The organism is Candidatus Eremiobacteraceae bacterium (assembly GCA_035295225.1).
Taxonomy (GTDB): Bacteria; Vulcanimicrobiota; Vulcanimicrobiia; order Eremiobacterales; family Eremiobacteraceae; genus JABCYQ01.
Genome location: DATGJI010000005.1, coordinates 1 through 56,463, shown reverse-complemented (window position 1 = coordinate 56,463; position 56,463 = coordinate 1). Strand labels below are relative to the sequence as shown.

The following is a 56,463-nucleotide window of genomic DNA, read 5'->3' as shown; positions in this document are numbered from 1 at the left end:
TGCTCGTCAGCATGGGATGATCCGCCGCGGCGGCGAACCTGACGGCCTTAACGCGGCCCGCAAGTTCATCGCCCGCTTTCGTGCAGGCGCGTTCATGCGAGTCACATTCGAGCCATCTGGTTGACCACGCGCCTTTGATTCTTTGGTGAAGATGGACGCAGGCGAACGGCGGCGACTGAGCCGCATGCACCGCTACGAACGCGCCGCTTGGGAAAATGGGGCGACTTCCGTGTGCGGCGTCGATGAAGTCGGCCGCGGTCCTCTCGCGGGACCGGTGACGGCGTGCGCGGTGGTGATCGCACAGCCGTTGATCCTCGAACATCTCAACGATAGCAAAGTGGTCACGGCATTGCGCCGGGTCGAACTCGATGCAGACATCCGGCGTTTCGCCGTAGACGTCTCGCTTGGCTGGGCGGATCCGGAAGAGATCGACGCGCACAACATCTTGAACGCCACGCGCATCGCGATGGGGCGGGCGCTCGCGGGTCTGCGCGCCGCGCCGGCGCAGGTCTTTGTGGACGCGATTCACATACCGGCGTGCCAGGCGCCGCAGACGGCGATCATCGGAGGCGACGCCAAATCGGCAGCGATCGCCGCCGCAAGCATCGTCGCAAAAGTCGCGCGCGACCAATATATGGAAGAACTCGATGCGCTCTATCCGGGATACGGGTTTGCGCACAACCGAGGCTACGGCACCGAAGAGCACGTGGCCGCCTTGCACAAGCTCGGGCCTTGTCCGGCTCATCGTCGCTCGTTCGCGCCCGTCGTGCAGACGTGGCTCTTCGCCGAGTTGCTCGCATGAGACCGGCCACGCTCAAGCCGCCGGTCGGCACGGTCGGCGAAGCGCTGGCGGCTGAATATCTGACCGCTCGCGGCTATCATGTGCTCGAACGGAATTTCCGTTGCCGCGGCGGCGAGATCGATGTGATCGCGCTCGACGGCGGCACACTCGTGTTCGTGGAGGTCAAGTTGCGCCGCACCCTTTCGCGCGGATCGCCGCTCGAAGCCGTGACGGCGGTCAAACAGGCCCGAGTCCGCAAAGCGGCACAGCAGTACTTGAGTCTTTGCGGCCGCGTCTTCGCGCGCATCCGATTCGACGTCATCTGCATCATGAAAAGCGCCCGAACCACCGATATTACCCATATGAAAGCCGCCTTTTCGCAGTCTTAGGGTTCCCCTTTTCTCATGCAGATCGCCGCAGACAGCGTCCTCGCTAACCGCTACCGCATCGTCAATAAGATCGGCAGCGGCGGCATGGCTGAAGTCTACCGCGGCATGGACCATGTGCTCGAGCGCGACGTGGCGGTGAAGGTCCTCACCGAGCGCTCGGATGAGGTCTGCCGCAGATTCTTGCTTGAAGCGCAGAGCATGGCGCGGCTGAATCATCCGAACATCGTGGCCGTGTACGACGTCGGCGTCGACCGCGACATGTCGTACATCATCCTTGAATACGTGCGTGGCACGACGATGCGCGAAGCGGATCGCACGAAGATCTCCTTCGACGAAGCGATCAACATCACGATCCAACTGCTCGAAGCGCTGCAGTATGCGCACGGTCAAGGCATCATCCACCGCGACATCAAGCCGGGCAACATCATGCTGACCGGCGACGGTTCGCTCAAGGTCATGGACTTCGGTCTGGCCCGGCGCATGTCCGACGTGTCGAACTTGACGCAGAGCGGCGAGATCGTCGGCACGATCGCGTACCTGCCGCCGGAACGCTTCTTGGGCAAATCGGGGGATCGCACGAGCGATCTGTATTCCGTCGGCGTGCTGCTCTACGAATTGTTGTGCGGCAAACTCCCCTTCTCGCACGAATCGGACGACCTCGTCGCAGTCATGTTCTCCCACGTCAACGATCGGCCCAAGCCGCCGCGCCAGATCAATCCGCTCGTGCCGAGCGCGCTCGACCGCATCATCATGCGCTTACTCGATAAAGATCCCGCGCGGCGCTATCCCGATGCAGCTTCGTTGATCACCGATCTCAAGGCCGTGCAAGTCGCGCTCGCGTACCGCGCGACCAAAGCTCCGGAGCCGACGACCGCGGAGGCGGCGACGCCGGCTGAAGCGTTGGCGCAGACGCCGATCGCCATTCCCGAACCGACCGTGCCGGGCGCACCGTCGCCGCACGCGCAAGAGCCCGCGAAGAAAGATCACCCATCGGGTGGATATCTCAAGGGCGATCTCGTCACGAGCAAGACGTTCACCGCCGCGCTCGCTCGAGTGATGCAAGGCATGATTGCAGCGCGCCGTCAAGCGTGGGCCGAGGCGGCGGATCATTACGGTTCGGCGGTCGGCATGTTGACGCCGCTCAATCACCCGTCCGAGCTCGCACGCACGTACGCGCGACTCGGCCACCTCTATGTCGCAAAAGCCAAGGCGTCCGGAACCGCGTTGCCGAGCGATCTCGCAGCCGCGCGCGAGTACTTGAATAAGGCGTTGCCGGTGCTGCGCGAAAAGCGCATGTTCACCGATGTGAAGGAAGCCGAAGCGGCCCTCCGCTCGATATCGTGATCCAATGTAGGGCGGACGTTTATCGTCCGCCGGCGGACCGTAAAGGTCCGCCCTACATCGAATCGAGGACCGTCACCGAACGTTCGCGAACATCGTCCATCTACCATGATCCAATCCAAATCTCGTCTCCGCTATAAGATCTTCACGTCCTTTGCAATAGCGGTGCTGGCGCTTATCGCGCTCGTGCGTTTTGCGGCGATGGAGACGGTCACCGCGCCGGCGATTTTCGTCTACGCCATTCTCGTCGTGCTCGGAGCCGCGAGCTTCTGGCGCGGCATGATCTACCTGCGCGCCGTGCGCACGATGGCGGGCCCCTGATGAATCCGCAGCTATTCGATCCGATCGGCGTCACGATCGCCATTATCGTCGCGGCGGCGATCAGCGCGACGCTCTACTGGATGATGCATCCGCCGTCCAGCCGAACAGTGCGGATCGCAGAGCATGCCACGACTGCTGCGGCGCAGATCACCGGCAACATCCTCGTCGCGTTCTCGGCTGCGGTCAGCTCGGAAGTGCTCATGGCGCTTGCCGCGAAAATGGCGTATCGGACGCACGCGAAACTCGTTGCGATCTATGTGATCGAAGTTCCATTGACGCTGCCGGTCAGCGCCGAACTGCCGAAGGATGAACGCCGGGCGCTTGAAGTGCTCAACGCCGCCGCCGAGATCGGCCGCAAATCAGGCCTCGAAATTTCGACCCGTACCGTGCGCGACAGGCAGGCCGGACCTGCGATCATCAAGGCGGCCCGCGACGAAAATGCTCAGCTCATCGTCATGGGAACGTACCGCGAACATCGCTACGCCGGCGCCCCGCTCGCGCACCTCATCGAGTACGTCACGACGCACGCGCACGTGGACGTCTTGATCGGCGTCTCTGCCAACTCCGAAACCGGAAGCATGTTCGCGCTCGGCTCGCTGGATGCAGCGGCGTCGCGCGTCGGCAAGAAATGAAAATCGGCGCGCCTGCCGCCGGCTTCGCGCTCATCGCCGCTCTGCTCATCGTGTACGGCACGCGGACGCCGGCCGTCGCGTCACCCGCAGGCGATGCGGCGCTAGCGAAGTGGACCAAGGCGTGGTCACAAGTCCAGACCTACACGGTCACGATGACCGCGCGCGAAACACAAGGCAGCGACGTTCAGGATCGCGTGTACGATCTCTATTATGCAGCGCCGAACCACGTCCGCATGGACATCGTGGACGGAGCGGGGAAGGGGTCTCAAGCGCTGTGGACCGGCGGCGACACCGTCGACGGCCATCAAGGCGGATTCTTGCGTTTCATCCATTTGCATTTGAAATTGACGAATCCGATCGCGACGAGCATGCGCGGCGTCACCATCGCGCAAGCGACGTTTGGCGCGGTCCTCGATATGATCAAAGCGTTGAAGGCGTCGTCGCTTGATGCCGCGACCGTGGGCGACACGACGACGATCACGGCGACGGTAGCGGATCCTACCACGGACGGCGGCATCACCAAAGACGTCGTGTATCTCGCGAGCAACGGGCTGCCGACGGGGTACGATCAATACGAAGGCGACATCGACGTCAACCACATGGTCTACTCGGACCTAAAAGTGAACGTGCCGCTGCCCGACTCCACCTGGAACATCTGACTCGCGCTTTGAAGGCCTAGGCTTCTCCGGCGCTCTCGCGGTCGGCGATCTCCTCGGCCGCTTCATCGTATGCGGCTTTGAGCGCGCGCAACGCATCGTAGCACTTTGCTTCTTTCGCGTCGGGTGCGGTGTTTGCGCCCAGTTCCCCGTTATCGTATAAGCCGTACTTGGCTTCGAGCTGCGAGCAGTAGGCGTCGATGTCCGCCTTCGCCCCATCGACTTCGCGCATGAGCCGTTGCAGTTCCGACGTCGGCGCGTGCTCGAGCGCCGACAAACGATCGGCATCCTCGTGAGGCTCGAATTTCTTCCAGCGGGCGATGAGCGGGTCGAGCCGCTCCCAGATCTGGTCCGTCATGCTCCTTTACCTGGATGCGAAGTATCGCTTGCGCAGTTCATCGAGCAGTACGGCAATCAGTATCACCGCGCCGAGGACGACTTCCTGCGCATACGACTGGACGTTAAGCAGATTCATCAGATTGTTGAGGACGCCGATGAGCAGCGCACCGACAAAGGTCCCTACGATCGACCCGCGACCGCCCATGAGCGACGTGCCGCCCACCACGACTGCCGCGATCGATTGTAATTCGTAGCCGTCACCGGATTGCGGTATGCCGGTGCTCAAGCGGCCGGCCAGCAAGAGGCTTGCAAGACCTGCGAGCGCTCCCGAGATGATGTAGACGCTCAGTTTGACGCCGGCGACGTTGATGCCGGAAAGCCGCGCGGCTTCTTCGTTGCCGCCGATCGCATAGACGTAGCGACCGAATCGCGTGCGCGTGAGAACGAAGTGTCCGACGACGACGACCGCGAGCATCACGAGCACGGGCGCGGGAATGCCGGGAAGACCGATCAGGCGTCCGAGACCGGGAAAAAGCGTGCCGCCGCCGATCGCGTTGAACGCGGCATTGTCGATCTCGATCGGCCGGCCGCCGGAATATAGGAATGCTAAACCTCGCGCCATGAGCATCATCGCGAGCGTTGTGATGAATGGCGGCAGATTGAAACGCACGACGGGAAGACCGTTGATGGCGCCCGCCGCGCCGCCGGCACCCACGCCGACGCCGATCGCGATCAGCAGGCCGACGGCCTCGATCGGTTGACCCACCATCACGCCTGCCATGAGCACGCCGGTGAGCGCGATGAGCGAGCCGACCGAGAGATCGATGCCCGCGGTGATGATGACAAATGTTTGTCCGACCGCGAGCACCGCGTAGACCGCGATCTGTTTGAGCACGTTGCTGACGTTGAAGGGCCGCAGGAAGTCGCCGTGCGTCCACGCGTTGAGCGCGACGAGAAGCACGACGAGTCCCACGATAAATATGCCGACGCGCATCAGTGTCTGACGAGCGGCGGGCGCCAAGTTCATCTAGGCGGCCACCGCGCCGGTCGCATAGCGGATCACGAGCTCCTGCGTGGCTTCGGCGCGATCGAAGACCTTCACGATGCGGCCGCCTCGCATGACGCCGATGCGCGTGGACATGCCGAGCACTTCGGGAAGCTCCGACGACGCCATCACGATCGCGACGCCGCTTGCCGCAAGCCGCGTCATGAGCTCGTAGATCTCGGCTTTGGCGCCCACGTCGATGCCGCGCGTCGGCTCGTCGAAACAGATGACCTTTGCCGTGGCGAGCAGCCACTTCGCGAGCACGACCTTCTGCTGGTTGCCGCCCGAGAGGTTGCGCGCGAGCTGCTCGAGCGATGGCGTGCGGATGCGCAGTTCATCGCTGAGCTTTTTAACCGCCTCGGTCTCTTCGCGGCGATCCACCACCAAGAGGTGCACGAAGCGGGCGAGATGCGGCAAGGTGACGTTCTCGCGCACGCTCATCCCCAGAATGAGTCCCTGCGCCTTGCGGTCTTCGGTGACAAACGTCAAGCCGGCAGCGATCGCGTCGCTCGGATTGCGGATGTGCAGCGCGACGCCGTCGAGTTCGACGCTTCCGCCGGCGGGCACATCCGCGCCGCACACGGCGCGCAAGAGCGAAGTGCGGCCGGAACCGACGAGTCCGGCCAGACCGAATATCTCGCCCGGCCGCACCTCGAACGTCACGCCGAAATCGCGGCGCGGCACGCGCAGATCGCGCACGGCGAAACGCGGTTCGGCCTTCGTCGGGACCGGCAGGTCGGGAAAGTGCGCGGACAGCGGGCGGCCGACCATGAGGCGTATGACATCGTCCGCTTTGTATGACGACGCATCGCCCGTCTCCACGAGCTTGCCGTCGCGCAAGACCGTGATCCGGTCGGCAATCGTGAATATCTCCTCGATTCGATGCGAGATGTAGACGATACCGACGCCGTCGCGTTTGAGCGTCCGGATCACGGTGAAGAGCTTCTCCACTTCATCAGGCGTCAGAGCGGCGGACGGCTCGTCCATCACGATAAGGCGCGCGTTGACGGAGAGCGCTTTTGCTATCTCGGTCATCTGCTGCTGCGCGACCGCGAGCGTGCGGATCTCCGCGCGCAACGGCAAGTCGAGATCGAGCCGTTTCAAGACGGCTTTCACTTGATCGTCCAGAGCTCGCGCGTCGATGACGCCCGCGCGGCTCGGCTCGCGTCCGAGAAAGATGTTCGCCGCCACATCCAAGCCGGGAACGAGATTGAACTCTTGATAGATGATCGCGATGCCCAGTCGTTCGGCGTCGCGCGGCGTCCGTATGTTGACCGCTTCGCCGCGAATCGCTATCTCGCCGGAATCGGGCGGCGTCGCTCCTGCGAGTATCTTCATCAGCGTGGATTTGCCGGCGCCGTTCTCACCGACGAGCGCGTGGACTTCCCCGGCACGCACATCGAAGCTCACGCCGTCGAGCGCATGCACGCCGGGATACGTCTTCGAAATCCCGCGCATCGCGAGGTACGGCGCAGCCTCCACGATCGCTACTTGGACTTGCCGGTGTAGGCCCCCACAGGAACGGGGATGACTTTCTTCGGTGTCTTGCCGTCGAAGTAATCACGGATCGCATCGATCGTGAGCTTGCCGATGACGTCCGGGTGCTGCTGCGGATCGCCGACCATGTCGCCTGCTCTTATCGCCTTTTGGGCGATCGGGCTCGCATCGTAGCCGACGATCTTGATCTTGCCGACCTTGCCGGCCGCTTTCACCGCCGACAGTGCGCCGAGCGCGGAGTTATCGTTGATGCCGAACACGCCGTCGAGCGTTGGATACGTCTGCAGCAGATTGTCCATCACGGTCGCGGCGCGCGTCTGATCGCCGCCCGCGGATTGATCGGCGACGATTTTGATGTTCGGGTATTTCAGGCCGAGTTCGTCTCTGAATCCTTTAACGCGATCTTGCACGGACGTGACTTCCGGCTGATCGATGACGGCGACCGTTCCTTGACCGCCGAGCGCCTTGCCGAGAAGGTCGGCGGCGACTTTACCGCCCTCCACGTTGTCGGACGCGACGTGCGCGATGACGACGCCTTTGTCGGACGAATTCGCGATGTCGGCGGTGAAGACGGGAATGTTCGCCTGGTTGGCCTCGGCGATGCTCGAGCCAACGGCTTTCGAATCGGCCGGCGTCAGGACGATCGCGCTCACGCCCTTGCTGATGAAGTCCTCGACTTGCGCAGTCTGCTTGGCTTGGTCGCGGTTCGCGTCCACGAAGCTGATGGCGTAGCCGAGCTTGCTGGCTTCGGATTTCATCCCGATTTCCATATCTTCGTAGAACTGTGCTTGCAGATCTTGAATGGAAACGCCGATCGTCTTCTGAGGTGCGCTCGAGGCGTTGGAAGCGCCCTGACCGCTCCCGCTTTGTCCGCTATTTCCCCCGCTCGTGCAGCCGGCCGACGCCAGCGCGACGATAGCGAGCAATGATCCGAGCCGGCCGAACCAAGTCACTTTGTTCTCCTTTTACCTGAATGTGCGTACTGCCCATCGGAACGAAGTGCCGCCGCCCTATGCGCGGCGACCTGAATTGTGCTCCCTATCCACATTGCGATTCTCGCGGCATGTGGATATGTGTATAAGAACAGCTTCCTCGTTAACGTTGGTTAAAGCCGTACCGCGTGGTCGTCTAGACCGAGCGGAACGCCTTCAATGGCCGACCACTACGCCTTTTTGAGCGCTTCGGCCTTTCCCGTGCATCCCTTGACCGCGACGGCTGTGGCGGTATGAAATCCGAGTATGCTTGCCATCGGACATGCGGCCGCGCTGCGCGGCATCGATGCGATCATCGTTCGCGTGGAAGTCGTCGGCGTGCCCGTTGCCGAGCCCAGCATCCACATCGTCGGCCTTGCGGATCGATCGATTCAAGAATCAAAAGAGCGGGTGAACGCTGCGATCCGATCTTCGGGCTTTCTGTTTCCCACGTACAAAATCGTGGCCAATCTCGCGCCCGCCGATCTGCGCAAGGCCGGGGCGATGTTCGATCTCGCGCTTGCGCTGACGATTCTCGCAATGGATCAGCAGATCGATGCGCGCCGCCTTATCGACATCGTCTGCTTGGGCGAACTCGCGCTCGACGGTTCAGTGAAGTCCGTTCCCGGTGTGCTGCCGTCGGCGATCGGCGTCAAGCACGCAGGCTACCGGCGTCTCATGGTGCCGGCAGAAAATCTGACGGAGGCATCTCTCGTAGATGGTTTGATCCTGCATCCGGTGCGCACGCTGCAGCAGGCGGTTGACGTCGTGCTCGGCCGCGGCGGCCCAACGGTGAGTTCGGGCGGTACGCAATCGTTCGCGGCGGCGCTCGACGAAACGTTGCCCTACACCGAAGATTTCGAAGACGTGCGCGGGCAGGCGCGCGCAAAGCGCGCCATGGAGATCGCTGCCGCCGGCGGCCACAATCTCCTGATGGTGGGTGCACCGGGCAGCGGCAAGACGATGCTTGCGCGGCGCATGCCGTCCATTCTCCCATCGATGACGCGCGAAGAAGCGCTCGAAGTCACGAAGCTCTTCAGCGTGAGCGGATTGTTGCGGCACGCATCGCGGCTCGTCACAACGCGCCCGTTTCGTTCGCCGCACCACACGGTCTCCGCGAATGCGTTGATCGGCGGCGGCTCGGTGCCTCGCCCGGGGGAGGTCTCACTCGCGAACTGCGGCGTGTTATTCCTCGACGAACTTCCCGAGTTTCCGCGCGGCGTTTTGGAAGTGTTGCGTCAGCCGCTTGAAGACGGAACCGTCACGGTTTCGCGCACGGCCGGCACGGTCACGTACCCGGCCAAGTTCATGCTCGTCGCCAGTTTGAATCCGTGTCCGTGTGGTTACAACGGCGATCGGTTGCGCGGTTGCACGTGCTCCCCGCACGCCATCCGCAAATATCTCTCCAAAGTTTCCGGACCGCTTCTCGACCGCATCGATCTGCACGTCGATGTGCCGCGCTTGCCGTACGAAGACATGGCGAACCGCGCGCCGGCCGAGCGATCGGCAGTGGTACGAGCGAGAGTCGAAGCGGCGCGCGCCATTCAGCGGCTGAGATTGGGCGGGGAAGGCTGCAACGCCGCGATGCCGGTCAAGTCGCTGAAAGAAGCCTGTCAGCTCGACGATGCGGGCCGACAGCTCTTGGGCAGCGCAGTCGCCCGGCTGCATCTTTCCGCGCGGGCGCACGATCGGATTCTCCGCGTGTCGCGTACGATCGCGGATCTTGCCGCGAGCGAGCGCGTCCTCCCCGAGCATCTGGCCGAAGCGGTCGGTTACCGCTCGCTCGACCGTTCGCTCTGGGCCGCTTGATATGGGCGACCTTCACGGTCCGCCGGCGCGCCGTACGTTGGGCGGACCTTCACGGTCCGCCGCCCCGCCTGATGTAGGGCGGACCTTTACGGTCCGCCGGCACGCGATATGTAGGGCGGACCTTTACGGTCCGCCGGCGCCGTATGTAGGGCGGACCTTTACGGTCCGCCGGCACGCGATATGTAGGGCGGACCTTTACGGTCCGCCGGCGCGCCGTAAGGGCGCGCCCCACACAATGGCTAGTCCGCCGATAATCACGATACGCCGGGCGGGGGCGGGTGCGCCTTCCCGAATGCTTGGTAACCGCGCACGTCGGCGCGCAGCTGCTCGATACAGGCACCGAGATGTTCCGCGCGATACGCGCCCGACAACATGTTCACGTCGCCGATCTCATTGCTGATCAGAAACGTCGGGACCATCGTGCACGGCAACTCGCGAAACTCCGCTATCGTCGCGTGTATGCGAGCCACGACCGCCGGATCATCCATCGCCGCGCGAAGGCGCTCTGGGCTTAACCCGGCGGCGCCAGTCGCAACGTCTTCGGCGACGGGGCGTTGCTGGATCGGGCGCCCGTCGATCAGGGCTGCCTTCGCGAGCGCTCGTCTCACGGTGTCATCGGTGTGACCGAGCGATCGGGCGGCCTCGGCAGCAAGATTCGGCCACCATGTGCCTTCGGGGGATATGAGCCACGCCGCGTTGAGCTTGGTACCGCTCATCGATCCCGAACGCTCGTACCACCACCTCATCGCCTCTTGCGTGTATCCCGGCGGTTGTCCGCCCTTGATCGCCGCGATGCGCCACTCAAACGCGAGATCGTCGCCGAAACGCTTTCGAACTTCGTCGATCGCGGGCTCGGAATACGTGCACCACGACGACATCACGTCCATGTAATAGATCATTGTTACTGCAGCCATGCCGATTGCATTTGGCTACGACCCGCTTTCGACCTAGCGTCCGCCGATGGCAACAATTGGCAAGAAAAGGTTGGGCTAGCCATCGCGCCTGAATCTGGCGACTGTGGAACCGCTGAAGGCGCGCCAAGCTGCGGAGTGGCACAAGGCCCGCACGATCTTGCTCTGCGAGCCGCGCTTAGAGACCGCGCTAGGCCTCTTGGTTGCGAGCGCACAGAATTTCCCGCGGCCGTTCGGTCTCGAAGCTGCGCAAGCCGAGCATCGGCGTTTTCGTGCGGCATTGGAATCGCGCGGCGCAATGGTCATCGATCTCCGCGATGCCCTTACGACGGGCTGCCGAGAGCCCGGCACAATGCGAGAAATGCTGCAAAGCGCCGCGCTCAAGAACATCGAATTCGACTTCGATGACGGCCTCGACGAGTCGCAGCGCACGCGCATTCGGCACGACGCGGCGATCGCGCTCGAAGGCATGGCGCCCGAGCATCTCGCAGAGCTGCTGCTGCTGCGACCGACCGTGCGCGTCGCGCGCAATCCCGATGCGCTCGATGCGACGACGGCCTTCGTCGCACGTTACGACCTGCGCGCGGCGACCAACTCCTACTACCTGCGCGATCCGCTCATCACGAGCGGCGCGGGTTGCACGATCGGGCGCCTGCGTCTTGCGGTTCGTCAGCCGGAAAACGCGATCGCCGAACTAGCGCTGCGGGCTCTTGGAATCGAGCCGCTCTGTCGCGTCCAGGCGCCGGGCACGCTTGAAGGCGGTGATTTCATCCCGTGCGGCGATTTCGTGCTGCAGGGTCAAGGTCTGTTGACCAACGCCGACGGCGTGGCGCAGTGCTTGGCGGCGCGGGCGTACGGCCGCGTCGAAGTGGGCGTTGTGCGCGACGAGCGGGCACAGATGGACGAGATGCACCTCGACTGCTATCTCGCGGTGTTCGATCACGACCTCTGCGCGTTGTGCGACGATCGAGTGGGAGATACCGAACCTTTGGTCGACGTTTACGAACCGCACGGCGGGGCAGACTTCACCTATCGGCTCGTCCGCACGGTGCGACTGCGCGCGTATCTGGAATCCAAAGGAATGCGCATCCTCGGTTTTTCGACGAAGCAACGAGACGGTTTCGCCGCGAACGGGCTCTTGATCGGACCGCGCCGTTACGTGTGCCCCGCGCAAAGCGGTCACGCGTGGATCGAGTTATTGCGCGAAGCGGGCGTCGAGTTGGAGATCCTCGACTTCGCGCAACTCACCGGCGGCTACGGCGGCCCCCACTGCTCGAGTCAGGTCTTGGTGAGAGGATGAACGCAAAGGTTTGGGTGCCGCAATTCGACCTCGCCCTCGTGCAGATGACGTGCTCGGACGATATGCAAGCCAACCTTGCAAAAGCCGAGCGGCGCGTTCGAGAGGCGGCAGCCCGAGGCGCCCGCGTTATCTGCTTACAAGAGCTCTTCGCGACACGGTACTTCTGCCAGCGCGAAGATCGCCGGTTTTTCGATCTTGCCGAACCGGTTCCGGGGCCGATCACGGAGCGCTTTTCGAGGCTTGCGGCCGAGCTCGACGTCGTGGTGGTCGTATCGGTCTTCGAGCGGCGCGCCGCCGGCGTGTATCACAACACCGCTGTCGTCGTGGATGCGGATGGCGCGATCGCCGGTATCTACCGAAAGATGCACATCCCCGACGATCCGCTCTACCATGAGAAGTTCTACTTCTCGCCCGGCGATCTCAGTTTTCGCGCGTTCGACACGAAGTACGCGCGCATCGGCGTGCTCGTTTGCTGGGATCAATGGTTCCCGGAAGCCGCCCGGCTCATGGCGCTAGCCGGCGCGTCGCTCATCGTCTATCCGACCGCGATCGGCTGGCACCCCTCGGAAAAGCACACGGAAGGCGCGGCGCAGCTCGATGCCTGGGAGACCGTTCAGCGTGGCCACGCCATCGCAAACGGCGTCTACGTCGCCGCGGTCAATCGTGTCGGTCGCGAAGTCATCGAACGCGATGGGCTGGAATTTTGGGGGCGGTCCTTTGTGGCAGATCCGCTTGGTCGGATCGTCGCTCGCGGCGGCGGCCATGAAGAGATCGTAACCGCGACGTGCGCCGCGAGCGTCATCGAAGAGACGCGCCGCTATTGGCCCTTCTTGCGCGACCGGCGGATCGATGCATACGGCGATCTGAGCAAGCGGCTGCGCGACGACCTGCGCTGACTCGCGCTTACGCGGCGGGCTCCAAGAGCGACTGGATCGCCGCTTTGATGTCCGTGATATCGCACTGCGATTGCTGCGCGAGGCGCACGAGCAGTTCTTCCTGCACTTCTTGATGGTGCAGCAGCCGCGCGATCGATTCGTGATCGGCTTCCGCGCGCAGCTCGGCGTGCTCACCGGATTGCCGCTGCGCCACTGCGATGACGAAGATCAATATCAACTGCAAGATATTTGAGCACGTCAGCAGGAAGACGAATGGGAAGGGGTCCCACTTCGTCAACACGCCCACGACGACCCAGACGATCTGCGAGACGATAGCGAGGGCGAGTGCGGCCGGCGCTCCGGTCGCGTCGGCGATCTTCTTGCAGTATTTTTCGACGACGCTCAAATTCTCTTGATGTTCGGCGTTGACGTCGCGGACGAGCGGATGGTCCTCGACGTTTTCGTTCGGGTGCGATAGCAAAGACGCGCGCTCTGTCATATGGGCCTCCATTGACGTCGCCGATGTTGCCGCTGGCGTTACGCCCCTAGCCTAAGCAGCCCTGCCGCGTGACAGCTGTCATGCTAAGGTGGCTCCTCACTGGTTTCTTGCGATCGATACGGAGCGCTTACGACCGCTGCTTCGCGGCAATCTCAAATGCGTCGCTTCGCGCGAGTTCGCGCTCACGTGCGCATCGGGCAGCATACCCGTCATCGCGGCAAGCGCCGTCTCCCACGGGATACGCGCGATTCTGGTCGCTCAGACGCGCGCACACGTGCGAGCGATCGTGCGAACGTTTTGCGCGCGCGCGACAGCGCGATCGTTAGGGAATATCCGATGGCGCGCGGCCGCTTTGATCGAATCGGTCGCACCCGGCGACGTCGCGACTCGAGCCGCCTTTGTTCACGCATGTGCTGAAGCAGACCGAGGAACACAGATGACGATTCGACCTATAAAACCCGGAAGCGCGGCGGCGGTTCGCCGCACAGCATCCACTCTTCGATCAATCGAGGACGCGGTCAACGCGCGGTTGGGCGCCGATGAAGCGGCGCGGCGCATGAGGCGCTACATGGCCGATCACGATGCTCCGGCCGATGACGCCGTCGCGTTTGGCCGTCTCTGCGCGGTGGTCTTTGCCCAAGGCCTCGGCTTCCAGGCGGTCGAGGCCAAGTCCGATGCGCTTCGCGAGGCGTTCGCCGGATACGACGCGGGCGCGGTTTCACATTTCGACGACGCGGACATCGCGCGCGTGATGGCCGCTCCGATCATCCGCAACGAGGGCAAAGTCCGCGCATGCGTCAAGAACGCGTCGCGTTGGTTCGCGATCGCCGCCGAACACGGCACGTTTCTCGGAGGCGTCGCTCTCGTCGCCGCAGACGACGACGCGGCGGCCGGGTGGCCCGCCCTCGTTGAACGGCTGCGATCGTCGTTCGCCCGCATCGGCGAAACCGCCGCGCGTCAGGCGCTCAAACGCTGGGGCTTCTTCACCGCGTTTGCGCATCCGGGAAGCCGTCGCGTACTTGAGCGCCTCGGCCTGATCGCTGAAAATTCCGCCGCCGCCGCGGTGCAGTGTTTCGTCGGATCGGTCGCGCGCGCTATCGGACGCGATCCGTACGAAGTCGAAGCGTGCCTCGCGCTGTTCGCGTCGCATGGGCCGTGCCGTCCGCTTCCCAAATGCGGGACCTGCGAACTCGTCGACCGGTGCGCCCACGGCCAAAGCAGCAGCCCCGAAAAACGTGAGGTCGCGGAGGAAGTCGTGCGCAGCTCACCTCTGAGTGAAATGCCAGAAGCCTGCCATCGGCAGTGATCGTTCTGCCTTCCATCCAATCGACTCCCCGTGAGATGCGCTCTCGTCATGCTCCGCGTCTTCCTCGGCGTGATCTTCGCGATCGCCGTGCGGCCGAAACTGATGGCCGGCCCGGCCTTCGCCGGGATGCTTCGCGGCTTCTTGTCAAACGTCGGATTGCAGAATGCGCACCCGTTCTATCAGGCGATCATCGCCAACACACTGCTGCCGCACGTCGACGTCATCGCGGTTCTCGTCGTGATCGCAGAAACGTGTGTCGCGGTCGCGCTCATCACGGGCACGGCGACGAGACTGGCCGGCGTCGTGGCGATGTTTCTCGTCACGAACTACATGTTCGCCAAAGGCCTGTGGTGGTGGAACCCATCGAGCAATGACGGAGCGGATTTCATGATCGCGTTGGCGCTGGTGATCGGCGCCGCCGGACGGACCTGGGGCGTTGACGCCCATCTCGCACGCAAGTGGCCGCGGGTTCCCCTCTGGTAGCCGCGGCCAAACGCTAACAGCCCAAAGTCACTTCGGTCCGAAGAAATATCACTCCCCGGCCTTGAGCGTGGTCTTAGCGCTTCTTGCGCGGCTTCGGAGCGAGCGCGGAGAGCTCCCATCGATAGCCGTCGGGATCATGGAACCACAACCCGAGGTTCGGCGAACCCGGCGCTTCGGGTCCGATCTCGTCGCCTGGATCTTCTAAATCCACTTTCTTGCGTTTAAGCTCTGCGAGTGCGGCGCGCAGCGCGGCTTTGCTCTTCACGTGGAACGAGATGTGATCGATCGTCTTGGGACTGGGCTTGCCCCGCATGAGCACGAGCGCCACCGCGTCGTTGCCGACGACGACGCCGCCGGGAAATTCGAACTCTTTGCGGAGGTTGAGTTTCTTGGTCCAGAACTGCGCGCTACGTTTGGGGTTTGTCACGGCGATGCAGATGTGGCCGAACGTGCCGAGCGTCAACGGCATAACAGATTCCCTTTCGAAGGCTTACAGGTTGGTCCGCGCGGCTTCGATATCGGCCTGCAGCTTGTCCGGCTGCGCGCGGTACAAACCACGATCGATGGAGCCGGCCGCGATGCCGTCCAAGATCTTCGTCACCACGGCGTTGGCCGGCGCACGCATGCGGACCGCGGCCGCGCGCACCGCGACCGCGCCGTTAAGCCAGTCGACTTCCACGCGTCGCCGCCCGGACCTCACGTCGAGTAGCAGCGACGGTAGTTTGCCGGCTCGCGCGCGGGAGACGCGGCTCGCCATGAACATCCGCAAGATAGCGCTCGGCAGCGAACTGACCGCCCAAGCGAGTTGCGGCGCCGGCAGATCGATGAGCGGAACCGGCGTGACGCCGCTTGCCCGCATGACATCGACTGCTTCGCGCAACGATTCGCGTTCGATCGAAAACGCGATCGGATCGGCGTAGACTTGCGCCGGCGTCATGTCGAGCGCCGCACAGACGGCGTTCGCAGTGAGGTTGACGAGCAGCTTCGACCATTTCAACGCGCGCCAGTCGTCGGCAGCGCGCACGGGAAGGCCCGAATTCGAAAATGCGGCGATGACCCAGTTGTTCGCCGCGCTGCCGACCGGCGCAAGTGATAGGCCGCCCTTCGACGGGGCTTCGATTGTCGTCTCATCGACGCGATCCACGGGCACGGTCAGCGCGCCGGCGAGCACGCGGTCGGCGCCGAAACGCGATGCCAACACCTCTTCATTGCCCAGTCCGTTCTGCACGGTGAGCAGCGTCGACTGATCGCACGCGCCGATCGAGGCGATCGACTCCGCCGCACCGTCGGTGGAAAATGACTTGACGGCAACGATGGCGAGTTCGAACGGATCCCGCAGCCGTGCGTCGTCGACAGACGCGGCTGCGCCGACCGCGATGGGCCACTCCCCGCCTGCGCTGCGCAGCGTGACGCCGCGCTGGTTGATGATATCGCGGGCATCTGCACGCGCGAACAGCACCGCATCGTGGCCCGCCATCGCGAGCCGCGCGGCGAAGTACTGGCCGACTGCGCCGGCGCCGACGATCAGACAGCGCATCCGGCCTCTACATCCCCGTGGAGCCGAAGCCGCCGCGCGCACGCGGCGTCTCGTCAAGTTCGTTCGCGACGTCGAACGAAACGCGCTCAACGCGCGCGATGACCATCTGCGCGATGCGGTCGCCGCGCCTCACCTGATATGGCTCGCGCCCGTGGTTGACGAGGATGACGCCCACGGGTCCGCGATAGTCCGCGTCGATCGTGCCGGGCGAATTGAGACACGTCACGCCGTGGCGCAGCGCGAGACCGCTGCGCGGCCGCACTTGCGCTTCGAGTCCGCGCGGCAGCGCGATCGCAAAACCGGCGGGCACGAGCGCGCGATCGCCGGGAAGCAGCAACAGCGGCTCGTCGATCGCGGCGCAAAGATCGCAGCCCGCGGCGTCGGGCGTCATGTACGCGGGCAACGGCAAGCCCGCGCCTTCCGGCAACACGAGGATGCGCGCCGATGCGGCCGCGTCGTATGAGCTCATTCGCCGCCCGACGAGAGTTCGGCGATCTCGGCTTGAAACGAGCTCAGGTCCTCGAACGATCGATAGACCGACGCGAAGCGGATGTATGCGACCTTGTCGAGTTTCTTCAGCGCGTCCATCAGCAATTCGCCTACGAGCGACGACGGATATTCGTTTTCGCCGCGCGCGTGCAATTCGCGCAGAACACCGTCGGCTGTCTCTTGCATCGCCGTCTCCGACACCGGACGTTTTTCGCACGCGCGGCGCAAACCAGCGAGCAGCTTTTCGCGGCTATACGGTTCGCGCCGGCCATCTTTTTTGACGATGAAAAGGCGCGCGGCCTCGATCCGCTCGTAGGTGGTGAAGCGATGCCGGCAAGCAAAACATTCTCGGCGCCGTCGGATGGCGCTCTCGTCGTCGCGGCTGTCGATGACCCGCGTCTCGCCGACGCGGCATAGTGGGCAGAGCATGGACTAGCGCGCGGCCGAGGGCCGCGCACGACCAGTCGTTGAAGTTACGAAGATGCGCCGATCTTGAAGAGTTTGGTGGAACAGTCGGGGCACGATCCTTGGACGGCGGGGCGGCCGTTCTTCATCGTGACTTGCGTGGGGTTCTTGATCTCTTTTTTGGCTTTGCATTTGACGCAGTAGGCTTCGGGCATCGGGTTGCTCCTTTGCACGCGCTACGGACCCGTTGATTAGGGGACCACCCCACGCCGCTGCGAACAAATGGACGTGGAGAAACGGGACGTGCGCGCAGTCTTCTTCGACGCGGGCTACACGCTCCTCTGTATGGAGCCCGATCAGGAGACGCTGTTTTTGCGGACATGCAAGCGGATCGATGTCGAAATAGATACGAGCAGATTGACGGCGGCCGTCAAACGCGCGAATCTATTGCTTGGGCCAAAACCCGCAAACGCAGTAGCCGTACCGTTTTCCCAAGATTCCGTCGACAAGTTTTGGATCGACTACCATCGCGAAGTGCTCGCCGGTTGCGCATCCCACAGCGGCGCCGCCGATCGCGCCGAAGACGTCTACCGCACGTTTGCTGCCGCTTTGGACTGGCGCGTCTACGACGATGTTAGGGGTTTGTTGAGGTCGCTTCGCGCGCGCGGACTGATGCTCGGGGTCATCTCGAACTGGACCGGCGATCTCGATGATGTGCTGCATCGGGTCGACTTGCGCGAACATTTCGATTTCGTCCTCGATTCGGCGCACGTCGGATTTGAAAAGCCGCACGCCGATATTTTCTTGGAAGCGCTGCGCCGTGCGGGCTGCGCCCCGCATCACGCGCTGCATGTGGGCGACTCTCCCGAACATGATGTGGTCGGCGCGCTCGCCAGCGGTCTGCATGCAGTGCTGCTTGACCGCCACGATCGTCACGCTTCCTTTACCCGCTCGCCCCGCATCCGCTCCCTCGCCGACGTAGAACAATTCATGTAGGGCGGACCTTTATGGTCCGCCTCGTTTAAATGTAGGGCGGACCTATACGGTCCGCCTCGTTCAAATGTGGGGCGGACCTTTACGGTCCGCCTCGTTCAAATGTGGGGCGGACCTTTATGGTCCGCCTCGGCACGCATCGCTTGCCGCGTATCCAAACCGCGCGTGATACCGATCGTCGTGACTGACGATTTCGAACTCGGCTGGCTCCTCGCGGTTGCGGGCGCCGCTGTCTGGGCGCCGCGGCCGATCGCTGCGTGGATCGCCGCTCTTGGAAGCGCTCGGGAAGTCGTGGCGCACGTCAAGTCTGGCGAGCCGCCGCCCGACGGCATCGAGCCGTTGCCGCGCGAAGCACGTTTGCGGCTCGCCGCATTAGATGATGAATCCGCGCGTTGTGCTCTCGACGCGGCGCGCGCGAGCGGGGCGCACATCCTCACACGCGATGACCAACGATATCCGTCACGACTGCGCGATTTGTGCGATGCACCGCTCGTACTTTATTGTCTCGGCGACGCGACGGCAACGGAAGGACGCGCCATCGCGATCGTGGGCAGCCGCGCCGCCACTTTGTACGGCCGTTCCGTCTCCGCGCAATTTGCGCGCGATGGCGTCGCCCACGGCGCCGCCATCATCTCAGGCTTAGCGCGGGGCGTGGATGCGGCGGCACATACGAGCGCGGTCGACAGCGGCGGACGGACGGTCGCCGTCATCGGCTCCGGTGTCAGTGCACTCTATCCGCAATATCATTCGCTGCTCGCCGACGACATCGTCGCCGCGGGCGGCGCGGTGTTCTCCGAGTTTCCGCCCGCGATGAAGGCGCGCGCGTTTCATTTCCCCATGCGCAACCGCATCGTCGCGGCGCTGGCCGATGCGACGATCGTCACCGAAGCGGCGAGCCGGAGCGGCGCGCTCATCACCGCGCGGCTCGCCGACGAATTCGGGAGGCACGTCTTCGCCGTGCCCGGCGACATCGATCGGCCGACAAGCGCGGGAACGAACGCGCTCATCAAAGATGGCGTGATGGCCGCGACAAGCATGTCCGACGTCGCCGACACGCTTGGATGGAGCGCGTCACAGCCCAGCGATGCAACGCCGTGCGATGCCCTCGTCGCGATCATGCAGACGCGGCCGTTCGACGTCGACGAATTGTCTGAGGTCACGGGGCTTCCGGTGGCGGAGCTCGCGGCGCGGCTCACGCTGCTCGAACTGCGCGGCGATGTGGAGCGCCGCTCGGGCAGCACGTACGCAGCGGTGGCGCGCCGCCGGCCGAAGAACAACGCGTCACGATGAACGTTGACCTCATCGCGGTCGGCAAGATCCGGGAAGCATATGTGCGCGAAGGATGCGCGCTCTACATCACTCGCCTTGAACCGCTGCTTCCGGTCCGAACGGTCGAAGTCAAAGCGTCGACGATGGCTGAGGAAGGCGCTGCGCTCCTGAAGCGCTGCCCTGAAGGCTCCGCGGTCTGGGCGCTCGATCGATCCGGTCGAGAATTGTCATCCGAATCGTTGGCGCGCCGCCTGCGATCAATCGAGCGAACCGGAGCACGCCGGTTCGCGCTCGTCATCGGCGGAGCGGACGGACTCGCGCAGGGCGTCCTCGCGCGCGCCGATTTCGTCTGGTCGCTCTCGCAGCTGACGCTTCTTCACGAGATGGCGCGGCTTGTCGTGCTCGAGCAATTGTATCGCGCCGTGAAGATCAATCGCGGCGAGCCGTACCACCGCTGACGCCAAGCGAGGGGCTTTCGGTACTGCACGCCAACTAAAAGCATATGCGCAGCCGCCATCTCGCGAAACTCGCCGCCATTGAAAGTGGATTGTCTGCGCGCGTCGCGGCGGTCGGCGCCGCTTTGGGCGCGGATCACGCTCCGCCGCCTTCCGTTTCACTTGGACCCACGCGCGACCCGGCACACGGCGACTACGCGACGGCCGTCGCGCTCGCCGCCGCAAAGGCGTGGAAGCGAAACCCCATGGAAATCGCCGAAGCGATCGCGCGTGACGGCGCCAAGGACTTACCGGGCATTGATAAACTCGAGCCTGCAAAGCCCGGCTTTCTCAACCTGCGCATGTCGCCTGATTACTTCCGCGACATCGTGCGCGACGCGCTTGAGCGCGGCGACGACTTCGGGGCGTCGGATGCGCTCGCCGACTATGGCCCGCTGCTCATCGAATTCACGTCTGCAAATCCAACCGGACCGCTCAACGTGGTGCAGGGCCGCTCGGGTTCGCTCGGTTCCACGCTCGTCGCGCTCTTTCGGCGTTCAGGAGCGAAGACCGAATCGGAAACGTACGTCAACGATGCCGGCAACCAGCTCGACATCCTGGCGGAATCGTTGTACGCGCGCTACGCAACGCTGTGCGGCGTCGACACTCCGCTGCCGGAAGAAGGCTACGAAGGCGAATTTCTCGTCGACATCGCGCTGACCCTCAAACAGCGCGACGGCGATCGCTGGCTCCGGGCAAACCCCGACGAGCGGGTCAAGGCGCTCGGCAAGTTCGCGCGCGATATCATCGTCGAAGGTCAGCGGCAAGACATGGAGCGTTTCGGCGTCCACTTCGACCATTGGACGTCGGAAGCGGCGCTGCACGCTGCGGGTGAGATCGACTCGGTTCTTCGCGAGCTGACGGCAAGCAGCCATGCCTACGAAAAGGATGGCGCGCTTTTTCTGCGGACGACGGAGTTCGGCGACGAAAAGGATCGGGTACTTCGGCGCAGCGACGGACGCCCGACGTATCTCGCAGCCGACGCGGCGTATCATCGCGACAAGTTGCGCCGCGGCAATCGCCGCCTGATCGACGTGCTCGGACCGGACCATCACGGCTATATCGCGCGCTTGAACGCACTCGTCGCGGCGCTTGGCCATCCCGGATCGCTTGAAGTCCTGCTGGCGCAATACGTCACGCTGAAGCGCGGCGACGAAGTCGTCAAGATGAGCAAGCGGGCCGGCAACTTCGTCACACTCGCCGAAGTTATGGATGAGGTCGGCGTTGACGCGGCGCGCTTTTTCTTCATCAATCGCGCGCCGGAATCGCACCTCGTCTTCGATCTCGAGCTCGCGCTGGAGCAGTCCGCGAAGAACCCGGTCTACTACGTGCAGTATGGCCATGCACGCATCGCTTCGATCCTGCGCAAGGCGGACTCAGATCAACATCGCGCGGCGCTTGAGCGCGCTCGACACGGATCGGATCTGGTTGGGCTAAGCCATCCCGCCGAATTCGCGTTGATCTCGCGCATCGCCGACTTCGAGCGCACCGTGGTTGAAGCCGCGAAGGCACGCGCGCCGCATCGTCTCGCAGAATATACGCGCGATCTCGCTACCGGCTTCCACGCATTCTATACCGATTGCATCGTATTGAGCGACGACCCGGTCACGACGAGCGCGCGCCTATCCCTTTGCATCGTTACGAAGACCACGATCGCATCGGCGTTAAAGCTGCTCGGAGTCTCGGCGCCGGACCAAATGTGAATCTAGGCGCTGGTTTCGGGCAGGCCCGTGATCCACGGATGGATCCACAGATTCCACGCGATCTTTATCAGCGCGGCGGCTGGAATCGCGAGCACGAGACCCCACACGCCGAATAGCTCGCCGCCGGCAAAGATCGCGAAGATCACTGCCATGGGCGAGACGCCGACGCTTTCACCCATCACCTTCGGGACCAAGATTATGTCGGCGATCTTCGAGATGATCGCGATAGCCGCGGCCGTGATGATCGCCATGGTCCAACCCTGCAGTGATCCGAGCATAACCCCGAGCGCGATGGCGACGATGAGACCGAGGAACGGCAGCGCATAGAGCACGCCGGTCAGCACGCCAAGCAAGAGCGCGTATTGCGATCCAGCGATCGTCAACACGACCCACGTGGTGATGCCGACGAACAAGCATAACACGATCTGGCCGAATACGAATCCCCCGACCACGCGCGAGATTTCGCGGGCGATCTTCGAGGCCGCAGCTCTATGGCGTCCGGGGAACAAGCTATAGATGGACTCGCGTATTTCTTCGCTGTGCGTCAAGAAGAAGAATGAAAGCACGACTGCGGTGACGCCGACGACGATGGCGCTCGCGAGTCCCAATAGCGCATTGCCGGCCCGCGCGACGATATTGTTGATGCCCGCCGTGAGCTGCGCCAGCAAATTGGTTTCGATGGCTTGCAATTGCGCCGGAAGGACGCGGTTTCCGAGATGGGAAGCGATCCAGTCCTGGGTGGAGTTCGCGGCGCCTTGCAGTGAGATCGTCAGGTCGCCGCTGTTCACAAAAAACGTCTGCAGCTGGGCGACCGTGTCCGGCACGACGACGAAGAAGAGCGCGAGCACCGCTAACGTCACCACGATGTAGACGACAGCGACCGCGGCGATGCGTGGGATACGAGTGCTGAGACGCCGCACGATCGGATTGATGCCGTACGCGATGAGCGTGGCGACGATGAACACCTCGACCGTGAGCGGGATGCGCGACAGCGCATACAACACGATCGCCGCCAACGCGATGACACCGGCCGCACGCCATACGCGCGGCCAATTCGGCGTTGACGCTGAAGCAGCCGGACTCACGAAGCGGCCGGTTCGACGCGTTTGGTCAGCACGAGGCGCTCGTCCGTGAAACCAAAGCGCCGATACAAAGCCCGCGCCGGCGCGTTATCCGCCGTGACCATGAGGCTGAGATGCGGCAACCCGAGGCTGCGCGCCTCTTGTTCCGCCGCCGCCAAGAGTTTCGCCGCCGCGCCGCGCCGCCGGGCGGCAGGCTCAACCGCCATGAACGCGACGAACGCCTGCGGCGCTTGCGTGACGTCGTCGGGTATATCGGTCACGAGCAACAGAAAGCCGACCGGAATGCCTTCGGACTCCGCGATGAGCGTCACCGTTTTCGGGCGCTCTTCGCAAAACGCGAGCAGCCGGTGAAAGGCTCGGGCAGTCGTGTCGGCGTCTGCCGGACGGATCGCGGACACGCCGCTGTGCGCGGTTTCGGCTCCCAACGCTTCGACGAAACGCCGATCGCCGGAGCGCGCGTGCCGGACGCCGATCGTCAACGCGCTTGGATGGGTTCGGGCGCAAAGCCCAAGCGGGCGGAGAGCTTGTGGCCGCTGTCGAGCAGATCGGGGAGCACGGTGTCGACGCGCGAGTCGCTTAGTCGTGCCGCTGGACCGGATACGCTCAGACTCGCAACGACTTGTCCTGACGCATCGCGCACCGGCACGGCGACGCAGCGGACGCCTTCTTCGTGCTCTTCGTCGTCGCGCGCGTAGCCGAGCGCGCGGACTTGCTCGAGCTCACGGAATAGTTCGGCCGAATCTGTGACCGTCTTCGGCGTGCGCGGCGCCATGCCGTAGCGGCGCAAGATCCCTTCAACGACTTCGCGCGGCAAGAACGCCAACAACGCCTTGCCGCTGCCGGTCGAATGCGCGGGCAAACGATTGCCGATCTGCGTGAACATGCGCAGGATGCGCGCCGATTGCGCTTGATCGATGTATACGACTTCGCCGTCATCGAGCACCGCGAGATTGGCGCTTTCGCCGCTCATCTGCATCAGCCGCTGCAGAAATGGGCGCGCTTCGAGCCGCAGGCTGAAGCGCTGGCGCATGTCGTTGCCCATCTGCAGCGCGCGGAAGCCAAGGGAATATTTTCTATTCTGCCGGTTCTGCTTGACGTAGCCTCGCGTGATGAGCGTGCCGAGCAGCCGGTGGACCGTGGCAAGCGGCAAGCCGACGACCTGGCTGATCTCCACCAAGCCGACTTCGGAACCGAACTCGACAAGCGCTTCGAGGATGTCGAGCGTGCGCTCTACCGATTGGACGCCGGTTCTCTCGCGTTTGACAGAGTCGCCCGACGCGTCCTGAGATGGCTTTCGCATGCGTTACCGCCGGCTTAGCACCGGATGAAAGTTTTTGGGATGCGGAAAAATCCTAGCACTAATGGCGAAATGATGTCAAGGGCCGACGGTCGTCGACGTGCCGCCGCGTTCGTGTTCGAGCGCGTACTCGATTCGCTCGTCGAGCGGCGGGTGGTCGTAGAAATACCAGACCGCGAGCGCCGGGGGATGCAGGCTCGACAGATTCTCGGTTCCCAAGCGAGCAAACGCTCGCACTCCGGCGTCGCCGAGCGCGGTATGTTCGGCCGCGAAGACGTCCGCGGCGTGTTCGATGCCGCGCGAGATCGCATTGGACACCGGTGCGACGACGAGCGACAAGGCGATGAGGAACGCCCCGAGCAGCGGCAGCGAGGCAGGATCGGAGAGCGCGGTCGATCCGCGAGGTCCATGCCTGAGCTTGAGCGGCAGCACGAACGCGACGAGCGCGATCAACCCGAGGCTGCCGAGCCACGCATAGAGCGAACCCCACCAGAGATGATGCAGTTTGTAGTGCCCCATCTCGTGCGCCACGACGTAGAGCACTTCATCGGGTTTGAGATCGCGCAGCATCGTGTCACCGATCGCGATACGTTCGAACGAGCCGATGCCCGCGACATACGCGTTGCCTTCGTTGGTCTGCCGGCTCATGTCGTATTCGTAGACGACCGATGCCGCGATGCCGTTGCGTGCGGCCATCGCAAGGATCGAGCGCGAGAGCGGCGAGTCCGGCAGCGGCACGTAGTGGTTGAAGAGCGGCGTCACGAACACCGGGAAGATCGCGTTGCTGAATAGGATGAGCGGCGCGGCAAGCACGGCCGCCACGACGGGCCACGCCCTTGCGCGGCGCGCGACCAGGCGCACGAAGCCTGCCCCGATCGCGGCTCCGATCACCGTGGTCAATGCGAGATCTTTCGCCCAATCCGAGATCCAGACGGAAAACGGCGCATCGCTCAAGCCGAAGCGGTGTGGAAGCGCATAGCCGCCGTACCAGGCGAACGGCAAGAGCGCGATCGAGAAGCCCAGCAGCGTGAGAAACGTGAAAGCGGCGGCCGAGAAAAACGGCAGGCGGATGCGGCGATCGCACGCAGCCGCAAGACGCGCTGCGGTGCCCGATTGCCAGAACCAGACGAGCAAAGCGAGTTCGAAGGCGGCGATGATGAAGTACAGCGGCCGGCCGATCGCGGCGATTTCGTACGCAAGCGCTTGGCGAGCCGGCGGATAGATGCTGTCGACAAGCCGTGCGACATCGGGCGTGAACGTGACCATGTGTCGGGCCATTCTGTAGGAGGGCAAGCATCGCTTGCCCCGTCCGAAACTACCGCTTCGTCGATGCGACGGTTTGCAGCGTCGAGCCTGTGATCATGACTCGGCCGACCGCTGTCTTCGCAGGCGCGCGGGTGACCTTGATTTCGACATCTCTTTTCAGCCTGGTGAGAAGCTGGACGATCTTGTCAATCGTGAAACCCCGCGTATCACCGCGCAGAAGTCGTGAAACCTTCGGCTGGGTTAGTCCGATCATCCTCGCTGCTTCGACTTGTGAGAGATTTTGGGCTTTGATTGCCCCGGCGAGCGCAACCACCAAGCGTGCTTTGGCAAAAACGACGTCCGCATCGGGCAAATTCAATTCTGCAAAGACGTTTTTGCCTGCGCGGATAACCCGATTCTCCCTGCTCTTAACCACCTTCTTCATACCGCTCCCTCGCAAACTTTATCCGGCCTTCAATCATTTCGAGATGACGCCTCGGAGTTCTGGAGCCTTTCTTTGATTTCTTAATAAACGCGTGGAGGACGCAAACCATACTGCCAAAATCAGCCGTGTAAACGACTCGAAATGCTTGCCCCGTCGAGCGTACGGATATCTCATGAGCCTCTCGAAGCGTCCCCTTCATCCGCTTTGCGTCCGGATGTTTTTCGCCAGTTTGGGCTTAGACGAGCGCCTGACCGATCAACGCTCCGGATTCGTGCGGTTAGGTTCCACGTCGCCTCCTCACTATACCATAAAGGGTATATATCGACAAGCCACCTGGAGGCTCAATCGTCAACTTTGTTAGCTCACGCAGCCGGCTCGTTTGGGCTAGCACCGGCGCCCTCTGGATTGAAGCGAGCGACGCCGCAAGGCGAATCATAAAAGGTCCGCCCTACATCGACGCCGCAAGCATCGGTACGGAATCTCTTCCACATCGCTCATGCATGATGGAGTGCGCCCATGCGTCTAGGTCCGATCTTCCTGGCCTTCGCCATTGCGGTCGCCGCGAGCGCGACGCAAAAGGCGTCGGCGGCGCCGCTGCCATACGCGTCGCTCTCGTGGCGCTCCATCGGACCGGCGATCTCGGGCGGCCGCGTGGGAGCGGTCGTCGGCAGCGACACGAATCCTTTCCTCTACTATGTGGGGAGCGCGGGCGGCGGCGTCTATAAGACGGTCGATGGCGGAGCGCACTGGCAATCGGTCTTCGACTCGCAAGACGTCGCCTCGATCGGCGCCATCGCGATCGCTCCGGGAAACGGCAACGAAGTCTGGGTCGGAACCGGTGAGGCGAACCCGCGCAACGACGTCGCGGCCGGAGACGGGCTGTATCACTCGCTCGACGGCGGCAAGACGTGGCAGCGCGTGGACCTGCACGGAACATCGCAGATCGCGAAGATCATCGTGGATCCGCACAACGTGAACGTCGTGATCGTCGCGGCACTCGGCGACCCCTTCCACGACAGTTCGGATCGCGGCGTCTACCGCACATCAGATGGCGGAAAGACGTGGTCGAAGACGCTCTACCTCGGTCCGCGCAGCGGTGCATCAGACCTTGCGATGGACCCGAAATCGTCGAGCATCGTCTATGCCGGCATGTGGCAGTACTCGCGCGTCTCGTGGGATCTCGAGAGCGGCGGTCCGTTGGATGGGCTCTTCAAATCCACGGACGGCGGATTGACCTGGACAAAACTTGAGGGACACGGCCTGCCGGATGGTCTGCAAGGCCGCGTCGGCGTTGCGATCGCGCCAAGCGATTCGCAGCGCGTGTACGCGCTGATCCAATCCAAGCAAGGCATCCTGTGGCGCTCGACCGACGGCGGCAGCACGTGGCAGCTCGTCTCCACCGATACCGAAGCGAATCAGCGGCCGTTTTACTACACGCATCTTTACGTCGACCCAACAAACGCCGATCATCTCTTCGCAGTTTCGGTCGACCTCGTCGAGAGCAAAGACGGCGGGAAGACATGGGCCGTCAGTGATCAAGCGGTTCACGGCGATCATCATGACATCTGGTGGGCAGCCGACGGCGAACGCATCATCAATGGCAACGACGGCGGCGTCGCGATCTCGCAGGACGCGGGCGCATCCTGGGAGTGGCGCAATAATTTCGCGATCGGACAGGCGTACCACGTCGGCTACAGCCGCGACATCCCGTATCAAGTCTGCGGCGGTTTGCAGGACAACGGTTCTTGGTGCGCGCCCAACGTCGGCGCATGGGGCAGTTCGATCGAAACGCGCGATTGGGTCAGCGTCGGCGGAGGAGATGGCACGTGGGTGTGGCCGGATCCGTCGGACCCGTATCTTGTCTGGAATGCGGCAGGCGGCGGCAATAGTGCAGGCGAGCTGTCGATCTTCGACGTGCGTTCGAATCAGAGCTGGGATATCACCCCGTATTTGCGCGACACCAATGCGCGCGAGATCGCATCCCTTCCTTATCGCTTCAATTGGGAAGCGCCGATCGCGTTTTCACCGCAAGATCCGCACACCGCGTACTTCGGCGGCAACGTCTTGCTGCGCAGCAACGACCGCGGCTATCATTGGACGCCGATCAGCCCGGATCTCACGCTCAATGTGAAATCGCACCAGCAAGTCTCCGGCGGTCCGATCACCCTCGACGTCACCGGCGCCGAATTTTCCGACACCATTCTTTCCATTGCGCCGTCGCCGCTGCAAGCCGGTTTGATCTGGGTCGGCACCGACGACGGTGTCGTGCAGATCACGCGCGACGGCGGGCGCAATTGGTCGAACGTCAGCATCACGGGCATCGGGCCGTGGGGCCGGATCGACTCACTTGACGCGTCGCGCTTCTCGCGCGGCGCGGCGTACGCGGTTATCGATCGGCATTTCGCCGGCGACCCGAGGCCGTACGTCTTCGCGACCGCGGACTTCGGCAAGACGTGGCGCTCGATCTCGAGCGGACTCCCCAGTGACGAGTACGCGCACGTCGTGCGCGAGGATCCGGTCAACAGTCAGGTGCTTTATGCCGGCCTTGAAGAGAGCATCTGGATCTCCTTCGATGCGGGTGCGCACTGGCAAAGTCTGCAGCTCTCGATGCCCACCGCATCCGTGCGCGACATCCAGATCCAGCCGGACTTCGACGATCTGCTCATCGCGACGCACGGCCGGTCGTTCTGGATTCTCGACGACCTCGCGGCGCTGCAGGGCCTCACAGCCGCGCAATCCGCCGGCCAGCCGACGTTCTTCCGCGTGCGCGACGCATACTTGTTCTACACGTTTGCCGGCCAGACAGAAAGCGGCGGATCGAGCGCGTTCCAGGGGACCGATCCCGACTACGGCGCGCTCCTCACGTACTATCAGGCGTCCCCTTCGAGCGGCACGCCGAGCCTGCAGATCATCGCACCCGGCGGGCACGTCGTACGTACGATCTCGGGGACGCACGATTCAGACGGTAAACAGGTCTCAAACGTGCCCAATGCCGCGGGCGTCAATCGCATCGCGTGGGATCTCGCCTCCGACCCGCCGGTCAAGTGGAACGGCGCACCCAAGTGGAATCGCGGATTTGGCCAAGGTCCGAGCGTCGTGCCCGGCACGTACGAAGCGCGGCTGACTCTCGGCGGAAAGACGTATTCGCAGTCCGTCGTGGTGAAAGCGGACCCGCGCGCTCCGTGGACGCACCAGGAGCTCGTGGCGAACCGCGCGTTTGCAGTCGCGATGTACGATGATTTTTCTGCCGTCGACAGCGATCTGAACGGACTGGATTCGATCGAAAAGCAGCTGAACGAACGCCGGTCGGCGGCGGGCTCAAACGCCGGGCTCGTATCGCGCATCGACGCGGTCCGGGCTACGTTGGACAAACTTCGAAGCTCGTTGAGCTCGAATCCGCAAGGCGATCAGGACGACGACTTCATCACCGACAGCCTGCGCGAACGACAGCAATCGCTCATGTTCCTGATCAGCTTCGCGCCGCCGACTGCTGCGCAGCTGGCGGAACAGTCGGTGCTGCATCAACTGTTCCTCGCCACCGATCAATCGTACCGTTCGTTCATCGCCAACGATATCGGCGGCTTGAACGCTGCGATGGGCGGCGCGCATCTCGCGCCGATCAAACTTTGATGGCCGAACTCGAACTCGATCCCCGGACGGCGCTGGTCGTGATCGATTTGCAAAAAGGCATCGCAGGCCGGCCGGCGGCGCACCCGGTCGAAGGCATCGTGGCGAACGCCGCACGGCTCGCGGACGCGTTCAGAAAAGCAGCGCTGCCGGTCGTGCTCGTGAATGTGACCTTCTCGCCGGATTCTGCAGACCGGTTGAATCCGCGCGCCGACGCGCCGCAGCCGTCTATGTCGTTGCCGCCCGATTTCGCCGAACTCATCCCGGAACTAGGCGCGCAGCCCGGCGACATCCGGATCACGAAGCGCCAATGGGGCGCTTTCTACGGCACGGAGCTCGATCTGCAGCTGCGCCGCCGCGGCGTCACGGGCATCGTACTGTGCGGAATCTCTACAAGCATCGGCGTGGAATCAACGGCGCGCTCGGCGTTCGAGCACGGCTATCAGCTCGCATTTGCGAGCGACGCGATGACCGACTTCAAGGAGCTGTCGCACAATCACAGTCTGGAGCATATCTTTGCGCGCATCGGTCAAGTGCGCACGACTGATGAAATTATTGCGGCGCTCTCAGACCTCCATTGACGATTGAAGGGGCGTTTGAAGGGGCCGACGCCAGTCGGCCCTAGCTAAAATAACGAAAACCTGGGCCGACTGACGTCGGCCCCTTCAAGAAATAGCCCCTTCAAAAAGTTAACGGCGTGCGCGTATTCTAGCGGGTGATCGCGGAGCGCCGCTCGCCGAGCGGCACCGCGCCCAGCATGCGCTGTAACTCGTCGGCGTGCGTCGCCTTGAGCATCGCGGTCTCCATCGCAACCGTTCCCGACTGCACGAGTTGCGCGAGGTGCCGGTCTAACGACTGAATGCCTTCGGGCGTGCCGGTCTGCAACAGGTCCGCGAGCTGCGCCGTCTTGTTCTCCCGGATCATCGCGCGCACGGCCGGCGTGCCGAGCAGCACTTCCATCGCGCAGACACGGCCGCTGCCGTCGGCGCGCATCACAAGTGCCTGCGAGAAAACCGCCTCGATCACGCTTGCAAGCTGCACGCGCACCTGATCCTGCTGCTCGAACGGGAACACGTCGACGATCCTGTTGACTGAGTCGGATGCAGAGAGCGTGTGCAGTGTCGCGAGCACGAGATGCCCGGTCTCAGCGGCGCCGAGCGACAACGCGATCGATTCGAGGTCGCGCATCTCGCCGATGAGAATCACGTCGGGATCTTGACGTAGCGTCGCGCGGATCGCATCGGCGTAGGTCTTGCAATCTTTTCCGATCTCGCGCTGCGTGATATACGCCTTCGCGCTCTCGTGCACGAATTCGATCGGCTCTTCTATCGTCACGATGCGCAGGCTGCGCGAACGGTTCAGGTATTCGACGATGCCGGCAAGCGTCGTGGATTTGCCCGCACCGGTCGGGCCCGTGACGAGCACGAGTCCATGCGGCTTAGTGGCTACCTCGGCGACGACCGGCGGCAGCAAAAGATCTTCAAGACGCGGCGGCTGGAACGGGATGACTCGGAACTCAGCGTTCAGCCGATCGCGTTCGTACGAGACGTGCACGCGAAAGCGCGCTACCCCGAGGAAGTCGCAGGCGAAATCTATCTGGCGATTCCGCTCGAGCAGCTCCGATTGTTCGGCGGTGAACATCGGGGCGAGCAACGAACGCGCGTCGTCGGCGGAAACTTTCGGCATCTCGAGCGGAACAAGTTCGCCGAAGCGGCGCACGATCGGCGGACAGCCGACGATGAGATGCAGATCGGACGCATCCATCTCGACAACGCTCATCAAGAGCTCGCCGACAGACTGCGAAAACATGCGCCCCTAGTTCCGCGCCGATCAGCGCCGTTCCCGTGCTCGGTCCTCGTCGTAGGGCAAGCATCGCTTGCCCCGCGCCGCGTAATAGGGCAAGCGATGCTTGCCCTATTACGGGTGACGTTCTAGTGGCTGCCGCCCATCGCGTCCGTCTTCATCGCGAACGGGCCGGTGCCGTTGACCTGCACCACCGTATCGCCCTTCGCCATCGCGTAGTGCCACAGGTGAGCGGGCAGCACGGCATACGAGCCGGCCGGGAGCGCCACGAGCTTCGTCGAGTCGAAAGTGTCGCCGATGCCCGCCATGAACGTTCCCGATATGATCGTCAGGCGTTCGGTGTCGTCATGATAGTGCGCCGGAAATTTCGTGCCGTCCGGAATATTGAGGCGAATGGTGAACGGCCCCGGTTTGGTCGGATCGCCGTCGAGCACCATCACGCCCACGGTCGAAGGAATCTGTCCGGTCCCAGGCATCCAGTGCATCGAGTCCGGAGTGAAGATGGACGGTTTGAGCATCGAGCTTGCGAATGCCACGGTGCCGCCGGCGAGCAATGCTGCCGCTGCAACGGCGAATGCGAACTGCTTCATCGAAACTCTCCTCAAAGTGGAATCGGAGTCTGCAGTGGTGCAGCCTCGATCGTCCGCTTCCGGGGGTTTGGGAATGGAGCCTCTTAGCGCCGGGAAATCGGACCCTCGCCCGGGAGCGGCTGCCGGCGCGGCAACGCGCGGCCGAGATTGAAGGCCACCTGGTTGCGCCCGCCGCGCTTGGCTTCGTACATACGCGCGTCTGCCGCTTCAAGCAGCCGCCCCGCCGCCTGCGGCGAATCGGTCGCGACGTCGTTCGGATAGTGCGACACGCCGATGGAGAGCGTCACCCGGGCGCCGTCGGCAGCCGCAATGCCGAGATGCGACGCGAAATTCGTCAGCTCGACGCGCGCGCGAAGACCCTCGGCGAGCTTGATCGCTTCTTCCTTGCGCCGATCGAGGAGCGCGATGCAAAATTCGTCGCCGCCGTTGCGGCCGGCGAATCCGTGATGTGTCGTCGCGGTCTCGCTGAAGATGTCCGCAAGCGCGCGGAGCAGTTTGTCGCCTGCGGCATGACCGAATGAGTCGTTCCAGAGTTTGAAATTATCAGTGTCGATGAAGAACAGCGCAAGATCGCGGCTCGCGAACTTGTCGGCAAAACGGCGGCCGTCCACTTCGTCGCGCAGGCGCTGACGGAACGCCGCGGGGGTCAACAATCGGGTCAGCGCATCGGTGTTCGACGCATGACGCAAACTGTCGGCGAAGCGCGCGCGCTGCAGCGCGTCGGACGCGAGGCGGCCGACGGTTTCGACGGTCAGCACGTCGCCTTCCGTCAAGGGTTGGTCCTTCGCACGCTCCACGTACAGCACGCCGACGATCTCAAGCTGGCGGCCGGAACCGCGGTCGCGCGTCAACGGCACGGCGAGCGCCCAGACGCGATCGCGGCTGCCCGCGACCGGTCCCACGCCGGACTTCGCCGCCTCCGGATCACGAGCAAGATCCACGACTTTGGGGATGTACGCGGGTTCGGGCCCGACGATCGCCGTGCACGCGTGGTCGCGTACCCAATGCACGATCGTGGCGCCTTCGTAGGCCTCTCCGTCGCGCAAGTAACCGGCGTAACCCGTGCCGGACTTTGCGCCGAGCACGAGTCTGCCATCCTCGTTGAAAAAGCAGAGCTGGACGTCAGCCGGCACGAGTCTGTTGAGGCGATCCAGAATGCGCGTGCAGGTCGCCGCAGTGGATTCGGTGGCGACATCCGTAAGCTCGGGCGCAACCGTCTCAAGCAGATAGAAACGCTGTTCGGCTTGTTTCGCGCGCTGATCGAGCGCGCGAAGCCGCCCGGTTTGACGACGCCAGAGCACGGCCCAGATCGCCGCGAGGACGACGGCGACGGCCCAGCCGATATAGGCGATCGGGTTCACTTCGGTTTTTTAGGAAGTGGTTTCGCCGGATTGCCGGCGACACGCTCTCCCGCGGGCACATCGTGCGTGACGACGGCGCCCGCTCCGGTCAGCGCGCCGCTGCCGATCGTTATCGGTGCGACGAGCGACGAATTCGACCCGATGAACGCACCCTCGCCGATCGACGTCGGATGCTTCTCTTTTCCATCCCAGTTGCACGTGATGGTGCCCGCGCCGATGTTGGCGCCGGCGCCGATCGTCGCATCGCCGAGATACGAGAGATGACCCGCTTTCGCGCCGCGGCCCATCTTCGTTTTCTTCAATTCCACGAAATTGCCGATGTGCGCCCCGTCTTGCACGTCGGTTCCCATCCGCAGATGCGCGAACGGACCGATGCTGACGCCGCGGCCCAACCGCGTCTCTTCGATCACGGACCAGCGCACCGTGCAGCCTTCACCGACTTCGGCGTTGCACAGCTGCGAGCATGGACCGAGCTTTGTGCCGCGCGCGATGGAAGACGTGCCGAGAACGTGCGTCTGTGGGAAGATCGTGACATCTGGTTCGAGCCGCACGCCGATATCGACATACGTGGTCGCCGGATCCACGACCGTGACGCCGGCGAGCATGTGTTCCGTAAGAATGCGCGACTGCATGACGGCGCGCGCCGCTGCCAGTTCGGCGCGGTTGTTCACGCCCATCACGAGACGCGGATCGTCGCACTCGACGGTCTCGATGCGGCCGCCCTCCGCCGCTATGCCGGCGATGCAATCGGTGAGATAGAGCTCGCCCTGCGCGTTGTTGGGCTTCAGAAGCGCGAGCTGATTGCGCAGCGCCTTGGAATGAAAGCAATAGACGCCGGCATTCACTTCGTCGATCCGGCGCTGTTCCTCGGTGCAATCGGTATTCTCCACGATGCTTTTGACGATGCCACCCTCGCGGATGATACGACCGAAATTCGTGGGGAGTGTTACACGGGCGGTGACGAACGTGAGCTGCGCCTGTGCGGCGTGCCGCGCCGCGACCACCGCCTCGAGCAGACTGCTCGGCACGAGCGGCATATCGGCGCTCACGATCAGCACCGGCTTATCATCGCCCGAGAGGGAGGCCATCGCCATCTGGACGGCGTGACCGGTGCCGTTTTGCGGCTCTTGCAGAATAAAGGCGACGCCGAGCGCTTTGCACGTCTCGATCAAATCGGCGTTGACGACCACGGTCAAATCCTTGGCGTTCGCCGCGCGCGCTGTCGCGAGCACGTGGTCGAGCATCGACCGTCCGCAGATCTCGTGCAGCACTTTCGGCGTCGCGCTCTTCATGCGCGTGCCCTTGCCGGCCGCGAGCACGATCGCCCGCGCGTCGATGCTCACGAACGCGGCGCCGGGGTGAGCGCGAGCCGATGCAGGAGCGCGTCGATGCGCGCGAGCGCGACATCGCGACCGAGAATGGATGTGACCTCGAATATGCCCGGACTCACCGCCTGACCGGTGAGCGCGACGCGCAGCGGATGGATGTACGTGGCGGCCTTTGTGCCTTTCGCTTCGGCGAGACCGCGGATCGCCGCTTCAACGCCGGCTGGATTGAAATCGTCGGCGGTGGCGAGCGCATCGCGCACCGCAGTAAGCCGTTCGGATGTCTCCGCCGCGGCGCAATGTTTGCTGAGAGCTTCCGGCGTCGGCTCGGGCGGATCGGTTTCGAAGAAGTACGCGCCTTGCTCGACGATGTCCGCGATCGTGTGGACGCGCTCTGCAAGCAGCGCCGTGACGCGCGCGACGTGCGCCGCGTCTGTGCGCGCAGCATTCGGACGCAGCACGGGCAGCAGCGCCGCCACCATGCGCGCGAGATCTGCCGGCGCGACCCCCTTCATATACTCTTTGTTCATCCAGGCGAGCTTGGCCGGATCGAAAATCGCGGGGTGCTTGACGACGCCGGCAAGCGTGAAATCGCGGATCATCTCTTCGATGGACAGTATCTCGCGGTTATCGCCCGGCGACCAGCCCAAGAGCGCGAGAAAATTCACGAGCGCTTGCGGCAAGAAGCCCATGGTCTCATAGTCGTTGACGAATGTGGCGCCGTCACGCTTCGAGAGTTTGCGCCGCTGCTCGTTGAGGATGATCGGGATGTGCGCAAACGACGGCGGTTGCCATCCGAGCGCCTCGTAGATCAAGAGCTGCTTGGGCGTGTTCGCGAGATGCTCTTCGCCCCGGATCACGTGCGTGATGCGCATACTATGGTCATCGGAGACAACGGCGAAATTGTACAGCGCGCCGCCGTCGCGCTTGACCACGACGAAGTCCGGCACGGTGCCCGGCGGAAACGTGACGTCTCCTCGTATGAGATCGACGACGGTGATCGCGCGCGTGGGGTCCACGGCCATACGCAGTGCGGCCGGTTCGCCCGCAGCCATCCGTTCGAGCCGCACCGCGGATTCGAGCGCGCGGCACGGGCACGATGCCGCGGTGCGATCCGCGGTGCCGGTTTCGCTCGATTGCGTTTCGGGTTCGGCGTCGGAACAAAAACACTCGTAGACGTGTCCGGATGCGCGCAATTTGTCTGCGGCGTCGCGATAAAGCGCCTGACGCTCGCTCTGACGGTACGGCCCGAACGCGCCGCTGATGTCCGGTCCCTCATCCCATGTCAGGCCGAGCCAACGCATGCCGTCGAAGATGCCGCGCTCGAACTCGTCGCGGTTGCGCGCGGTATCGGTGTCCTCCACGCGCAAGACGAAGTCGCCGCCGTTGTGCCGCGCGAAAAGCCAATTGAAGAGCGCCGTGCGCGCTCCGCCGACGTGCAGATATCCGGTGGGGCTCGGCGCAAAGCGCACGCGGATCTTATCGGCCATGAGTTCTCGTCGTTCCCGTCGCGCTCGTCGTTCCTGTCGTTCCCGTCGCGCTCGTAGTAGGGCAAGCAACGCTTGCCCAAACGCGACTAGACGTAATGGTCGCGCTCAGGCCCGCGCGCGCTTCCCGCATGCGTCGCGCACGAATTCGATCGTCGTGGCGATCGGCGTTCCCGGCGTGAAGATCGCAGCGATGCCGGCTTCGAGCAATGGCTTCACGTCTTCGTCCGGTATGGTACCGCCGCCGAAGAGCACGATGTCGCTCGCGCCCTCGCGGTCCAGCAGTTCTTTGATGCGCGGAAAGAGCGTCATGTGCGCGCCGGACAAGACGGACAAGCCGATGCCGTCGACGTCTTCTTGGATCGCGGCTTCGACGACTTGCTCGGGCGTCTGATGCAAACCCGTGTAGATCACCTCGACGCCCGCATCGCGCAGCGCGCGCGCGATCACCTTGGCGCCGCGGTCGTGACCGTCGAGCCCGGCTTTGGCGACGAGGATGCGAATCGGCCGCTCGGTCATCTACACAAACGCCGGTTCGCGGTAGCGCCCGAAGACCGGCACGAGCGCCTCGGAGATCTCGCCGAGCGTGGCGTGGCTGCGCACACAGTTCAGGTAGTGCGGCATGAGATTCTCGGTGGTTTCGGCCGCGCGTTTGAACGCCGCAAGCGCTTCCTCGACTTTTGTGCCGTCGCGCCCATCGCGGAATTCCGCGACGCGCCGGCACTGTTCGAGTTCGACCGCGCGATCGATCTTGAGCAGCGAGATCGGCTGCTCTTCGTCGGTGAGAAATTCGTTGACGCCCACGATGATCCGTTCGCCGCTCTCGATCTCGCGCTGATAGACGTACGCCGCGTCTGCGATCTCCTTTTGGAAGAAGCCGGCGTGGATCGCGGGGATGACGCCGCCGAACTCCTCGATACGCCGGAAGTAGTCTTCTGCCGCGCGCTCGATGTCGTCGGTGAGCTTCTCGAGGAAGTACGATCCGCCGAGCGGGTCGATGACGTTCGTGACGCCCGTCTCGTACGCGATGACTTGCTGCGTGCGCAGCGCGATCTGCACGTTCTTCTCGGTGGGCAGCGCCAGCACTTCGTCGAGCGAATTCGTGTGCAGCGACTGCGTGCCGCCGAGCACTGCGGCGAGCGCTTGGAACGCCGTGCGCATGATGTTGTTGTCGGGCTGCTGCGCCGTGGCTGAGCAACCGGCGGTCTGCGTGTGGAAGCGCATGGCATGCGAGCGCGGATTTTTCGCGCCGTACTTGTCGCGCATGTGACGCGCCCAGATGCGCCGCGCCGCACGGAACTTCGCTATCTCCTCGAAGAAATCGGAGTGCGAGTTGAAGAAGAACGAAAGTCGGGGCGCGAAATCGTCAACGTTCAGCCCGCTCTTGATCCCCGCTTCCACGTACGCAAACCCGTCGGCCAGCGTGAAGGCGAGCTCTTGCGCAGCGGTGCTGCCAGCTTCGCGGATGTGGTAGCCGGAGATGGAGATCGTGTTCCACTTCGGCACGTGCTTCGAGCAGTACGCGATCATGTCGATGATGATGCGCATAGACGGTTCCGGCGGATAGATCCATTCTTTCTGTGCGATGTATTCCTTGAGCATGTCTGCTTGCAGCGTGCCGCCGAGCTTGTCTTGCGGAACGCCGCTCGCTTCTGCAGCCGCGATGTACATCGCCAGTGCGACGGGCGCCGTGCAGTTGATCGTCATGGATGTGGTGATCTTGCCGAGGTCGATGCCGTCGAACAGATCCATCATATCTTGCAGCGTCGAGATCGCGACGCCGCATTTGCCGACCTCGCCGAGCGCGCGCGGGTGATCCGAGTCGTAACCCATGAGCGCGGGCATGTCGAACGCCACGGAAAGCCCGGTCTGACCCTGAGCGAGGAGGAATTTGTAACGCTCGTTGGTCTGCTTTGCGGTGCCGAAGCCGGCGAATTGACGCATGGTCCAGAGCCGGCCGCGGTATCCGGTCGCATGCAATCCGCGCGTGTACGGATATTGCCCCGGGTAGCCGAGGTCGTTCTCGACATCGAGTCCGGCGACGTCTTCGGGTCCATAGAGCGGTTTCAGCGGGTGGTTGGAGATCGTGCGGTCGTTCGCGCCAGGCAGCTTCTTGCCGGCCTCAAAGGCGCTGCGCCACGCCGACTCCTTCGAGTTCGCGCCGTTCGTGCGAGCGGGCGTTTTTTCGGACATATTGTCGACGGTTTTCGCCACGAAATTCTTCCTACAGTGCTGGTGGATGTCAGACGTTCGCGTTACCGGGACGGTTCGCGCCGAAGCACGGACTGGCCTGCGCTCGCGGCGAACGACGGACGCGGCGGCGGCCTGTAGCGGGCGCGCTTCTTTATGCCGGCCGGCGGGGGGTTCGCGTTGTACTTCCGAGAGTTCTACGACGAAGGTCTTGCGCAAGCGTCCTATCTCATAGCCGACCCGCACGCCGGCGTAGCGCTCGTCGTCGATCCGCGCCGAGATGTGCAATCGTATCTGGACGTGGCCGAGCGCGAAGAACTCCGCATCATCGCGGTCACCGAAACGCACATCCACGCCGACTACCTGTCCGGATCGCGCGAGCTTGCTGCCGCATCCGGCGCGACGCTGATGTTGTCCGGTGAAGGCGGTGCGAACTGGTCGTACGCCGGCTTGGACGGCTCTGCGCACCGGCTGCTTCGCGACGGCGACGAGATCGCGATCGGCGATGTCCGCGTGCGCGCGCTGCATACGCCGGGGCACACGCCGGAACATCTCGCGTTCGCGGTGTACGACGGCGCGGCATCTGCCGACCCGATGCTGCTGCTGAGCGGCGACTTTGTTTTTGTCGGAGACGTCGGGCGGCCGGATCTTCTCGAGCAGGCAGTCGGCGTCGCCGGGTCCGCAGACGCGGGCGCGCGCCAGATGTTCGAGAGTCTTCGATCCAAGTTTTTGACGTTACCTGATTTTGTGCAGGTCTGGCCCGGTCACGGCGCAGGTTCGGCGTGCGGCAAAGCGATGAGCGCTGTGCCGAGCACGACGGTTGGATACGAACGGCGCTTCGCTTGGTGGGCGCCGTTTCTGCGCAACGGCGACGTCGACGGCTTCGTGCGCGAGCTGCTCGACGGTCAATCAGATGCCCCGTCGTATTTCGCGCGCATGAAGACGATGAATCGCGATGGCGTGCCGGTGCTCGGCCGTTTGCCGCAGCCCGCGCAGATGGACGCGGAAGCTGTTGCCTCGGCTCTTGCCGGCGGCGCAACGATCCTCGATGCGCGCGATGCGGAATCGTTTGCAACGTCGCACATCAAGGGAGCGGTCAACGTTCCTGACGGGGATCGCTTCTCCGCGTGGAGCGCATGGATCGTGCCCGCCGACAAACCCGTGCTCCTTGTGGCGCCCGCGACCCGCGTTGCCGATCTCGTGCGGCGTCTCGTCCGCGTCGGCATCGACACCATCCGCGGCTACGTCGCTCCGGACAGCGACGGCTTGCCGCATTCGAGTCTGACATTTGTCGACGCCGGCCGCGCGCATGACTTGTGGCAATCCGGAGCGGCCGTGATTCTCGATGTTCGCAATCGCGGCGAATACACCGCGGAACATATTCCCGGTGCCGTGCAGATCGCCGCCGGACGCATCGTACGCGAGATCGATCGTGTGCCGCACGATCGGGCGCTCGTGGTCCACTGCGCGAGCGGCGGGCGCGCTGCCGTTGCCGCGAGTGCGCTCGCAGCGCGCGGCTTTGAGAACATCACCTGCATGACCGGCGGCATCGCCGATTGGCACGAGCGCGGTTACCCGCTCGAGTCCGGCCTCGTCGCAATGTAGGGCGGACCTTTATGGTCCGCCGCTCACTTCCGGCCTCGTCGCAGTGTAGGGCGGACCTTCATGGTCCGCCGCTCACGCCCAAAGGACTTGCAATCCCATTTACTTTGTGATACAAAGTATTCAGCACGGTAACTTTGTGAGGCAAAGTAATGGTCAAGCACCTCATCGCGCTGCTCGTGATCCTACTCGGCGCGACGGCTTCATGGATGATCTTGGGCGGCACCCTCTACGATCGGACCAATCAAGCCACGACCGAAGAACAGACCGAGATCCAATCGCTGTGGGGGCCCGACAACAAACAGGTCGCGCCGACCGTGACGTACGCGGCGAGGAAGTCGACTCGCCAACTCGCCCTGGACGCGAGCACGATCGACGTGAACCTCGCACTTGAAGAACGCCGCAAGGGCTTGCTGTACTTCAACGCCTATCGCGTCGATTTTGCCGGCACGTATACGATCACCAATTCCAGCAATGCGCACCTTCTGGTTTTCTCGTTACCCTTGCCGGCGCAAGACGGCGTATACGACGATGTACGTCTTTCTGTCGACGGTCGCCCGACCTCCGCTTCGATCGAGAATAACGCGATCATCGGCGCCATCTCGGTGCCCCCCGGCCAGGCGATCGAAGTGCTCGCCGCATACCGGACGCAGGGCAGCGGCCAGTGGCTCTACGATTTCGGCGATGGCGTGAATTCCGTCCACGACTTCGACCTCACGATGCACACGAACTTCGCCGCGATCGACTTTCCGGCCGCGACGCTCTCTCCGACATCGGAGCAGCAGTCGGCGTCGGGGTGGCGGCTCGAGTGGCGCTACAAAAATCTGATCACGGGCCACGACATCGGAATGGTCGCACCCGAACCCATGCAGCCAGGTCCGCTCGCGCAACGCATCACGTTTTGGGCGCCGCTCTCGTTGCTGTTCTACTTTTTCGTGATGGTCATCCTGACGACGGTGCGCCGTATCGATCTGCACGCCATGAACTATTTCTTCCTCGCCGCGTCGTTCTTTGCGTTCCATCTGCTCTTCGCGTGGACGGTCGATCGACTGTCTATCGGCGCGGCGTTTGCGCTCTGTTCGGTCGTATCGATGACGATGACCATCACGTATCTTCGGCTTGTCGTCGGGCTGCGTTTTGCCGCGGTCGAAGCCGGCCTCGCCCAACTGTTCTATCTGATACTCTTCTCGCTTGCGCTCTTCAACGAAGGGTTCAGCGGACTCGTGGTGACGGTCGGAGCGATCATCACGCTGTACCTCTCCATGCTCGTCACGGCGCGGCTGAACTGGCATCAGGTGTTCCAGACGAAGCCGGTGGTCGCGGAATGACCATAAGCGTCGGCGCGGACGGTCGACGCCGCTATTGCGCGCGGTCGATGCGATCGGTGACGCGGACGTGTTGACCCCACGGCGTCGTAGCGTGCCAATAGTAGACGCGGACTTTCGTCTTTCCGATGATCATGTCCGCGGGCCAGCCGCCGTCACAGACGATGGGATCGTCCATGTGACCATTCAATGGCGGGATCGCGCAGCGGGTCTGCTTTCCGTCGATATACATGGGCCAGCCGGTGAAGAAAGCCACTTCACGGCCCGATGCGTCGCGAATCGCCGCACCGCCCGAACGAAGCGAGGGCCGCGATCGAGCGTGCGCTCGAAGGGCCCTCGCGTATCCGCGCGATGCGGAAAGACTCCGGGCTAGCGCTTCTTTGCGAACGGGTTCTTAAAGCGCAGCACTTTCGAGAGATCGATTCCGCGGATGATGCCCACGCTATGATAGGTCAGCCCCCACGAATCGATGGACGAGAGATCGGGGAAGATGCACGCCTCTAGCGTTTGATCGACCGTTCCGAGGTTCACCCAGCCGCCGCCGGCGCCGGTCGTTCCGCCGAACTGGTCCGAGCCTCCCAACAACGAGCAGTAGCACGATGCCGGGTTGCCGCCGCATTGGCCGACCGGCACTTGCGCGTAGTAGGCGACCGCGGCGAGCGTCGGTTTTTGCGTGTAGAGCGTGTCGAGGAAGAGATGGATCCGCGAACCGTCGCGCGCCTTGTAGCGGCAGAAGCTGCGATCGCCGGCGAGTTGGAGCGGGTTCGGTCCGTTCGTGCCGTACCATGCGGTGCGCGTCTCGACGGCGCCGCCAGTCTGCACGCAATATGCCGCCGCGAGCGTGGGATTGAAGTCTGGGCTGACGCCTTGTGCGAGGTTTCCAGGACCGGCGGCAAATGCGGCGCTTGCTGAAAGGACAGCAGCCGCAACGACGCCGACAGAAATGATCGAGAGTTTCACTATGATCTCCTGACATTCGAAAAAACTACGACCACGGTGAGCGATGAACGCTCCCGCGCGAGTCACGTAGCGTTCGATGCCGCGAGAAGCGATGCTTGCCTTCGGCAACGCTATGAACCGTTCGGCCCATGTCAAATCCGTGCACCTTCACAGTGCTTTCAGACTAAGGGGCTACCGTTGGTGTGCAGGGACATTCGGCGGACATCGTTCGCCGGATTCAGCGGCGGGCTGCGGCGGTGCCGGCGGTCTCCTCGGTCGGGCCGCCGCTCGGTCCGGCTCACATATCGTGAGCCGACCTACCACGATGGCCACGCTGAAAGGGCCGACATCATGTCGGCCCCTCCATTGTTACGGCGTGTATATCTGCGTATCGTTGAATATCTGGCGCTTCGCGTTGTTCGTGTTGGTGCCGTCGAAACAATAGAGCAAGCCGTTCACTGTTGCCGACGCCGTGTAGAGTGCTGCCACGGGCATCGGGGCAAGGCTGGCCCACGTGTCGGTCGCGGAATCGTAACCATCGAGACGCGTCTGCGCGTTTGCAGTTGACACACCAGACTTCGCCCCGCCTGCTGCGTAAAGGATGCTGCCTATACCGGCCGCGCAGCCGCCGTATCTGTTCGAAGGCATGAGGCGACGCGCTTTCCACGCAGTCCCTCCTGACTTGTAGAGCTCGTTGTCGGACGTCGTCTTATTGGCGTTCGTGTATCCCCCGGCTGCAACGATGTCGGATCCGACCGTGCCGACGTACGCCGATTGCTTTGCGACGATGAGATTCGGTGCGTCCGACCAGGAGTCCGAACTCGGATTGTACACATAGACGGCGGCGAGTCGCGATCCGCCGTTGAATCCTCCGACGACGTAGATGAGACCGTTCAATACGGTCGCTTCCGTGACATAGTCTTGCGCGGGCAGCGATGTCTTTGTCGACCATTTGTTTGTCGTGGGATTGTACGCCTCAACCACGGCGGTCACGCTGTTAGTGGAATCAAAGCCTCCGATCGCATAGACGATTCCGTTAACGCCGGCGGCCGCCAGGCCTGTTCGTTTCGTCGGCATCGGAGCACCGGTTGACCACGTGTTGGATGCGGTGTCGTAGACATCGTTCTTGCCGACCGTGCCTGTCGCGCTCATTCCTCCGAGAACGTAGACCTTCGTGCCGACAACGGCCGCGGCCGCACCAAGACGCTTAAGCGGGTCCGGTGCACCCATGCTCCACGTGTTGCTGGTGAAAGGCCGCGCCGCAGAAGTGTACGGAGCTTTCTGTCCGCCTGCGAGCGGCATGACGTGCGATCCGCCGCCGCATCCGGTGCTCAGTACTGAAATGGCGACTATGAAGATTGCGCAGGACGATGATCGAAAAAACATTGAGGACTCCTATAGGAATCTGCGGCCGATTCAGACCAACCTGAGTCGAACCAATTGGTCGGCATTTCGCGCGCGCGAGCGCCATACCGCTGCGCAGGCGAGAAATGGGCCTTTCCCCCTAGCTGCGGCGGCTTGGGCAAGCGCCGCTTGCTCTGCTACAAACCCTTGATAAGGTGGCCTTTGGGGCAAGCGATGCTTGCCCTACTACGAAACGTTCCGATGCGGGACGCCTTGACCCGAGGCACTGAAATTCGGTATACTACGCGAGCAGTACCCCTTCGCACCGGCCGGCGCCGCAAGGCTGCCAGACCGGTCCGAAAGACGAAGGCAGTTCGCATCTCCATCGTCTTTCTTCGGGTAGCCTGCCGCGCGGTGGGCTTTTTCGATTGCCGGCCGCGACAGAGCCGAACCAATAAGGAGCACTCGCACATTCAAAGATCTTCATCGCAACCGCACGGGGTAGCGTTCGATTAGCCGGCCGCTCCGCGTAAACGAACAAATACGGATTCCCCAGGTCCGCGTCATCGCGGACGACGGCGCTCAACTCGGCATCATGATCACGCGCGATGCGCTGGCGTTGGCACGCGAACGGGGAGTCGACCTGATCGAAGTCTCGCCCAACGCCGTGCCGCCGGTCTGCCGTCTTTCCGATTACGGCCGGCTCAAGTACGAACAGGCGAAAAAAGACAAAGAGACGCGCAAGAAGTCGCACAGCATGGAGCTCAAGGAAGTCAAGCTTCGTCCGAAGATCGAGGAGCACGACTACCAGACGAAGTTCCGCACCGCCGAGCGGCTCCTCATGGGCGGCGACAAAGTAAAAGTGACGATCATGTTCCGCGGACGCGAAGTCACATACGCACAACACGGCCGACGACTGCTGGATCGCGTCGCGGCGGATTCGAGCAAAGTCGCCGTCGTGGAACGCGAGGCGCGGCTCGAAGGACGCAACATGTTCATGATCATCTCGCCGCGACCGGAGATCGTCGCGGCGGCGCAGGCCGCGCACGCGGCCAAACAACATCAGCCCGGTGCGCCTGCCGCGCATAACAGCAGCGACAGCAGCGACAGCAGCGCGAGCAACGATAGCGGCGAGCCGAGCGAACCGACAGAAGAGTAGGAAACAGACGTCATGCCCAAACTCAAAACGCACAAGGGTGCCGCCAAGCGAGTCAAAGTCACCGGCACCGGCAAGTTCATGCGCGAGGCCCAGTTCTCGGGCTGCAGTCATATTCTGACGAAGAAATCGCCGAAACGTATCCGCAAGTTCCGCAAGCAGCGCGTCGCCGACAAGACGGACACTCCGCGCCTGAAGCGCAAGCTGCCGTACGCGTAACCTTCGCATAACGTTCCAAGAGGAGATCGTCAGACATGGCACGCGTCAAACGCGGAATGATGTCGCTGAAAAAGCGACGCAAAGTACTCAAAGCGGTCAAAGGCTTTCGCGGCGCGCGCGGCCGCAACTACAAGGCCGCCAACGAAGCGCTCCTGCATTCGCAGATCTACGCTTTTCGCGATCGTCGCGTGCGCAAACGCGACTTCCGCGCGCTGTGGATCACGCGCATCAACGCGGCGGCGCGCCAGGAAGGCCTCACCTATAGCCGGCTCATGAGCGGCCTGAAGAAAGAAGGGCTGAACATCAACCGCAAAGTGCTCGCCGATCTCGCCATCAACGACGCGAGCGCATTCTCCAAGCTCCTCGCGCTTGCGAAGAAGCACGCGCCGAAGGTGGCCGCAGGAGCGTGACCGGTGGCTAGCGGCACCGCGGGTTTTCACCACCCGCTCGTGCGCGCGGCGAAGGCACTGCATCACAAGAAGCACCGCCGAGAAGAGCGGTGCTTTCTCGTTGAGGGGCCGAACCTCGTCGCCGCGGCGCTCGACGCGCGCGCCCGCCTGCGCACGATCTTCTTCAATCCGCGCGACGCCGCAACGCCGATCGCGGAGCTCGCGGCGCGCGCGAAGGAAGTCGGCGCCGACGAGATAGCAGTAGACGAGCGCACGCTTTCCGTTCTATCGACCACGCGCAATCCGCAGGGCATCGTCGCCGTCGCCGAGTTCGTGGACAAGCCGATCGAAACACTCGCCGCTCTCGTTCGCGACACGCCGCGCTCGCTCGCATTGGTCGTGCACGACATCGGCGATCCGGGAAACGCGGGCACGCTCGTGCGCAGCGCCGATGCGTTCGGCGCGTGCGCCGTCTGCTTCGGGCCGGATGCGGTCGAGCCGTATAACGACAAACTCTTGCGCGCAAGCGCCGGCGCGTTTTTTCGCGTGCCGATCTGCACGTACGACAACTGGGCGCAGATGGCGTCCGCCGCACGCGCCGCCGGCATGCAGTTGTTCGGAGCCGAAGCGGGCGCAGCCGATGTGCGCGCGGTCACAGCGCCGGCGCGCGTCGCGCTCGTGGTCGGACACGAGCGGCACGGCTTGACCGGCGTGTCTTCGGGAGACCTCGACGTACGCATCGGAATTCCGCAAAGCGCGCAGTCCGATTCGCTCAACGCGGGCGTGGCGGGCAGTCTCGCGCTGTACGAATTGAGCCGCCACATCGGGACCTTAAAACCTTAGGAGTGAGAACGAATAACCCGGAAAAGTCAAGCCTTGTCAAGCCTTGTTCGTCCCGCGACCCTATGCTATACTTTAGCCCAAGCGGCCACGATGGCTATGAGGGGGTCGGCAAAGACGATGCTTTCTCAAACATTTTTCTGGACGTTTTTCAAGACCACGGGATCTGTCCAGGCCTATCTGCTGTATAAGCACATGGCGCCGCAGGCGTCGCACTCGTAGACGCACGGTCGGCCCCGGCCGGCCTCCATCGCTAGCAGTCCGGCAGGTGCCGGACTATGAGAATCCATCACGGTTGGCCGCACTTCTAATGCGGCCGATTTTATTGCGGGGGACGATGTGAGCGACCAACTCGCCGAGCTCGAGGCATCGGTTCTCGCGCGGGCGGCGACGATCACGACGCGCGCCGATCTCGAAAAGTTGCGCACCGAAACGCTCGGCCGCAAGGGCGGCGCGCTCTCGCGCGCCATGTCCGGCTTGGCCAAACTTCCACCGGCCGAAAAAGCGGAGTACGGTCGCCGCGCCAACGAGACGAAGCGCGCGATCGAGTCGGCCTTGGATGCCGCACTTGCTACCATTGAAAAGGCGGAGATCCAGGGCGACCTCTCCCGCACCTACGACACCACGTTTCCGGGCACCACGCCGCGCTCCGGCAGCCTGCACCTCTTGCGCCAGACGCTGGACGACGTCGTGGATTTCTTCCGCAGCCGCGGCTTCGCTGTCGTGTTGGGTCCGGAAGTCGAGAGCGAATACTACGCGTTTGAGGCCGTCAACATCCCGGCCGAACATCCGGCGCGCGACAACATGGACACCTTCTACTTGCCCAACGGTTCGCTGTTGCGCCCGCATACCTCGTCCATGCAGGTCCGCGCGCTCAAGGCTAATCCGCCGCCCATCGCCGTCTTGGCCCCCGGCCGCGTGTATCGCCGCGATGCGCTCGACGCAAGTCACTCGTTCATGTTCCATCAGATCGAAGGCTTGCACGTCGATCGCGGGGTGAATTTCGGCCATCTCAAAGGCTTCGCGGCCGACCTCTGCCGCCATCTGTTCGGCCCCGACCGGCGAACGCGGTTCCGCCCTTCCTATTTCCAGTTCACCGAGCCGTCGGCGGAAGTGGACGTCTCGTGCGGCGTCTGCGGCGGGCGCGGCTGCCAGACGTGCAAAGGCACGGGCTGGCTCGAGATGGGCGGCAGCGGCATGGTGCATCCCAACGTGCTGCGCGCAAGCGGCTACGATCCCGAAGAGTATTCCGGCTGGGCCTTCGGCCTTGGCACCGACCGCATCGCCATGCTGCGCCATGACATCCACGACATCCGGACGCTGTTCGAGAACGATCCGCGGTTCTTGGAGCAGTTCGCCTGATGCACGTCTCCGTCTCGTGGCTGCGCCGCTACCTGAAGACCTCCGCGTCGTCGGCCGACATAGCCAACGTCTTGACCGCGCGTGGCTTCACGGTGGACGGCATCGCCGAGCAACCGATGCCCGAGCATGTCGTCGTCGGCAAGATCCTCTCGCTCTCGCGCCATCCAAATGCCGACCGCTTGCAGGTCTCCGAAGTCGACATCGGCGCTGAAAAACTGCAGATCGTGACCGGCGCGACGAACGTCGCCGTCGGCGACTTCGTGCCGATCGCGAAGATCGGCGCGGTGGTCTTCTCGCGCGAGCCGTCGACGGATGGCACGCGCAAGACGCTGCCGATCAACGCGTCGACGTTGCGCGGCGTGGCATCCAACGGCATGATGTGCTCCGCATCGGAGCTCGCGCTCCCCGGCGAGTACGACGACGGGATCGTCATCCTCGATTCGGACGCGGTCGTGGGCACCGACTTTTGGCAGGCGGTGCGCTTCGGCGACGCGGTGCTCGACGTGGACGTGCCGAGCAACCGCCCCGACTGCCTTTCGATCATCGGCTTGGCGCGCGAAGCGGCGGCGGGTCTCGGCGCTCCGTTTGCGGCGCCCGACTTTGACGTCTACGCTGGTTCAGATGATCCGGGGATCGCCGTCAAGATCGCCGACGCCGCGATCTGTCGCCGTTTGGAAGGTCAGCGTTTTTCGGGAGCGGGCAACGGCCGCACGCCGTTCTGGATGTCGCTGCGCCTGCAGGCATCGCGCGTGCGCAGCCTCGGACTGCTCGTTGATATCTCCAATTTCGTGCAGCTGGAGACGGGCCAGCCGCTGCATTTCTACGATGCGTCGAAGATCCGCGGCGGCAGTATCGTCGCGCGCGGCGCCGCCGCCGGCGAAAAAATCGTCACGCTTGACGGTGTCGAGCGCACGCTTGCCGCGGGAACGCCGGTGATTGCCGACGCCGATGGCCCGGTTGGCATCGCCGGCATCTTCGGCGGCCAGCGCGCGGCCGTTGACGAGTCGACGACTGAAGTCTTCCTCGAATCGCCCAACTTCGTCGGCGCACCCATTCGACGCGCTGCGCTTGCGCTCGGACTGCGGACCGAAGGCGCATCGCGCCACGAGAAAAATCTGCCGCTCGAACTCGTGGAATTGGGGCGAAGGCGCGCAGCGCAGCTTTTGCTCGCGGCCGGCGCAAAGGCATCGGCGGTGGTGTCGGCAGGCGAAAATCCAGGCCCGGCGCGATCGATCACAGTACGGCCGGATAGAGTGAACCACGTGCTCGGATCGTCGCTGCTCGCCAAAGACATGCGCGCGGCGATCGAACCGATCGGCTTGGCGGCCGAAGGCTCCGATCCGTTCGTGGTCTCGATCCCATATTGGCGTACCGACCTCAACGAAGAAATAGACATCATAGAAGAGGTCGCGCGAGCGATCGGCTTCGATAAGATCCCGGAACGGCGAGTGGCCGCGTCGCCGCAATCGGTCGACGAGGACTTGTTCGTCCAGGATTCGATCCTCGCGCGTTCGTTCGCGGCGTCGGGTTATGCGGAATGCGTCACGATCGCGCTCGGCGGTTCCAAGATGAAGTCGGCATGGGAGCGATCGGGTCTGCCGTTCTGGTCGAAGCTGGTGGAAGTCACCAACCCGCTCTCCGACGATCAGCGTTTCTTGCGCCCCAGTCTACTTCCGGGATTGCTGACCGTCGCGACGCGCGCGTGGGAGCGCGCCGACGGCGCGGTGCGTCTGTTCGAGATCGGCCACGTCTTCCGGCCGCTCGATTCATCCGACGAACCGAAACCTGCGGCCGGTTCCGGCGCGTTCGATGAGAACGGCGTGCTCGAGTGGCCGTCGCTCTGCGGGCTTGCCATGTATCCGCCGGCCGATTCCGCGGGCTCCTTGGATCGTCGGCTGCTCGAGGTCAAAGGCGATGTCGTGCGCGCGATAGAGACGCTGACGCGCGAGCCGTTCAAGACCGTGCCCGCGCCGCGCTCGTATTTCCACCCTGGAGCCTCAGCCGATCTCGTCATCGGAGAACGCACCGTGGCGAAGTTCGGCCGCGTGCATCCGTTGCTTGCGCGAGCCTACGATCTCCCCGCCGACACGTACGCGTTCATGCTCTATCTCGAAAATCTGCCGCAGCGCAAGCCGGTGCGCACGTTTGAGCCGTTGCCGAGGTATCCGGGGACGACGCGCGACATCGCGGTGGTCGTCGCCGAGAACGTGAGCGCGCAGGACTTGACCGAAGCGTGCCGCGCCGCCGGCGGAGATCTGTGCGAGAGCGTTCGAGCGTTCGATGAATACCGCGGGCCGCAAGTCGAGGCCGGCAAGAAGAGCATCGCGTTGAAGATCGCGTTGCGCCGCAAAGACGCCACGATCACTGACGCCGAAGCCGACACCGCGATGGAAAAAATCCTCGCAGGCCTGCGCGATCGCTTCGCCGCCTCGCTCCGCACGTAGAACCTTCCTTAGGGACTGCTACGTTCTCGCGGCCCTTCATCGGCCGCTGGTGCCCCGCGATGCCCCTTGTCCCGACCGCAAATCTGCGGTATGATGACAGCAGAAAGGCAGTGTGGTCGTGAAGGTGCTCATGGCGCAAGTGATCGACGTGCTCGGCGGCAAGAACGTGATCCGTCAACGTATCGGCAGCGAATCCGACATGCAGAAGTTGATCGAGCACGGGCTGCCAGGCCGGTCGCTGCGCGCGCTTGGGCTTCGTCTCGAGTTGACGAACAAGGAATTAGGCGACGCCGTCCTCATACCGGAGCGCACGCTCATCGCGCGGCAGAAGCGAGCCACCTTGCCGGTCGACGAGAGCGACCGCGTCTTCCGGCTGGCGCGCGTTGTTGCATCGGCGCTCGCGGCATTCGACAACGCCGATAAGGCGAAGCGGTGGCTGCGCAAGCCCAACCGGTCCCTCGGAGGGCGGACGCCGCTCGATGCGAGCCGCACTTCGGCCGGCGAACGTCAGGTCGAAGACGCACTCGGCCGGATCATGTACGGAACCATCGGCTAGGTGCGGTGCTGGCGCATCTGCCGAGTGAAGTACAAAACCCGCGCGCTTGACGGCAACGGCGCGAAGGAAAGGCCGGGGCGCTGGAATTCTTTCGGTGTGCCGGTCGCGTACTGTTCGTCTATGCCGTCGCTGGCGTGTCTCGAATATCTCACCACCGTCGATCTCGAGGATATGCCCGACGATCTCGGCATCGTCGGCATCGATCTACCCGACCATGCCGTTGCGCGCGTAGGCGTCCACGAACTCCCGCCGGATTGGCGAGCAGTGCCGGCGCCCGAATCCACCCGCACTTTCGGCGATGACCGGCTCGCACGAGGGCGTTCGCTTGCAATAGCGGTGCCGTCCGTCGTCTTGCCCACGGAAGATCCGACGATCGAGTGGAATGTTGTTGTAAACCCAACGCATGCGGATTTCGCGAAGATCAAGACGTCCGAACCGAACAAGATCGACCTGAGTCGCTTCTTCTCCGGGGAAAACTAAACGGCCAGATATGAACTGGGTTGACATCCTCGTCGCGCTCACGCTGCTCGCGGCGTTCTGGGGCGGCTACAGGAACGGGCTCGTGCGCGAAGTCATCGGTCTCGCAGCTGTGGTTCTAGCGTGGCTTGCAGCCACGGCATTCGCAGGCGCCGCAACCGACTGGATCTCGGCGCAATGGACTGTGGCGCCGGCCGTCGCGCGCGTCGCGGCGTTCTGGGCCGTGTTCCTTTTGGCGTTCGTCGTGGTGCGCGGACTCGGCTGGCTGCTCGAGCGTGTCACCAAACTTCCGGTGATCAGCATCGTGAGCGGCATCGGCGGCGGTCTTGTCTCGGGCGTGAAAGCACTCGTGCTTCTCTGGGCCGTCTTGTTCGTCGCGCTGTTCTTCCCGATGGACAAGCAGGTTCGCGAGGCGCTGCGCCAGTCGCCGAGCGCGACGCTGATCGAATCGTTCGACGGTCCGGTCGTCGCCGCGATCGATGCCGCGCTGCCGAAAGTGACGCGGCCGGTGTGGCATGTGGTGATGAAAAAGCACAAGCTGTGAAACGTGGGCCGACTGGCGTCGGCCCCTTCGGCATTTTATCGCGGGCGTGGAAAATGTAGGCCGACTGCCGTCGGCCCCTTCGGCATGTCCCTTCAGCATCTGTGGGCGAGTTATAAAAAAGAGGGCCGACTGACGTCGGCCCCTTCGGATTAGTTTTCCAGCGGGGTAGTTCTTCCGCGCTAGCGTTGTGGGAGCGGGGTGCGCTGCGGATGCGGGATGGGCTGCGGCGGCGGAGCGTGCGGACGACCGTGCACGACTGCCGACTTGCGGATGATCACAAACGGGTTGTAGCTGACGCCGGTGAACAGCGTGCCGGTGGTGTCAACCCAGTTATTGCTGCCGCCATCGAGGAACGTGAACGCGACGTGGTCATTCGATTGGATGACGCCGCCGGGCGCCAAGATCGTCATCGTGGTCACCGCGGTGGGGGTCGGCCCGTACGTGACGTTGCCGAGCGTCGAAAGTTTCAAGAACGTCGAACCCTGCGACGTCAGCTGGACGTAGGCGAGCGATGTCTGATTGGCCGGATCGAAGAGCGTTGAATCAAACGGCTGCGAGAAGGTAAAGGTGAACGTTATCGGCGGCGAGAGCGGGGTTCCAACCGTTTGCAGATTCGAGACTGTGAACAGACCGCCGCTTCCCGTACCGGTTGGCTGCGGGTTGGCAGCTGCCGGCGAGCCGCCGTGACCGAGCGCGAGCAGCGCGATGCCGGCGCTCAAGATGATGTAGAGCGGGTTGAATCCGGATCCGCCGTTGCTCGGCGGCGGAAGAATTGCGGGCTGCGCGTTGAGTCCGACAAGCCGGTCGCCGATCGCGGGTTTGTATCCGGCGGATGCGTTGACGATGCTGACGACAGCATACGAACCCGAGATCTGCGTGATGTCGGCTTCCGCAACTTTCTGGCCATCGCGCAGGACGTTGAAGTGCTGACCGAGCGCGAAGCCCTCGGCTGAACCTAAGTCCGCGTCGAGTTCGCCGTTATACGTCGAGTAGATGGTCCCCATCGGCGTGCGCGGCGCTTCGAGCGTGGCGATGTTCGAGGCAAAGGCGGCCGGCATCGCGTGAGCATCCGACGGCGGGTACGACTGCGTGAAGACCTGCGAGCGCACGAGCATGACGTTGTCGACGCGATAGACGCTCAAACTATAGTAGGCTTGCCCGTTGGCGTACTGCACGATGTTGCCGACGACGACTTCATCCGCGCCGGCTTTGGCTGCCGCGTCCAACGCTGGTCCGAACGATCCGCCCGCCAGATCTTGCTTGATTGCGAGCGGGCCGCCGCCTATCGCCGTGTATGCAGGCGACGACGAGATGGACTGATAAAGCGCGGCGCTCATCGCATTCACGACCGATGCGGGAGCGGCGGCTTGGTTTTGGAACATCGATACTGCAAGGCGCACAGGCGCGGCGCCGCGCGCGGGCATGGCCGCCGGCGCTGACACCGCGGCGATGAGTGCACAACCAGTCGTAATCGAAACGATTCGGAAAAAGAACGAGCGAATGCCGGCGAAACTGCTCACTGTCGCACAACCCTCTCAAGGTACGGCCGCGCGCGGCCGCTTAGGCCAGGGCGATGATCGCCCTTCCATATTTACAAGTTATCGGCCGCGTGTTCGACCCGCCTTACCCGTCCCACCCTGCGGGGAGAATCGTTTTTCGTAGTAGGACGAGCGTTGCTTGCCTGGCCGGCGCGGACTTGGGCCGACCAGCGTCGGCCCATTTCAAACAACATGCGTTGCATGCCGCTCACCGATTACGTGGGTGACGGCGACGACGATTTCTCACGCCGTCACGAAATGACGTCGAGTGTTGTCCTACGCGCATGAGCCCGGCAACATTGGCGGCGCAAAACGTCCGAGTCTACGACTCCGGCGGACCGATCGAGATCGAAAGCGCGTCGCTTGCGGGTGACCACGGACACGTCCGCCTCGTCATCTCCTACCGCAACCGCGGCAACACGGACGTCCAGCGCTTCATGGTCTCGGCCGCTTGCCCGGGCTCCGGCCGAAAGCTCTGTCTCGTCGGCGCTTCGATCGGCCCCGGCCATTCGTGCGCCGCGTCGGTCGAACTCTTCCAGCTGCGCCACATCCCCGCGCATCTGACGGTCGCGGTGACGCGTGCGCGTTACGCCGACCGCTCGCTCTGGACCCTCGACCAGACATCCAAGAGCGCCTAAACGCCGTACAGTAAGGCGTAGAAACCCCCAAACCAGGGACCCTTTCGAGCCGCGCCCAACGGGTTTGCATTCGCTCTGATCACGCGTGTCACGTTACCGGAGGCCAACATTGAAGGCGCCTACTGCTGTTTCATCGCCCGCTGAGCTCGACCAGCTCTGCATCAACACCATCCGCACGCTTTCGATGGATGCCGTCCAGAAGGCCAACTCCGGTCATCCCGGCACGGCGATGGCGCTCGCGCCGCTTGCCTATGCCCTGTGGACGCGCCACATGCGCTACAATCCCGCAAACCCCCAGTGGCCAAATCGCGATCGCTTCGTGCTCTCTGCCGGCCACGCGTGCATCCTGCAGTACACCATGCTCTACCTGACAGGCTACGACGTGAGTCTCGACGATCTCAAGAGCTTCCGCCAGTGGGGTTCCAAAACGCCCGGCCATCCGGAATACGGCCATACGCCGGGCATCGAAGCCACGACGGGTCCGCTCGGCCAGGGCTTTGGTAACGCGGTTGGGATGGCCCTGGCCGAGCGCATGCTGGCGGCGCGCTTCAATAAATCTCCCGGCGCGGCGGTGCCGGTGAATCATTTCACCTACGTCATCTGTTCCGATGGCGACTTGATGGAAGGCGTCGCGTCCGAGGCGGCGTCGCTGGCCGGCCACCTGCAGCTCGGACGGATCATCGCGGTGTACGATGATAACCGCATCACGCTCGATGGCCCCTCCGCGCTCTCATTCAATGAAGACGTCTGCGCGCGATTCAACGCCTACGGCTGGCACACGTGCGCGGTGGAGGACGCAAACGATCTCGACGCGATCGACGCGGCGCTCAACGCAGCCAAAGGCGATCCGCGGCCGTCGCTCATCCGCCTGCGCAGCCACATCGGTTACGGCGCACCGCACAAACAAGATACGAATGCGGCGCACGGCGAGCCGCTCGGCGCAGACGAGATCAAATTGGCCAAGAAATTCTACGGCTGGCCGGAAGACGCGCAATTCCTCGTGCCCGACGAAGCGCTGGCGCAGTTCCGCAAAGCGTTGGAACGCGGCGCACAATACGAAACCGAATGGCGAAAAGAATTCGATGCATACGCCGGCGCCGATCCCGAACTCGGGCGCACGTTCACCGCGCAGATCGCGGGCGAACTGCCGAAGGGCTGGAGCGACGGCTTGCCGACCTTCAAGCCCGAAGATGGGCCGATGGCCACGCGCGACGCCTCGAACAAAGCGCTCAACGCAATCGCTGCGAAAATGCCCGCGCTCGTCGGCGGCGCAGCCGACCTTGCGACGTCGAACAAAACCGACATCAAGGACGGCGGCAGCATAGAGGCCGGCTCGTTCGGCGATCGCATCCTGCACTTCGGCGTGCGCGAACACGCGATGGCCGCAGCGTTGAACGGCATGACCCTGCATCGCGGGTTCCGCGCGTTCGGCGCGACGTTTCTCATCTTCTCGGACTACATGCGGCCGTCGATCCGGCTCGCGGCCCTCAGCCGCATCAACCCCATCTACGTCTGGACCCACGACAGCATCGGTCTCGGAGAGGACGGCCCGACGCACCAGTCGATCGAGCAGCTCGCGAGTCTGCGCGCCATCCCGAACATGACCGTCCTGCGCCCCGCCGACGCAAACGAGACCGCGATCTGCTGGCGGCTCGCGGTCGAACACACGGAGGGCCCGGTGGGCATCGTCTGCACGCGCCAGAAGATTCCGGTCTACGCGGCTGAAAGCGTGCGCGGCGCGGAGCGCGGCGGTTACGTCTTATCTCGCGAAGCCTCCGACGATCCCGCCGTGATCTTGATCGGCACCGGTTCGGAAGTGCAGTGGTGCGTTGGCGCGCAGAAGATACTCAAGGATAAGGGCGTGCACGCGCGCGTGGTGAGCCTGCCATGTTTTTCGCTCTTCGACGCGCAAGACCAGGCGTACCGTGACTCCGTCCTGCCGCCAAGCGTCACCGCGCGTGTGGCTATTGAAGCAGCAGCCCCCTTCGGTTGGGAGCGATACGTCGGCATGAAGGGTACGATTATCGGTATGCGGCGTTTCGGCGCGTCGGCGCCGGCCGACACATTGTTCAAAGAATTCGGCTTCACGTCCGAGCACGTCGCCGATGCGGCCGAGAAGGCAATCGAACAATCCAAAACGGTCACTGACCTTTATCGCCAATAAGTAAAAGGCGGACGCTCATGGTCCGTCGGCGGACCGTAAAGGTCCGCCCTACAGAAAGAAATAACGAATGAATCCGCTCACCAAACTCATCGACTACGGCCAGTCGTTCTGGCTCGACAACATCAGCCGCGGTTTCACGCGCGCCGGTTCGCTCGCCGATCTGATCGCGAACGACGGCCTGCGCGGCGTCACGTCGAATCCCACGATCTTCGAAAAGGCGGTTGGCTCTAGCGACGATTACGACGACGCCATCCGCGAATTAGCCGCACAGAGCAAGACGCCGGAACAGATGTACGACAAGCTCACGACGGACGACATCCGTGAAGCCTGCGACACCTTCCACGGTCTCTACACGCAGACCAAAGGCGGCGACGGTTTCGTCTCCATCGAGCTGCCGCCGCATCTCGCCAAAGACACGGCGGGTTCCAT

At 63.5% G+C, this 56,463-nt stretch carries 59 protein-coding genes (1 of these 59 only partly in view); 32 read left to right on the top strand and 27 right to left on the bottom strand.

The window, feature by feature from the left end:
* The 7 genes from VKT51_00800 to VKT51_00770 all read left to right on the top strand — a co-directional run.
* Nucleotides 1-124, top strand: the end of a protein-coding gene (locus tag VKT51_00800; GenBank protein ID HLJ82696.1) for a GTPase. Its footprint begins 683 nt before the window's first position; the window shows 124 of its 807 coding nt (coding positions 684-807); the start codon falls outside the window, past its left edge; its stop codon occupies nt 122-124.
* A 27-nt stretch (nt 125-151) separates the two neighbouring features.
* Nucleotides 152-802: a ribonuclease HII gene (locus VKT51_00795; GenBank protein HLJ82695.1), complete on the top strand. Its 651-nt coding sequence runs from the start codon at nt 152-154 to the stop codon at nt 800-802.
* Nucleotides 799-1,170, top strand: coding sequence for a YraN family protein (locus VKT51_00790; protein HLJ82694.1), 372 nt, complete (start codon nt 799-801; stop codon nt 1,168-1,170). Before VKT51_00795 ends, VKT51_00790 begins: the two co-directional genes overlap by 4 nt.
* Nucleotides 1,171-1,185: 15 nt before the next feature.
* A complete protein-coding gene (locus tag VKT51_00785) occupies nt 1,186-2,514 on the top strand; it encodes a protein kinase (GenBank protein ID HLJ82693.1) in 1,329 nt (442 codons plus the stop codon).
* Nucleotides 2,515-2,619: 105 nt separating this feature from the next.
* Nucleotides 2,620-2,832, top strand: coding sequence for a hypothetical protein (locus VKT51_00780; GenBank protein ID HLJ82692.1), 213 nt, complete (start codon nt 2,620-2,622; stop codon nt 2,830-2,832).
* The gene (locus VKT51_00775) at nt 2,832-3,464 is read left to right on the top strand and encodes a universal stress protein (GenBank protein ID HLJ82691.1); all 633 of its coding nucleotides are present in this window, start codon (nt 2,832-2,834) and stop codon (nt 3,462-3,464) included. Before VKT51_00780 ends, VKT51_00775 begins: the two co-directional genes overlap by 1 nt.
* Nucleotides 3,461-4,123: a hypothetical protein gene (locus VKT51_00770; protein ID HLJ82690.1), complete on the top strand. Its 663-nt coding sequence runs from the start codon at nt 3,461-3,463 to the stop codon at nt 4,121-4,123. Before VKT51_00775 ends, VKT51_00770 begins: the two co-directional genes overlap by 4 nt.
* 16 nt (nt 4,124-4,139) lie before the next feature.
* Here the strand turns inward: VKT51_00770 and VKT51_00765 are convergent, their stop codons facing one another.
* The 4 genes from VKT51_00765 to VKT51_00750 are packed head-to-tail and all read right to left on the bottom strand — an operon-like array spanning nt 4,140 to nt 7,954.
* A complete protein-coding gene (locus tag VKT51_00765) occupies nt 4,140-4,478 on the bottom strand; it encodes a hypothetical protein (protein HLJ82689.1) in 339 nt (112 codons plus the stop codon).
* A gap of 6 nt (nt 4,479-4,484) precedes the next feature.
* On the bottom strand, nt 4,485-5,486 hold the full coding sequence (locus tag VKT51_00760; protein HLJ82688.1) for an ABC transporter permease: 1,002 nt from the start codon (nt 5,484-5,486) through the stop codon (nt 4,485-4,487).
* Nucleotides 5,487-6,986 carry a sugar ABC transporter ATP-binding protein gene (locus VKT51_00755; GenBank protein ID HLJ82687.1) on the bottom strand — a complete coding sequence of 500 codons (1,500 nt, stop codon included), beginning with the start codon at nt 6,984-6,986 and terminating at the stop codon, nt 5,487-5,489.
* 5 nt (nt 6,987-6,991) lie between these two features.
* Nucleotides 6,992-7,954 carry a substrate-binding domain-containing protein gene (locus tag VKT51_00750; protein HLJ82686.1) on the bottom strand — a complete coding sequence of 321 codons (963 nt, stop codon included), beginning with the start codon at nt 7,952-7,954 and terminating at the stop codon, nt 6,992-6,994.
* 285 nt (nt 7,955-8,239) lie between these two features.
* Between VKT51_00750 and VKT51_00745 the strand changes: the two genes are divergently transcribed.
* Nucleotides 8,240-9,781, top strand: a complete 1,542-nt coding sequence (locus VKT51_00745; GenBank protein HLJ82685.1) for a YifB family Mg chelatase-like AAA ATPase — start codon at nt 8,240-8,242, stop codon at nt 9,779-9,781.
* A gap of 254 nt (nt 9,782-10,035) precedes the next feature.
* Here VKT51_00745 and VKT51_00740 read toward each other — a convergent pair whose 3' ends face one another.
* On the bottom strand, nt 10,036-10,695 hold the full coding sequence (locus VKT51_00740; GenBank protein ID HLJ82684.1) for a DsbA family protein: 660 nt from the start codon (nt 10,693-10,695) through the stop codon (nt 10,036-10,038).
* Nucleotides 10,696-10,798: 103 nt separating this feature from the next.
* Between VKT51_00740 and VKT51_00735 the strand changes: the two genes are divergently transcribed.
* Nucleotides 10,799-11,992, top strand: a complete 1,194-nt coding sequence (locus VKT51_00735; GenBank protein ID HLJ82683.1) for an arginine deiminase family protein — start codon at nt 10,799-10,801, stop codon at nt 11,990-11,992.
* Nucleotides 11,989-12,888, top strand: coding sequence for a carbon-nitrogen hydrolase (locus VKT51_00730; GenBank protein HLJ82682.1), 900 nt, complete (start codon nt 11,989-11,991; stop codon nt 12,886-12,888). Before VKT51_00735 ends, VKT51_00730 begins: the two co-directional genes overlap by 4 nt.
* 7 nt (nt 12,889-12,895) lie before the next feature.
* Here VKT51_00730 and VKT51_00725 read toward each other — a convergent pair whose 3' ends face one another.
* The gene (locus VKT51_00725; GenBank protein HLJ82681.1) at nt 12,896-13,366 is read right to left on the bottom strand and encodes a DUF1003 domain-containing protein; all 471 of its coding nucleotides are present in this window, start codon (nt 13,364-13,366) and stop codon (nt 12,896-12,898) included.
* Nucleotides 13,367-13,454: 88 nt separating this feature from the next.
* On the opposite strand from VKT51_00725, the gene VKT51_00720 reads away from it, so the two are divergent.
* Both VKT51_00720 and VKT51_00715 read left to right on the top strand, forming a co-directional pair.
* Nucleotides 13,455-14,672 carry a DNA-3-methyladenine glycosylase I gene (locus VKT51_00720; protein ID HLJ82680.1) on the top strand — a complete coding sequence of 406 codons (1,218 nt, stop codon included), beginning with the start codon at nt 13,455-13,457 and terminating at the stop codon, nt 14,670-14,672.
* A 48-nt stretch (nt 14,673-14,720) separates the two neighbouring features.
* Nucleotides 14,721-15,155, top strand: coding sequence for a DoxX family membrane protein (locus VKT51_00715; protein HLJ82679.1), 435 nt, complete (start codon nt 14,721-14,723; stop codon nt 15,153-15,155).
* Between the two features lie 73 nt (nt 15,156-15,228).
* Here VKT51_00715 and VKT51_00710 read toward each other — a convergent pair whose 3' ends face one another.
* Genes VKT51_00710 through VKT51_00690 form a run of 5 tightly spaced genes read right to left on the bottom strand, consistent with a single transcriptional unit; the run spans nt 15,229 to nt 17,801 of the window.
* Nucleotides 15,229-15,624 carry a VOC family protein gene (locus VKT51_00710; protein HLJ82678.1) on the bottom strand — a complete coding sequence of 132 codons (396 nt, stop codon included), beginning with the start codon at nt 15,622-15,624 and terminating at the stop codon, nt 15,229-15,231.
* Nucleotides 15,625-15,645: 21 nt separating this feature from the next.
* On the bottom strand, nt 15,646-16,692 hold the full coding sequence (locus VKT51_00705) for a 2-dehydropantoate 2-reductase (protein HLJ82677.1): 1,047 nt from the start codon (nt 16,690-16,692) through the stop codon (nt 15,646-15,648).
* Nucleotides 16,693-16,699: 7 nt separating this feature from the next.
* Nucleotides 16,700-17,161 carry a dUTP diphosphatase gene (dut, locus tag VKT51_00700; protein ID HLJ82676.1) on the bottom strand — a complete coding sequence of 154 codons (462 nt, stop codon included), beginning with the start codon at nt 17,159-17,161 and terminating at the stop codon, nt 16,700-16,702.
* Nucleotides 17,158-17,610: a transcriptional regulator NrdR gene (gene nrdR / locus VKT51_00695; GenBank protein HLJ82675.1), complete on the bottom strand. Its 453-nt coding sequence runs from the start codon at nt 17,608-17,610 to the stop codon at nt 17,158-17,160. The genes dut and nrdR overlap by 4 nt, the downstream gene beginning before the upstream one ends.
* Nucleotides 17,611-17,654: 44 nt before the next feature.
* Nucleotides 17,655-17,801, bottom strand: a complete 147-nt coding sequence (locus tag VKT51_00690) for a DUF5679 domain-containing protein (GenBank protein ID HLJ82674.1) — start codon at nt 17,799-17,801, stop codon at nt 17,655-17,657.
* Nucleotides 17,802-17,889: 88 nt separating this feature from the next.
* On the opposite strand from VKT51_00690, the gene VKT51_00685 reads away from it, so the two are divergent.
* The 4 genes from VKT51_00685 (at nt 17,890) to argS (ending at nt 22,045) form a co-directional block, all read left to right on the top strand.
* A complete protein-coding gene (locus VKT51_00685; GenBank protein HLJ82673.1) occupies nt 17,890-18,582 on the top strand; it encodes an HAD-IA family hydrolase in 693 nt (230 codons plus the stop codon).
* Nucleotides 18,583-18,744: 162 nt separating this feature from the next.
* A complete protein-coding gene (gene dprA / locus VKT51_00680; GenBank protein ID HLJ82672.1) occupies nt 18,745-19,869 on the top strand; it encodes a DNA-processing protein DprA in 1,125 nt (374 codons plus the stop codon).
* The gene (locus tag VKT51_00675) at nt 19,866-20,306 is read left to right on the top strand and encodes a 23S rRNA (pseudouridine(1915)-N(3))-methyltransferase RlmH (GenBank protein ID HLJ82671.1); all 441 of its coding nucleotides are present in this window, start codon (nt 19,866-19,868) and stop codon (nt 20,304-20,306) included. The genes dprA and VKT51_00675 overlap by 4 nt, the downstream gene beginning before the upstream one ends.
* Nucleotides 20,307-20,350: 44 nt before the next feature.
* The gene (gene argS / locus VKT51_00670) at nt 20,351-22,045 is read left to right on the top strand and encodes an arginine--tRNA ligase (protein HLJ82670.1); all 1,695 of its coding nucleotides are present in this window, start codon (nt 20,351-20,353) and stop codon (nt 22,043-22,045) included.
* A 2-nt stretch (nt 22,046-22,047) separates the two neighbouring features.
* Here argS and VKT51_00665 read toward each other — a convergent pair whose 3' ends face one another.
* The 5 genes from VKT51_00665 to VKT51_00645 all read right to left on the bottom strand — a co-directional run bounded on the left by VKT51_00665 (nt 22,048) and on the right by VKT51_00645 (nt 26,114).
* On the bottom strand, nt 22,048-23,130 hold the full coding sequence (locus VKT51_00665; GenBank protein HLJ82669.1) for an AI-2E family transporter: 1,083 nt from the start codon (nt 23,128-23,130) through the stop codon (nt 22,048-22,050).
* The gene (locus VKT51_00660) at nt 23,127-23,606 is read right to left on the bottom strand and encodes a GNAT family N-acetyltransferase (GenBank protein ID HLJ82668.1); all 480 of its coding nucleotides are present in this window, start codon (nt 23,604-23,606) and stop codon (nt 23,127-23,129) included. The genes VKT51_00665 and VKT51_00660 overlap by 4 nt, the downstream gene beginning before the upstream one ends.
* Nucleotides 23,603-24,427 carry an IclR family transcriptional regulator gene (locus VKT51_00655; protein HLJ82667.1) on the bottom strand — a complete coding sequence of 275 codons (825 nt, stop codon included), beginning with the start codon at nt 24,425-24,427 and terminating at the stop codon, nt 23,603-23,605. Before VKT51_00655 ends, VKT51_00660 begins: the two co-directional genes overlap by 4 nt.
* 75 nt (nt 24,428-24,502) lie before the next feature.
* Complete coding sequence (locus tag VKT51_00650) at nt 24,503-25,690, bottom strand: M48 family metallopeptidase (GenBank protein HLJ82666.1); 1,188 nt, start codon at nt 25,688-25,690, stop codon at nt 24,503-24,505.
* 49 nt (nt 25,691-25,739) lie between these two features.
* A complete protein-coding gene (locus VKT51_00645) occupies nt 25,740-26,114 on the bottom strand; it encodes a helix-turn-helix transcriptional regulator (GenBank protein HLJ82665.1) in 375 nt (124 codons plus the stop codon).
* A gap of 516 nt (nt 26,115-26,630) precedes the next feature.
* Between VKT51_00645 and VKT51_00640 the strand changes: the two genes are divergently transcribed.
* Together VKT51_00640 and VKT51_00635 are read left to right on the top strand one after the other, a co-directional pair.
* Nucleotides 26,631-29,744 carry a hypothetical protein gene (locus VKT51_00640; protein HLJ82664.1) on the top strand — a complete coding sequence of 1,038 codons (3,114 nt, stop codon included), beginning with the start codon at nt 26,631-26,633 and terminating at the stop codon, nt 29,742-29,744.
* Nucleotides 29,744-30,322: a hydrolase gene (locus VKT51_00635; GenBank protein ID HLJ82663.1), complete on the top strand. Its 579-nt coding sequence runs from the start codon at nt 29,744-29,746 to the stop codon at nt 30,320-30,322. The genes VKT51_00640 and VKT51_00635 overlap by 1 nt, the downstream gene beginning before the upstream one ends.
* A 127-nt stretch (nt 30,323-30,449) precedes the next feature.
* Here the strand turns inward: VKT51_00635 and VKT51_00630 are convergent, their stop codons facing one another.
* From VKT51_00630 to VKT51_00600, 7 genes are all read right to left on the bottom strand, one after another.
* Nucleotides 30,450-31,550 carry a type IV pilus twitching motility protein PilT gene (locus tag VKT51_00630; GenBank protein ID HLJ82662.1) on the bottom strand — a complete coding sequence of 367 codons (1,101 nt, stop codon included), beginning with the start codon at nt 31,548-31,550 and terminating at the stop codon, nt 30,450-30,452.
* 122 nt (nt 31,551-31,672) lie between these two features.
* Nucleotides 31,673-32,134 (bottom strand): cupin domain-containing protein, encoded by a 462-nt coding sequence (locus VKT51_00625; GenBank protein HLJ82661.1) that lies wholly within the window; start codon nt 32,132-32,134, stop codon nt 31,673-31,675.
* A gap of 83 nt (nt 32,135-32,217) precedes the next feature.
* Nucleotides 32,218-33,495 carry a GGDEF domain-containing protein gene (locus tag VKT51_00620; protein HLJ82660.1) on the bottom strand — a complete coding sequence of 426 codons (1,278 nt, stop codon included), beginning with the start codon at nt 33,493-33,495 and terminating at the stop codon, nt 32,218-32,220.
* Nucleotides 33,492-34,838: a bifunctional UDP-N-acetylglucosamine diphosphorylase/glucosamine-1-phosphate N-acetyltransferase GlmU gene (gene glmU / locus VKT51_00615; protein ID HLJ82659.1), complete on the bottom strand. Its 1,347-nt coding sequence runs from the start codon at nt 34,836-34,838 to the stop codon at nt 33,492-33,494. The genes VKT51_00620 and glmU overlap by 4 nt, the downstream gene beginning before the upstream one ends.
* Nucleotides 34,835-36,310 (bottom strand): glutamate--tRNA ligase, encoded by a 1,476-nt coding sequence (gene gltX / locus VKT51_00610; protein HLJ82658.1) that lies wholly within the window; start codon nt 36,308-36,310, stop codon nt 34,835-34,837. Before gltX ends, glmU begins: the two co-directional genes overlap by 4 nt.
* 105 nt (nt 36,311-36,415) lie before the next feature.
* Entirely contained in the window at nt 36,416-36,826 is a 411-nt protein-coding gene (locus tag VKT51_00605; GenBank protein ID HLJ82657.1) for a cobalamin B12-binding domain-containing protein, read from the bottom strand.
* On the bottom strand, nt 36,827-38,521 hold the full coding sequence (locus tag VKT51_00600) for a methylmalonyl-CoA mutase family protein (protein ID HLJ82656.1): 1,695 nt from the start codon (nt 38,519-38,521) through the stop codon (nt 36,827-36,829). It abuts the gene before it with no gap.
* Between the two features lie 132 nt (nt 38,522-38,653).
* Here VKT51_00600 and VKT51_00595 point away from each other — a divergent pair, with 132 nt between their 5' ends.
* Nucleotides 38,654-40,102, top strand: a complete 1,449-nt coding sequence (locus VKT51_00595; protein HLJ82655.1) for an MBL fold metallo-hydrolase — start codon at nt 38,654-38,656, stop codon at nt 40,100-40,102.
* 149 nt (nt 40,103-40,251) lie between these two features.
* Complete coding sequence (locus tag VKT51_00590; GenBank protein ID HLJ82654.1) at nt 40,252-41,427, top strand: inner membrane CreD family protein; 1,176 nt, start codon at nt 40,252-40,254, stop codon at nt 41,425-41,427.
* A gap of 31 nt (nt 41,428-41,458) precedes the next feature.
* Here VKT51_00590 and VKT51_00585 read toward each other — a convergent pair whose 3' ends face one another.
* From VKT51_00585 to VKT51_00575, 3 genes are all read right to left on the bottom strand, one after another.
* A complete protein-coding gene (locus VKT51_00585; protein ID HLJ82653.1) occupies nt 41,459-41,680 on the bottom strand; it encodes a hypothetical protein in 222 nt (73 codons plus the stop codon).
* Nucleotides 41,681-41,793: 113 nt separating this feature from the next.
* On the bottom strand, nt 41,794-42,519 hold the full coding sequence (locus VKT51_00580) for a hypothetical protein (protein ID HLJ82652.1): 726 nt from the start codon (nt 42,517-42,519) through the stop codon (nt 41,794-41,796).
* Nucleotides 42,520-42,732: 213 nt separating this feature from the next.
* Nucleotides 42,733-43,749 (bottom strand): kelch repeat-containing protein, encoded by a 1,017-nt coding sequence (locus VKT51_00575; GenBank protein HLJ82651.1) that lies wholly within the window; start codon nt 43,747-43,749, stop codon nt 42,733-42,735.
* Nucleotides 43,750-44,218: 469 nt separating this feature from the next.
* On the opposite strand from VKT51_00575, the gene infC reads away from it, so the two are divergent.
* From infC to VKT51_00530, 9 genes are all read left to right on the top strand, one after another.
* Nucleotides 44,219-44,866, top strand: coding sequence for a translation initiation factor IF-3 (infC, locus tag VKT51_00570; GenBank protein ID HLJ82650.1), 648 nt, complete (start codon nt 44,219-44,221; stop codon nt 44,864-44,866).
* Nucleotides 44,867-44,878: 12 nt separating this feature from the next.
* Entirely contained in the window at nt 44,879-45,082 is a 204-nt protein-coding gene (rpmI, locus tag VKT51_00565; GenBank protein HLJ82649.1) for a 50S ribosomal protein L35, read from the top strand.
* 35 nt (nt 45,083-45,117) lie between these two features.
* A complete protein-coding gene (rplT, locus tag VKT51_00560; GenBank protein HLJ82648.1) occupies nt 45,118-45,492 on the top strand; it encodes a 50S ribosomal protein L20 in 375 nt (124 codons plus the stop codon).
* 3 nt (nt 45,493-45,495) lie between these two features.
* Nucleotides 45,496-46,314: an RNA methyltransferase gene (locus VKT51_00555; protein ID HLJ82647.1), complete on the top strand. Its 819-nt coding sequence runs from the start codon at nt 45,496-45,498 to the stop codon at nt 46,312-46,314.
* Between the two features lie 336 nt (nt 46,315-46,650).
* Nucleotides 46,651-47,673, top strand: coding sequence for a phenylalanine--tRNA ligase subunit alpha (gene pheS, locus VKT51_00550; protein HLJ82646.1), 1,023 nt, complete (start codon nt 46,651-46,653; stop codon nt 47,671-47,673).
* Nucleotides 47,673-50,117 carry a phenylalanine--tRNA ligase subunit beta gene (pheT, locus tag VKT51_00545; GenBank protein ID HLJ82645.1) on the top strand — a complete coding sequence of 815 codons (2,445 nt, stop codon included), beginning with the start codon at nt 47,673-47,675 and terminating at the stop codon, nt 50,115-50,117. The genes pheS and pheT overlap by 1 nt, the downstream gene beginning before the upstream one ends.
* Before the next feature lie 118 nt (nt 50,118-50,235).
* Nucleotides 50,236-50,673, top strand: a complete 438-nt coding sequence (locus VKT51_00540) for an antitoxin Xre/MbcA/ParS toxin-binding domain-containing protein (protein ID HLJ82644.1) — start codon at nt 50,236-50,238, stop codon at nt 50,671-50,673.
* Nucleotides 50,674-51,153: an RES family NAD+ phosphorylase gene (locus tag VKT51_00535; protein ID HLJ82643.1), complete on the top strand. Its 480-nt coding sequence runs from the start codon at nt 50,674-50,676 to the stop codon at nt 51,151-51,153.
* Nucleotides 51,154-51,163: 10 nt separating this feature from the next.
* Nucleotides 51,164-51,694 carry a CvpA family protein gene (locus tag VKT51_00530; protein ID HLJ82642.1) on the top strand — a complete coding sequence of 177 codons (531 nt, stop codon included), beginning with the start codon at nt 51,164-51,166 and terminating at the stop codon, nt 51,692-51,694.
* Nucleotides 51,695-51,873: 179 nt separating this feature from the next.
* Here VKT51_00530 and VKT51_00525 read toward each other — a convergent pair whose 3' ends face one another.
* Nucleotides 51,874-53,214 (bottom strand): hypothetical protein, encoded by a 1,341-nt coding sequence (locus VKT51_00525; protein ID HLJ82641.1) that lies wholly within the window; start codon nt 53,212-53,214, stop codon nt 51,874-51,876.
* A 302-nt stretch (nt 53,215-53,516) separates the two neighbouring features.
* On the opposite strand from VKT51_00525, the gene VKT51_00520 reads away from it, so the two are divergent.
* The 3 genes from VKT51_00520 to VKT51_00510 form a co-directional block, all read left to right on the top strand.
* On the top strand, nt 53,517-53,870 hold the full coding sequence (locus tag VKT51_00520; GenBank protein HLJ82640.1) for a hypothetical protein: 354 nt from the start codon (nt 53,517-53,519) through the stop codon (nt 53,868-53,870).
* A 109-nt stretch (nt 53,871-53,979) separates the two neighbouring features.
* Nucleotides 53,980-56,034 carry a transketolase gene (gene tkt / locus VKT51_00515; GenBank protein HLJ82639.1) on the top strand — a complete coding sequence of 685 codons (2,055 nt, stop codon included), beginning with the start codon at nt 53,980-53,982 and terminating at the stop codon, nt 56,032-56,034.
* Between the two features lie 67 nt (nt 56,035-56,101).
* Nucleotides 56,102-56,463: transaldolase family protein (locus VKT51_00510; GenBank protein ID HLJ82638.1), on the top strand; the 362-nt coding region annotated here is incomplete at its 3' end.

What these genes read in the sequence shown, in the direction of transcription:
- VKT51_00790 (HLJ82694.1), top strand. Translation starts at nt 799, where the DNA reads ATGAGACCGGCCACGCTCAAGCCGCCGGTCGGCACGGTCGGCGAAGCG.
- pheT (HLJ82645.1), top strand. Translation starts at nt 47,673, where the DNA reads ATGCACGTCTCCGTCTCGTGGCTGCGCCGCTACCTGAAGACCTCCGCG.
- argS (HLJ82670.1), top strand. Translation starts at nt 20,351, where the DNA reads ATGCGCAGCCGCCATCTCGCGAAACTCGCCGCCATTGAAAGTGGATTG.
- VKT51_00645 (HLJ82665.1), bottom strand. Translation starts at nt 26,114, where the DNA reads ATGAAGAAGGTGGTTAAGAGCAGGGAGAATCGGGTTATCCGCGCAGGC.
- VKT51_00715 (HLJ82679.1), top strand. Translation starts at nt 14,721, where the DNA reads ATGCTCCGCGTCTTCCTCGGCGTGATCTTCGCGATCGCCGTGCGGCCG.
- gltX (HLJ82658.1), bottom strand. Translation starts at nt 36,310, where the DNA reads ATGGCCGATAAGATCCGCGTGCGCTTTGCGCCGAGCCCCACCGGATAT.
- VKT51_00675 (HLJ82671.1), top strand. Translation starts at nt 19,866, where the DNA reads ATGAACGTTGACCTCATCGCGGTCGGCAAGATCCGGGAAGCATATGTG.
- nrdR (HLJ82675.1), bottom strand. Translation starts at nt 17,610, where the DNA reads ATGCTCTGCCCACTATGCCGCGTCGGCGAGACGCGGGTCATCGACAGC.
- VKT51_00725 (HLJ82681.1), bottom strand. Translation starts at nt 13,366, where the DNA reads ATGACAGAGCGCGCGTCTTTGCTATCGCACCCGAACGAAAACGTCGAG.
- VKT51_00625 (HLJ82661.1), bottom strand. Translation starts at nt 32,134, where the DNA reads ATGAAGCAGTTCGCATTCGCCGTTGCAGCGGCAGCATTGCTCGCCGGC.
- VKT51_00590 (HLJ82654.1), top strand. Translation starts at nt 40,252, where the DNA reads ATGGTCAAGCACCTCATCGCGCTGCTCGTGATCCTACTCGGCGCGACG.
- VKT51_00705 (HLJ82677.1), bottom strand. Translation starts at nt 16,692, where the DNA reads ATGCGCTGTCTGATCGTCGGCGCCGGCGCAGTCGGCCAGTACTTCGCC.
- VKT51_00760 (HLJ82688.1), bottom strand. Translation starts at nt 5,486, where the DNA reads ATGAACTTGGCGCCCGCCGCTCGTCAGACACTGATGCGCGTCGGCATA.
- VKT51_00690 (HLJ82674.1), bottom strand. Translation starts at nt 17,801, where the DNA reads ATGCCCGAAGCCTACTGCGTCAAATGCAAAGCCAAAAAAGAGATCAAG.
- rpmI (HLJ82649.1), top strand. Translation starts at nt 44,879, where the DNA reads ATGCCCAAACTCAAAACGCACAAGGGTGCCGCCAAGCGAGTCAAAGTC.
- VKT51_00765 (HLJ82689.1), bottom strand. Translation starts at nt 4,478, where the DNA reads ATGACGGACCAGATCTGGGAGCGGCTCGACCCGCTCATCGCCCGCTGG.
- VKT51_00635 (HLJ82663.1), top strand. Translation starts at nt 29,744, where the DNA reads ATGGCCGAACTCGAACTCGATCCCCGGACGGCGCTGGTCGTGATCGAT.
- VKT51_00730 (HLJ82682.1), top strand. Translation starts at nt 11,989, where the DNA reads ATGAACGCAAAGGTTTGGGTGCCGCAATTCGACCTCGCCCTCGTGCAG.
- VKT51_00530 (HLJ82642.1), top strand. Translation starts at nt 51,164, where the DNA reads ATGAACTGGGTTGACATCCTCGTCGCGCTCACGCTGCTCGCGGCGTTC.
- rplT (HLJ82648.1), top strand. Translation starts at nt 45,118, where the DNA reads ATGGCACGCGTCAAACGCGGAATGATGTCGCTGAAAAAGCGACGCAAA.
- VKT51_00710 (HLJ82678.1), bottom strand. Translation starts at nt 15,624, where the DNA reads ATGCCGTTGACGCTCGGCACGTTCGGCCACATCTGCATCGCCGTGACA.
- VKT51_00520 (HLJ82640.1), top strand. Translation starts at nt 53,517, where the DNA reads ATGAGCCCGGCAACATTGGCGGCGCAAAACGTCCGAGTCTACGACTCC.
- VKT51_00605 (HLJ82657.1), bottom strand. Translation starts at nt 36,826, where the DNA reads ATGACCGAGCGGCCGATTCGCATCCTCGTCGCCAAAGCCGGGCTCGAC.
- VKT51_00775 (HLJ82691.1), top strand. Translation starts at nt 2,832, where the DNA reads ATGAATCCGCAGCTATTCGATCCGATCGGCGTCACGATCGCCATTATC.
- VKT51_00785 (HLJ82693.1), top strand. Translation starts at nt 1,186, where the DNA reads ATGCAGATCGCCGCAGACAGCGTCCTCGCTAACCGCTACCGCATCGTC.
- VKT51_00780 (HLJ82692.1), top strand. Translation starts at nt 2,620, where the DNA reads ATGATCCAATCCAAATCTCGTCTCCGCTATAAGATCTTCACGTCCTTT.
- VKT51_00595 (HLJ82655.1), top strand. Translation starts at nt 38,654, where the DNA reads ATGCCGGCCGGCGGGGGGTTCGCGTTGTACTTCCGAGAGTTCTACGAC.
- VKT51_00745 (HLJ82685.1), top strand. Translation starts at nt 8,240, where the DNA reads ATGCTTGCCATCGGACATGCGGCCGCGCTGCGCGGCATCGATGCGATC.
- VKT51_00740 (HLJ82684.1), bottom strand. Translation starts at nt 10,695, where the DNA reads ATGGCTGCAGTAACAATGATCTATTACATGGACGTGATGTCGTCGTGG.
- dut (HLJ82676.1), bottom strand. Translation starts at nt 17,161, where the DNA reads ATGAGCTCATACGACGCGGCCGCATCGGCGCGCATCCTCGTGTTGCCG.
- VKT51_00655 (HLJ82667.1), bottom strand. Translation starts at nt 24,427, where the DNA reads ATGCGAAAGCCATCTCAGGACGCGTCGGGCGACTCTGTCAAACGCGAG.
- VKT51_00795 (HLJ82695.1), top strand. Translation starts at nt 152, where the DNA reads ATGGACGCAGGCGAACGGCGGCGACTGAGCCGCATGCACCGCTACGAA.
- VKT51_00640 (HLJ82664.1), top strand. Translation starts at nt 26,631, where the DNA reads ATGCGTCTAGGTCCGATCTTCCTGGCCTTCGCCATTGCGGTCGCCGCG.
- VKT51_00770 (HLJ82690.1), top strand. Translation starts at nt 3,461, where the DNA reads ATGAAAATCGGCGCGCCTGCCGCCGGCTTCGCGCTCATCGCCGCTCTG.
- VKT51_00650 (HLJ82666.1), bottom strand. Translation starts at nt 25,690, where the DNA reads ATGGTCACGTTCACGCCCGATGTCGCACGGCTTGTCGACAGCATCTAT.
- VKT51_00575 (HLJ82651.1), bottom strand. Translation starts at nt 43,749, where the DNA reads ATGTTTTTTCGATCATCGTCCTGCGCAATCTTCATAGTCGCCATTTCA.
- VKT51_00630 (HLJ82662.1), bottom strand. Translation starts at nt 31,550, where the DNA reads ATGTTTTCGCAGTCTGTCGGCGAGCTCTTGATGAGCGTTGTCGAGATG.